This is a genomic window from Pantoea sp. AN62 (assembly GCF_050432985.1).
GTDB classification, from domain to species: Bacteria; Pseudomonadota; Gammaproteobacteria; order Enterobacterales; family Enterobacteriaceae; genus Pantoea; species Pantoea brenneri.
In genome coordinates this window covers 1-57,138 of the sequence record NZ_JBNPYB010000017.1, presented here as the reverse complement: position 1 = coordinate 57,138, position 57,138 = coordinate 1, and the positions used below count along the sequence as shown (strand labels likewise).

The window sequence follows — 57,138 nt, the reverse complement described above, 5'->3', positions numbered from 1 at the left end:
CAGGTGCTTGAAGAGATGATTGACCAGAACCTGACAGAAATGAGCGCCGCAGAGGATAAAGCTGAAAGTAAACATTTTATTAAGGATGAATAAGGATATCTGACCTGATATAACCGTTAATTAATCAATGCTGAATGATTAATTAACGGCGGCTGGACATTTTCAGCCACTCACCTTCATCAGTCTCATCCCGTTTACATGCTGCTTTCCAGCTGTATTCAGTCTGCTGATTCTGCATGATGTGATTCTGCAAGAGTTAAATAACGAGCCATTACGCCGCCGTTATGGATGTGACGAGAAGCCCTCAGTTAGTTATACAGGAAATGATTAGAGCATGGGGTGATATATGAGTGAATGAGTCTGCGGGCTGGTCCGGTTAATTAAAGAAGCTCTTGCCAGACGTTAATAAGCTTCCTTTGCCGGATGGTTTGTTTTTCCCCTGATTATGTATATCTTATGTTTGTTATGGGCAGGCATGCCAGCGCTGTACGGGACGACTGACCCGTACAGCGGTAATAACAGACAAGCCTTTGCTCTGAAGTGTAAAAGAAGAAGCGTTACTTAATAAACTTTCTTTATAAAACACGCAATAAGTCAGAATATTTAATCACGGTTCCTGTTTTTTATCCGCCAGCGGGTTCTCTGCCACAATGACCTTTTCCAGAATAAACTCGTCAAACAATATCGCCAGCTCACGCAGCCGCCTGACCTCTTCGTTTTCGGGCAGCTGCTGCTCCGTTAAATAGTTCAGCGAATCCAGCAGGCGCTCCTGTATTTCCATGTTCATACTCCGGCGGTTAAACCGCGCGCTGATTTCCATATCCCGCCGCAGGTTTTCGGGAAAGCTGCTGCTGAACGCACGGTTCTTTCCGGGAACGAACGGTTTCTTTTCTGCCTGCATCGTTTCATCCGGCTGATATTCCTCCCGGATAACATCCAGCCGGGACTGAATAAATTCATCAAACATCCTTGCCAGCGCAACCAGCCGCTGACCATCATCCGTTTTAATAATATGCCTGCGGGGCGAGAAGTGCATCGACGCAATAAGCCGGCTGATAATCTCATCGTTCGTGGTATATCGCCTGACGCGTGCCGCCACGCGCAGTTCCATCAGAAGATTTTCCGGCAGCCACAGTTTCCGGTACTGCATTTCTCCTCTGGCATATTTCCGCGGACGGCCACGGCCGTCACCCATTTTCTCTTTTACTTTCATGTTTCAGTACCGCCCTACGAGGCTTACCCTGGTCAGGCTGCAAGCGTACGCCACGCTCTTTCAGGATTAATCCTAAAAAAATGCAAGTGAACCCTTAAAAGTGTGACATGCGTCACAGATTTTTTTTTTTTGAGAAAATGTACACTTACGGCGCGTTACGTCCGTTTACGCACACTGACATTTCTTTAACTCAAACCGAGGGTTTTACTCATGAAAGTTGTCACGTCACACCCTGTACTCGTGCAGGGGTCTGCGGAAGCCTGCCCGCTGCACAGCGAAGCGGCGCAAGGGGGGCTTATCGGCATCTTATGGCACGCCTTTAGTCTCCTTTACCGTCATCGCGCTAACGTGCTGCTTATCTGCCTTGCCGTCGCTGTTTTTGCCTTGCCGCATCTGGCAGGCGCAGAGGACCTGCTGGCCAGCCAGAAGGCTGACGCCAAGGATACGTTTGGCCACGGCAGCACCGTGGAGTGGGGGCTGTACATCGCTGAAATCATTCTTTCAGTGGGCGCTTACATCAAGGTGCGTAACCCGATGATTCTGGTCGGCGGCATCCCGTTCCTCATCGTCATCACCCGCGTGTTCTTCAGCCTCGCCGGCTGACCCCGTCATGGACAGGGAATCGCTTCAGTATCAGTTCCCGGAAACCCTCAATCAGCAGAAACGCCTGGCCGGACTCCCCACTGAGGAGGCCGTACTCATCATTGCGTGCGGCGTCATCGGTTTTTTCTGCGACATGTTCATTGTGATGCTGATTGTGGCCGGCGCGCTCTGGCTGTTAGTCCGCCACCTGAAGAAGGGGCAGGGCACCTGGTGGCTCATGAACCTTCTTTACTGGTACCTGCCGACCGCGCTGCTCCGGCTGCAGTTCCGCCGGGTGCCCGATTCGGGCAACCGGCACTGGATGCAGTAACCCGCGCGCCATCTTCGGGTGGCGCTTATTAAAAGGATAACGCTATGAAGTATCAGGTCCGGGAGGGGCGCAACCGGGTAATCATTCTGGCCCTGTGCGCCCTTTCGCTGCTCGTGTTTATTCTCGCCGTCAGTACCGTCGTGACCGGCGGGCTGGCGTGGCATTTTGCAAAAACGCAGAGGACCCTGACCACCCCCATGATGTTTGACCGCCCGTTCCTCTCCGATTCCGCCTCCGGAGACGCGGCCTTAAACGGCATGCTGGTGCGCTCTTTCGTCAACCTCCGTCTTTCCGTCACGCCCGAAACCGTGGACAGCCAGCACGCCGCCCTGCTGCGCTTCGTTCCCGCTGAGTACCGTGACGACATGAAAAAGCAGCTCGCCGCCGAAGCTGAGTACATCAAAAAAAACGGCGTCTCTTCCGTGTTCCGCATTGATGATGAAATCACCGACTCCACCACCGGTGACATCACTGTGCAGGGCACGCTGAGCGCCAGCACCACTAACGGCACCCTGAACATTTCGCTTCCGGATGCCAGTAAAGCCTACCGGCTCAGCGTGCACTACGTGGACGGTCTTATCCGCCTGACGGCCTTCCCCGAGGTGCCCTGGACTCAACCTGAACGCCGCCCGCAACAGGACTGAACCGATGAAAATGACCCTTTCCGCCCTGGCCGTTGCCGGCGCGCTGGCGCTGCTGCCTGCCGCCGCGCAGGCCGCCGTACCCGGCCCGGCCGGGACCCCGTTTGAAAATAATGCGCACCTGAAGGCGCAGATGAGTAACACCAGTCCTAACAAAATCATCATCGACGGCGAGCTGATTACCGGCATCACCGGTCCGGACAATGCCTATCTCAAAGCCAACACCGCTGACGGCGCGCTGCTGATTACGCCGCTGACCGGGCAGGACTTCACCATCTTCCTGGAAACGGCTGGCGGCGTGGGTGTCTCGATCGACGTGTCGCCGAAGCCCGGCAACGGCCGCACGCTGCACCTGATACCGGCAGACGTGCCGCTTAAGCCCAACCCGGATGCGAAGGTGTGGGAGGAGAGTCAGCCCTTCCAGAAAACGCTGGTCAGCGTGGCCCGCAACGTGGTGAACGGCGACGTGCCGGAGAGCTACACCGAGGTAAAGGCCTCGCGCGGTCCGGCGTATAACCCGCCTGCGGGCGTGCTGCTCACCCCGGAGCGTCAGCTTACCGGCTCCCACCTGCGGGTTATGCGCTACCGCATGAAAAACACCGGCTACGTGACGCGGCCGCTGAGCGAAAAGCAGTTCTGGCAGAAGGGTGTGCGCGCGGTGATGCTCTCAACCCGCACGCTCTACGCTAACGGTGAAGGCTTCGTGTGGGTGATTTTCTCGGCTGACACGGAGGGCGGGGCATGAGCAACATCAATACCGCCACGCGCCGGCGCCAGTGGGTGATTGCCGGCGTCGCCGCCGCGGTCATGCTGGCCGTTGGCGGGGGTATATGGGCGTACTCGCACCATCAGGCAGAGCTGAACCGGCCTGCCCCGAAAAAGACCCCGGACCTGACCGGCAGCCTGGTGAACACCTCCTTTACCGAGGGCGTGGCCACCTCCGCGTTGCAGCAGCAGCAGGACAAGACCGCGGGCCTTGAGCGGGACCTCGGTACGCTGACCAGCTCGCTGAAAAACCAGAATGAGGAGCTGAAGAAACAACTCACCGGCATGGCCAATGCCATCAGCCAGCTGCAGACGCAGCAGGCACAGGGTGGCAGAACGCAAAATGGTCCTGCAGCCACCACACCGGCGGCAGGCACGCCACCTGTTAATGCGCCGGTTTCCAGCGGCCCGAGCGGTCCGGCGCAGTGGAGCATCACTAACCCGGGCAGCGGGCCCGCCGCCGGGCAGAGCGGCCAGTTTTATCCGTCGCCGGGGCAGGGCTTTTATCCTGGCACCGGCACGGTGCGGCCGGGCGGCCTGAGCCGCGATACCTTCACCTACGCTGCGCTTACCGAGAAAAAGACAAAACTTCCCTGGATACCTTCCGGGTCGTTCTCCGAGGCGGTCATGATTGAGGGGGCTGATGCCAACGCCAGCGTGACCGGTCAGCAGAATACCTCGCCGGTGGTCATCACCCTGCTTGGCGATGTCTCCATGCCCAACGGTAAAACCTGGAACATGGACCAGTGCCGCGTGACCGGTGAGATGTACGGTGATATCTCCAGCGAGCGCGGCGAGGTCCGCACCAAAAACATCAGCTGCATCCTGAAAAACGGCAAACACATCGACATGCCGTTCGACGGGCACGTCTCCTTCCAGGGCAAGGTGGGCATCCGCGGCAAGCCGGTGATGCGTAACGGCGCCATCATCGCCAACGCCGGGGCGGCCGGCCTGCTGTCCGGCTTCGGTGAAGGCATTAAGTCCGCCGCCACGCCAACGGTCGGACTCGGTGGCAGCGCCTCTGTGGGCGCCGGCGACATCTTCAAACAGGGCCTCGGTGGCGGTGCCAGCAAGGCAGCGGACACGCTGAGCCAGTACTGGATTAAGCGCGCCGAGCAGTATCACCCGGTCATTGATATCGGTGCCGGCAACGCCGTGACCGTGGTGTTCCAGCAGGGCTTCCGCCTGGAAACGATTGAGGACGCCGAAGCAGAAAAAGCGAAGCAGGAGGTACCACAGGCCGCCGTGCAGCAGACCGCGGCGGTCGCACCGGCAGGCAGTGGCACCGGCAGTGCACCGGTGTTAAACCCCGACGAAGTTCTGCGTCAGGCCAGCCAGCTGCGCCTCGGCGATACCATAAACTGAGAGGAGTGAGTGATGGAAAACTGGTACGTGGCACAGACGAGGTTTGCACAGGAAAAGCGCGCGCAGCAGCAGCTGCAGCAGCAGGGCGTCACCTGTCTGCTGCCGGTGTTTTCGCAGGTGCGGCTGCGCAACGGCACGGTCAGAGCCGTTACACCGCAGCCGCTCTTCCCGGGCTACCTTTTTGTGCGCTTCGATCCGGAGGTAGTGCACACCACCGCCATCAAGGGCACGCGCGGGATTTCCACGCTCATCAGTTTCGGCAGCCTGCCCTCGGTCGTGCCCGACAGCGTCATTGCGCGACTGGAGGCGGGCTGGGAGGGTGCTCCGCTGACAACGGACGCGCCGCTGAACGGAGACAGGGTGATGATTGAAGACGGGGTGTTTGAAGGGCTTGAGGCGGTGTGGTGCGAACCTGACGGCATGAAGCGGGCCATCCTGCTGCTGACGCTGATGAACCGGCAGGTACGCGTACCGGTTGAGAGCCACATGCGCTTTCATATCACCACACGCGGGCAGGAGGCGGCATGAAAGCACTGATGAAACGCTGGAGTTAACCGCTCATTTTTCGAAAGGAGTCAGCAGCATGAGTTTAACAATCCAGAAGAAGCGCCGCCGTAAACTGGCACAGATACGATACCTTGTGGCCTGCTGGAAGCGCCGCCATCTGCCGTATGGCGGCACGCTGGCGACCTGTGTGCTTGCCGGTCTGGCATTCGCGGTGCTCTGGCGTGAGTACGCTGCACACTCTGCGTGGGCAGGCCGGGCACTGGTTATACCCGTGTTCATTGCTGTAGCAGCTGTTATCAGCCGCCTGCGGGAGCCGCTGAACTGGCAGGACCTGCTGGCCAGTAAGCTTGAGGCATACACACCTCATGACCTTCCTGCGTATCGCGATTTGCAGCGGGTGGTTAAAGAGGCAGGATTTATTGAGGCATCAATGCTCGAATTCTGGCTTAAGAAAGAGACAGAGGCCGTCTTTAAACCCGCCCGGCGTGATTTTGCCTTTACTGAACGCCAGCCTGAAGAAGGTATAAGTGAAGATGAATAAACACAACCAGCGTGAAGTGCATATCCGGCTCTGTGCGCTGCGGCTTCGTTACCGGCGAGCCTGGCAGACACAGGCGGGCAGCTGCCAGCTGGCCGCCATGCTGACTGAGATCGAGATGCTCCGTCAGCGCCTGGCCTCTGACGGCTCTCAGCCTGGTGCCGTGCGCCGCTAAGTTTTTACCTGCCGGCGTAACACACTTTTCAGCTTAACTGAGGTTCTTAATGATTCAGGAAAAAACGTCGCCGGAGCCGGATGCATTACTCATCCGCATCTCCCACCCTGCCGGCAATATGCTGTTCCGGCTTGAAAGGCTTAACGGCCGCCCGGTTCCGGATGCGGCGATACAGCGACTGGCAGAGAATTCCGGGCACGTATTAACACTGACGAACACCACGATTGATCAGCTGGCAATGTATATCACTGACGTCATTTGTCAGGTCTCGCCGGGCATTCAGCGTGCTAACTGAACCACCGATTTTCCGTGCCTTCACCAGGGCAACCCGCACCACCCGATTAACCTGCACCTTTTTATCTCCCTGACCCATCGCGGCACAGCCGCCACTGAGGACTCCACCATGCAGAAACTTTTTGCGTGCGCACTGCTGTGCGCTGCGCTGACCGGCTGCGCCGGCATGAACTCTGATTTTGACTGCAACAAAACCGCGACCGACCAGTGCCTGTCGATGTCCGACGCCAGCAAACTGGCATCGAAGCATCAGAGCCTGGACGACCTGACGGCAGAAAAGGAGGCCGGCCCAAAGCCTGCCGCTGAGGCGCTGGCGACGCCCGGCAACGCGAAGCCCGCCGTCAGCCCTTACCGCCCGGTAAGCATGGCAACGTCTGCCCCGCGTCCGGTTAAGGGACAGGACGTGACCGCAGACAGCCTGCGCGCGTCCACGGTGCCGGTTCGTACTGGCACCACCGGCCCTGTGGTCCCGGGTGACTACAGCGGACCGGGACAGGTGGACGCCCGCCGCATTCCTGACGCGACGCAGCGCCTGTGGATTGCGCCCTGGGTGGATGAGCAGGACAGCTTTCATCAGCCCGCCGTGGTGGAGTTCGTGAAAGAGAAGTCCCGCTGGGATGAAGATTTCCGCGTAATCAGCGAGGGGGAGTAATGAAAAAGCGGTTTTCATTCAGCAGTGCCTGTGAACGGCGGGCACCCGCATCGTCTGCAGCTGCGCTGCATCATCGGGTCAGGCCCGGACTGATGTTTGCGGATGTGCCCCCTTATGGACACGTCTTTGCGCACAGTACGCCCGAAGCCGGAAACTCCGCGCGCTTCCATACCCTGATAAAGGCCGCGCTGAAAACAGACCGCGCCGGAGGTCAGCATGATCAATAACGTTATCGATCACCTTACCGGCATCTTCAGCAGCAGCCGGGATGAGGGCGGTGCCAGAATGGCGCGCCAGAGGCTGCAGGAGAGCTTCAGCTACCCGTCGCTGACCAGCCTGCTGCCGTGGCGTGAGTTTGACGAGAAATCTGAACTCTTCATTAACAGCCGCTCGGTCGGCTTCATCATGGAAGTGGCCCCGCTCGCCGGCGCCAATCAGCAGGTGGTACAGGCGCTCGATGACCTGCTGCGCAAAAAGCTGCCCCGTAAAACGCCGGTTACGGTGCTGATGGTGGCCAGCAAGTGCGTGGGCGACATGCTGGAAAACGGGCTGAGCCGCGACATGTGGAAGGGCGACATGGCGCCGCGCCTGAACGCCATCACCAAAGCTTTCTGGGAGCGCTCGGCGCTGAAGGGGCTGGCCAACGAGCGCGAGTACCCGCTGTATCTGCGTAACTACCGCGTTTTCCTGGTGTATGCGCACCCGGGCACCGGCGGCATCAAGTCGCTGGACGCGGTGGCACAGGTGCGCGAAACGCTCCGCGTCTCGATGCTGGCCGCACACATGGACACCCGCCGCGTGGGGCCGACTGAGTTTTTATCCGTCATCCGCGAGCAGCTGAACTACCGGCCGGGGCAGGTCAGTGCGGGCAGCGAGCACTGGAATCCGGAGCAGGAGCTGCACCGGCAGTGCGTGGACACCAGTACCGAAATGGAGGTTCATCCGGATCACCTGAAACTCACTACCGCACGGCAGCACAGCGATCGCGCGGTCAGCGACAGCAGTGACAGCGCGGTGGTCAGCACGCGCATCGTGAATATGCAGCTGACAAAGGTGCCGAAGCAGTTCGCGCTCTGGCAGGCAGCGGACAACCTGCAGAACATGCGGTTTCCCGATCTGGGCATCCCCTGTCCGTTCCTGCTGAGCTGGACCATCTGCGTGGAGGACCAGGTCAGCAGCCAGAATGAGGCGTTCCGTAAGGAGCAGGACATGGGCAAGAAGGCCAACTCCTCCTACGGCAAGATGTTCCCCAATACGCAGCGCACCTATGAAGAGTGGCGGGACCTGCGCATGGGGCTGGCCAGCAACGAAATCGCGATGTGCAGCTTTAACCTCAACCTGACGCTGTTCACGCCCGACAGCGACAGCGAGCAGCAGCGCTGTGAACTCTCCGCCATCAACGTGTTCCGCAAAAATGACCTGGAAATGTCCGCACCCCGCTACCAGCAGCTGCGCAACTGGATGACCTCGCTGCCGTTCGTGATGCAGGAGGGGCTCTGGGACGACATGAAGCACATGAATGCCACCCTGCGCTGCAAGAGCTTCAACGCCGTCAACCTCATGCCGGTGGTAGCTGAACGGCAGATGGCGGCATCGGGCAGCCCGCTGCCGACCTACCGCAACGCGCTGGCCTTCTTTGACATGTTCAGCGAAAGCAACGGGGCCACCAACTTCAATATTGCCGTTACCGGCACCACCGGCGCGGGTAAGAGCTTCTTCATACAGGAAATCCTGCGGCAGGTGCTGAACGCCGGTGGCTTCGGGTGGGTTATCGACATGGGGGGCAGTTACAAAAACTTCTGCCGGCAGGCGGGCGGAGCCTACCTGGACGGCGCGACGCTGCGCTTTAACCCGTTCGCTAACGTGCGGGACATTAAAGAGTCCGCCGAGGGCATTCAGGGGCTGCTCACCGTACTGGCCAGCCCCAACGAACCGCTGGATAAGGTCAGCGAAACCATCCTGCTCAAAGGCGTGGTGGCGGCCTACGAGGCGAAACAGAACACCGCGCGCATAGACGACGTGGTGCTGTACATGAAGTCTGCGGCGGTCAGGGAAGAATATGGCCAGCAGCCGACGATCATGAACCGCATCAACGAGCTGGTGCTGCTGCTGGACCGCTGGTGCACGTGGGGTGCCAACGGCGACTATTTTAACTCGGACAAGCCGACGCTCGACGGCGACACGCGCTTTGCCGTGCTGGAGCTGCTGAGTCTGGAAAATCAGCCGCACCTGCTCTCGGCCATCCTGTACTCGCTGATTCTGGCCATTCAGGAAAAAATGTACCACTCACCGCGCAGCCTGAAGAAGGTCGCTATTATCGATGAAGCCTGGCGCCTGTTCAGCGGCTCTAACCCGCACGCGGCCCGCTTTATCGAAACCGGTTACCGTACGGTGCGCCGCCACCGCGGGGCGTTCATCACCATCACGCAGGGCATCAAGGACTTTACCGGCACCAAAGATCAGGCCGCACCGCCGGCTGCGGCGGCGGCATGGGACTGTTCGGGCACCAAAGTTACCCTGCTGCAGGATGCGAAAGCATTCAAAACCTACCTCAACTCCAACCCGGATCAGTTCAGTGAGGTTGAAACGCAGGTTATCCGCGGCTTCCAGCCCGCGCGCGATACCGGCTTCAGCTCGGTAATGATCTCAACGGGCGAAAACAGCTCCTTCCACCGGGTGTTCGTTGATCCGGTGACGCGCGCCATGTTCAGCACCCGCGGGGAAGACTACCAGTACATGACAGAAGCGCAGAAGGCCGGGGCGACCAGTGAAGAGGCCGCCTACCTGCTGGCCTGTGAGCCGCACATGTACCAGGCCGAGATGCGGGAGCTGGAGCGCTGGGCCGGCCTGACCACTGCTTAAAAGAGGAATAAACGATGCAGGAAGACAGACAGCCGCCTCTGCAGGCGGATGCAGAAAACGCTGATAACGCAGGGGGGAGTAACCGTGTTCGGGTGAGCGCCGCTGCGCGGCTGCTGCGAAGCCGTGGAATCCAGCTTACCGCGTACGCGGCGCTGGTCATCGCGCTCAGCGCCGGGGTCAGTGCGCTGGTTGCAAAGGCCGTGCAGCCCGATTATGTGGTGTTCGATATGAAAGGCACCATCGACACCTTCCGGCAGCAGACCGCGCAGTCAGCACTGGATAAGGACAGGCTGGCTGCGCTGACGAAACGCTTTGGCGCAGCGCTGGACGCGAGCCTCTCAGACTGGCAGGCCGCGCACGGCGGCGTCATTCTGGTGAAGGGGGCGGTGGTTGCCGGCATCACTGATATCACACCCGTTATTCAGGCCGACATTGCCCGTCAGATGCAGGGGGTGCCATGAGGCAACTCGCCACAGCGGTTGTTCTGCTCGCCACAGTGGTTGCTTATCCCGCGCAGGCGAAAGAGCTCGGCACCATCGGGCACCTGTTCCCCATCGCCGAACCGGATCTGCTGGCCTTTATCGGCCAGCGTCTGCAGGGCATGAAGGACAGCGGCGAGATGGACCGCCTGCAGCGTGAGGCCGAAGCGCGGGTGAAAGCCCACGCCGTGCGTCCCGCACCGGTGGCCGGGCTGACGCCGGCGAAGAAGGACCGCACGTTCCTGTATGACCCGACCTTTACGGTGCGGGAAACCATCCGCGACATGCGCGGTAACGTTATCGCCCGGGCGGGCGATAAGGTCAATCCGCTGGACAGGGTCGCCTTCAGCGAGACGCTCTACTTCGTCGACGGCGACAACCCGCAGCAGATGGCGTGGCTGAAGCCGCAGCTTGCCGGGCAGCAGAACTTTAAGGTCATTCTGGTTAAGGGCAACGTGCACGACAGCAGCATTGCGCTGGATGAGCCGGTGTACTTCGACCAGTACGGCACGTTAACAACAAAATTCGGCTTTGAGCACACCCCGGTGCGCATTACGCGCGCAGACAAAATGCTCAGGGTGGAGGAGGTGGCACTGAAATGAGTCACAGCACACAGGGGCAGACCGCTCCGCATAAAGTAAAACGTCATAACGCCCAGGTCCGCCTGGATGATGATGATAAAGCCGGGCTTCGTCGCATGACCGCCGAGTTTCCGCTTTATTCGGAGTCGGTGATCCTGCGCGCCGCGCTGCAGACGCTGCTGGCGTGCAGCGGAGAGGTCAGGTCGGCCATTGTGCTGGCTTCCCTGACGGATAAGGACGTGGGTGAGATCATGCGCCGTCACGGCATGCAGCCAGCATCTGAAGGGGAGGGATCGCATGCAGTATGACCTTGTGCAGAGACTGGTAAATGACTGGCAGCATTCTGACAAGATATTCGAGGCTGCACCCGTTCAGCTGCAGGCCGGGCCGGTGGTAAGCCCGGTACAGACGGGGCCTGTCCCGTCCGTGTGCCGTGCCGAAATATCACTGGCACCGGAGAGCATCAGCGCGTTTACCTCAAACCTGCCGGCTGTGGGTGGTTTCATCGTCCTGGTAGCGATGGCCATTGTCATTGTCCGGGCCGGAAGGAGAATGACTCCCGAGAGACCAGATACAATGCGCGTCGCTTACGGCACATCCTTTCCGGCACCGTTTGGCAGCCGTGAGATGGCAGCCCTTGCAGCGGATGAGGCAAACAGCCACTACTGGCAGTTCATGCTGGCTGCATTTGGCGGCGCGCTGGAGGCGGAAGGCTTTGCGCTTCGCGCAGAGCCGCGGGCAAAGGTCCCGTTGCCCCCTTCTGTCCGGGCCCGCGTGGGTGTGGCCATCGTAAAGGCGCGTTACCACTACCTCGCGCCGCGCCAGAGTGACGACACGGCAGAGACGATGCTGCGTGATGCCGAAAAGGATGACTACACCGGCAGCTGGACGGACTGGTGTCAGCGGGGGGCAGAGGCGGCGGGCTGGTATGTTGTCAGGCGCGACGATCAGGAACTCTGATCACCTTTTCCTCCCCGCGATGCGCAGGCTGTTCGTTCCTCGCGCTGCTGCGGTACGCCTCAGCCTGCCCCCCGCAGGCAGGCCCGATTAACGTCTGACGCCGGCAGTTCCCCTGCCGCTATTACGGAATTTCACCCTATGACACACCCCGCTGAAATATCGGCTCAGCCGGTCGTGCGCGATCGCTGGGGCGGCTGGACGCATCCTGACTTTTTTGTGCCCGCTGACGGCAATGAATACCCGCAGCCCGGCGAGTTTGAGGCCTGGCTTAACGCGCATAATCTGGCGGCGGCCTTCACCTGGATGGAAAACGACGCGCCGGACTGGATGATGAAAGCCTTCCGGAACACAGGTGACTGCAGCCGCTGGGAGCCCTCCGGGCCTGCCGGGGAAGGCTGGTTTACCGGCAGTATTCACGATACCGATGACGGACCTGTGTGTGTCTGGCTCCGCAAAAAGCAGGAGGTGCGGAACGCATGAAACGCGCACTCTTCATTTTATGCCTTCTGTTGACGGCAATTATTGCCAGGCCCGCGATGGCGGCAACCAGTAATGCCGGCGACGGCCGATGGGTGAACCCCATCAGCGATGTCTGCTGGAAATGTCTGTTTCCGATGTCGCTGGGCAGTATTCAGCTTGCATCAGGCGCGCACCCGGATACGCCTAACCCTGCCTCACCCATTCAGCTCTGCTCTTACGGTATTTTCTATCGTCTCGGGCTTGCGATCGGCTTCTGGGAACCGCTGGCGCTCACTGACGTCACCCGCGAGCCTGGCGTGATGGTGAACATGGGGGGGTTTAAGATTGATCTCGGCCGCACCGGCACGGGGCGTGGCGGACAGAGTGATTCACCCACGCCCGGCAGCTTCTATCACGTTCACTGGTACAAATACCCGCTGATTTTCTGGCTGAACATTATTACCAGCGAAGGCTGTATGCAGACCGGTGATATGGACATTGCGTATCTGTCAGAGGTCGATCCGCTCTGGAACGACAGCACGCTGGCCATGATCCTTAATCCCGAAGTGGCGCTGTTTAATAACCTGCTTGCGCAGGGCGCCTGTGCTGCAGACTCGATTGCTTCTACGGCTGGCGTACCGCTGGACCCGCTGTTCTGGTGCGCAGGTGCTCAGGGCTCGATGTATCCGTTTACGGGCTTCACCAGTAATGAGTTTTCGCCGCTTGAAGCCTCCCTGCTGGTCAGTGAGCGCATGGCCTTCAAGCTGCACCGGGAGGGACTGGTTATGGAGACGGTCGGGGCGGACGTCGCAGTCTGCTATGAATATCCGTCCCCGATCATCCCAAAATCACGCTGGCGTTATCAGATGGTAAACATGTACCCCGAACCCGGGGACTGCCACCCGTTCGGCACCACTACGCAGCTCTGGGGCTCGGTGCACAATTCACCGGCGACGAAAAAGAACTTCGGCTACCTCATGTGGCGAAAACGCAACTGCGTTTATCTGTAAGGACTCACCATGAAAAAAACTCTGATTACGGCGCTGCTTGCGGGCGCCGCGCTGCTGTGCGCAGAAATGGCGAATGCCGCTGAGCAGCCGACCGTGTCCGGCAGTGACATGGCTTACATGAAGCAGCAGCAGCGCGACCTGGAACTGTTCAAAAGCCAGCTGAAGGGCATGAATATCACGCTTCCTGATGCGCAGCAGGGGCGGGTGGCGCAGCTTCAGAACGAAATTGCCGCCGCACAGGCAGATCAGAACAGTGCAAGCCGTCCCACGCCACGGGCCGTCTATTTTGTCAGTCTGGGCATTCCGGAAGAGGGGCTGCTGCCGATGCTTGCAGACGCACGCCGCTTTGGCATACCGGCCACGCTGCGCGGCCTGCTGAACAACGACTTCCGTCAGACCGCTGAGACGATGTTTGAACTGTCCAAAAAAGACAAGCAGGCAGGGGTGCAGATCGACCCGACCCTGTATGAGCAGTACGGCATTAAGGCAGTGCCTGCGCTGGTTGTCACATGTGGTAGCCGGTTTGACGTGCTTTATGGCAGCCTGCCGGTAAAGCAGGCACTCGAAGAGGTTAAACAGCGTGGCGACTGCAGCAGCACTGCCGCTCAGATCCTTCAGGGTACGGAGGTCACAAAATGACGCGACTCTTTCCGTTACTGCTTCTCTTACTGACAGGCAGTCAGTATGCACTTGCCGATGCGGTAAGTGACGCCTACAACGCCGGCGCGGGGTATGCCGGATCAAATAAAGGGCAGGGCACCGCTGCCGCGAAGGGAACTGACCCGGCGTCGGTCATCCCGGGTTACACGGCCAGTCCCCCGCAGGGCGGCTATTATGGCGGCGTGCAGGGTGGTGACGGTGGCATAGCGGATAAAGGCCAGACTGAACTGGGCCACAACGAAGCCGGTCAGGCCGTCTCTGATTCGTCAACCAAAAATCCGGCTGTAACCATCGATCCTGACGCTGACTTTATTCAGAACGGGAAGAATGCGGAAGCCAACAGCGGCACGATTGTTGATGGCACCAACAGTCAGTGCACCACGAAAGTGGTATCGAAGTCGGTGTTTGAAAACTACAGCTGCGATCGTGACGTAAATCAGGTTCAGACGTGTGCGCGAACCGGGAGCGTGACTGTTGTCGGATCAAGCCATACCGAAACCCGCACGCTCAGCCTCCAGCTGACCAACGCCTCACGTGTCGGGGATGAAGTCAAAGTCGACTTTACCTTTCCGGAAACCGCGACCCTTATCAGTGCCACGACACAGCTGGTTTATACCCCGGCTCCTTCCTATAAAGAGGGGATTAACTACGCCACAACCATCCTGAACAACAGCGTGACGCTCCGGTATGGCAGTGGTGCGGTGTCGCTCGGTGTGGCAGGCATACAGGTTAATGCGGGACAGACCTACTCTGCGATGGTTGCGCCCGCGCTGAGCTCCGGCAGTAATCACGATAAACCTGTTACCACGCTGATTAGCTACCTGCAGAAAGGTACCACCCTCTTTCACCTCGACGTGACGTATAACGTAACCGTGTCAGACAAAAAAGCTGACACGACCTGGTCTGAAAGCTGCAGCTTTGACAAATCCCAGGCCACTGCCAGTACCGGCAGCGTCTGTACCGATCCTGGGGGAACCCGGACCGTGACTTCTGACGGTCAGACCTTTACGCAGACGCAGGGCTGCTGGCAATACCAGGACAGCTACATCGTGCCGGTTAATTCCACCGGTAACTGTGCCCAGCTGATGGCTGACCGGAACTGCACTATCGCGGCGCGCGGCTGTACTCAGACAGAAGGCGGCACCTGCCTGCACGAGCAGGATACGTATCAGTGCCAGACCACGTACAGCTCAGAAGGGCTGCTGTGCGGCGGTCAGTACTTCTGCCGTACCGGTGACTGCGGTGGAACCGACGGCGCGGGCGACAGCGGTTTTGATACCGCGGTAGCGAAGCTTGCCGGCCTGGCCTCCGCCGGCGATGACGTGAAGAACGGCGATCAGATAAACATCAAAGCCTTTACCGGACAGGCGCTCTACTGCCGTAAGGCAATGGCGGGCTTTTCAAACTGCTGCGTTGATACCGGCTGGGGCAACAGCTCGGGGCTGGCCAACTGCAACAGTGACGAAATGGCCATCGGTAAGGCGAAGGCCAAGAAGGTGACCGTACTGGTCGGCGAAGCCTGTAATAAGGCCGTGCTCGGGGTGTGCGTGCAGAAGAAGCAGGCGTACTGCGTGTTCGGCGGCAAGCTCGCCCGCATTATCCAGGAGCAGGGACGGCGCGATCAGCTGCACGTCAGCTTTGGCAGCGGAGACTCACCGAACTGTCGCGGCATCACCGTTCCTGAACTGCAGGCTATTAACTTTGATCTGATTAACTTCCAGGACTTCTACAGCGACCTGATGGCCAACCAGAAAATCCCTGACTCAGCGACGATGGTTCAGCAGGCAAAGGACCGCATTGCCGCGCAGGTTAACGCGCAGACAGGAGGTAAGAAGTGAGGCGACTGCTCCTTGTCTTTTTGCTGATGGCGGGTGTGAGCCAGGCGGTTGCAGACGATGCACCGCCCGCTGATGCGGTGGTGGCACCGGCCGACCCGTTTACCGGCTGGCACTGGTACAACGAGCCGAAGAAAAAGCCGGACCCGCCCGCGCCGAAACCGCAGCCCGCGCCCCAGGTGCCGGACTTCAGCAGGCTGTCACCGTCAGAGCAGGCGGACGTTCTGAAAGGATATACAAAGGAGGCGCTGAACAATGCCATCCTTCATCCGTCTGCCGAGAACACCGCCACCTTTCTGCGCTGGCAGAAGTTCTGGACCGACCGCGCCTCGATGTTCAGCCAGTCGTTCGCCGTGGCGCAGCTCGATCATCCGGACCTCGACTACAACCTTGATCACCCGCACTACAACAGCACTGCGCCGCTGCAGCAGGCCCGGGATCAGGCCGAGCAGACCGCGGCGATCAGTCAGCTGTCAGGTGAGTACGGCCTGTTCTACTTCTACCGTGGAAGCGACCCGATTGATGCACAGATGGCGGGTGTGGTGGCGGACTTTGCCCGCCTGCGTCACATCTCACTGATCCCGGTGAGCGTGGACGGCACGGTATCGCCGCAGGTGCCCGACAGCCGGCCGGACTCTGGCCAGAGCGCGCGCATGGGGATCAGTCACTTCCCGGCGCTGTTCCTGGTCGACCCGAAGTCAAAAAGCTTCCGGCCGCTAGCCTACGGCTTCATGACCCAGGACGACCTGGCGAAGCGTTTTCTCAACGTGGCTACCGGCTTTAAACCTAACTTCTGAGGACCCGAATATGCTGACACTTTCACCGGTATGGCACGGGCGGCTGCGCGCCGTAAACCGGGTGCGCAACCTTCTGCTGCAGACGCTGGTTATCCATCCGGCGCTGCTTTCCTTCATTGTCAGCGTGGCGGTGCGGACCCTCTTTCGCCGCGCTCAGGGAGTTCGCGTATGAACCGTTTACCTCTTATCACCACGCTGTTTATGGCGGGCATCATTTTTAACTGTCTGCGTCAGCTGCTGACGTATTCCGCGATCCTGACATACGACGTGCTGATGGCCGTGTCAGTGGCAAGCTTCGCCCTTGTTGTGCTGGCGCTGCTTGCCGAACTGATGGCGTACCGCCGCGCGCGGCGTGGGCGGGAGAACCACCATGAAGCTTAACGCGATGCTTCCGGCACTGATGCTCCTTTTGCCTGCTGTCGCGCAGGCCTCCGTAGCCGATGAGATTGCTGCGCTGGAGCAGGCGAAGATGCAGCACGGCACGCAGCTGCCTGCCTTCGGGTTGCCCGGTACCGCACCGGCACGCACGGCACCCGCGAAGCCACCGAATCTGATGACGCTGACCGACGGACGCCAGGTGAATCTTAATGACTATGCGGTGGTGGTTTTTATGCAGCGCGGCTGCCAGTACAGCGCGAAGTTTGATCCAAAACTGAAGGCGTGGGCGGATGAAACCGGCGTAAAAGTGTATCCGTATACGCTTGACGGGTACGGCGACACATCCTTCCCGGTGGCGCTCATTCCGCGCAAGGCCGGGCCGAACGAGCCGATTGCCGGTGAGATCCTGACGTTCTTCGGCAACGGTCTGCCCATCGCCACGCCGACCACCTTTATGGTCAACGTGAACACCAACATGGCCTACCCGCTTTATCAGGGCGACACCGACATGGGCACGGTAAGCCAGCGCCTCGCGCAGATGATAGAGGCCGACATTGACCACCTGCCGCCCGACACGCTGGGGCCGGTACCGAGCAGCGCCTCGCTGACCCCGCAGTAAAGCACGCGGCCCCGCCGCATACGGAAAAAATCATGACGGAACACCCTTTTACGCTCTCGCGACTTGAGACGGCGCTGCTTCTCGTCTGCGCCTCAATGCTGGCGGCGTCCGGGATTTACGCCTGGCTCGCCTGCGACCTTGCTGGCCCGATACGCGGCATGGCTTACGGCTCTGATGCACTGGTGCTCAGCGGGCTGCAGCTCTACCCGCTGCTGTTTCTGTTTGCCCTTGCCGGCGGCTTTGGCTGCGGCGCGCTGGTCAGCATTACGCTGCGCCGGCACGGATTCATGACTGACCGGAGTTTTCAATGAAAAAGAAAGATCGTTTTAATGCGGGGGCGGCATCATGAACCTGCGTCAGCTACTTATCAGCGCTCTGGCGGCGCTCACCATCAGCGCCCCGGCGCTGGCCGATGTGCAGGGCGACCTGAACGGTTATTTTGGCAGCCTCGGCTTTGACGGCAATGTATCAAAAGCGCAGGCGTGGCAGGGGCAGGCCGCAGGGTACATCACCGGCGGCTCCGTTTACCTGCGTAACCCCGTCAAGCAGGTGCAGCTCATCTCGATGCAGGTTCCCTCGCTGAACGCCGGCTGCGGCGGCATTGATGCCTACCTCGGTGCGTTTTCTTTCATTAACGGCGCGGAACTGCAGCGTTTCGTTAAGCAGATCATGAGTAATGCGGCGGGCTACGCCTTTGATCTCGCGCTGCAGACGATGGTGCCGGAGTTCAAGCAGGCCAAAGACTTCCTGCAGAAGCTCGCTTCTGACGTGAACTCCATGAACATGAGTTCCTGTCAGGCGGCGCAGGGCATCATCGGCGGCCTCTGGCCGGTGTCTCAGGTGTCGAACCAGAAAATCTGCCAGGACATCGCCGGCGAGAGCAACATTTTCTCCGACTGGGCGGCGTCGCGTCAGGGCTGCACCGTTGGTGGTCAGGGTGACAGCGTCACCGGCCGTGCCTCTGATAAAGATAAAGACCAGGTGCTGAAAAACAAAAACCTCATCTGGGACGCGCTGGGCCGCAACCACCTGTTTGACGGGAACCGCCAGCTGAAAGAGCTGGTGATGAGCGTGGTGGGCTCCATCATCTTCAACAAGGACGGGCAGGTCACCATCCTGACCCCGCTGGTCGACAACCGCGACATCATCAACGTGCTGATGCGCGGCGGCACCGCGAAGATTTACGGCTGCGACGAGCCGGACCTGTGCCTCGGCCCCATGCCCGCCAACGTGACGGTCAGCAGCGACGTGGCGCTGGTCACCCAGGTGCGCAACATTATGATCTCCATCGACAGCAAACTCAGCGCCGATACCGGCCTGTCGGACAGGGAAAAAGGGTTCATCAATACCACCTCGGTGCCGGTGCTGAAATACCTCACCAACTCCCGCAGCATGGGCATGAGCCCGACCTATCTGATTCAGGTTGCTGACTTTATCGCACAGGACATGATGATCCAGTACCTGCAGGAGCTGGTAAAGCAGGCGAGCCAGTCACTGGCCGGTAAAAACTTCCCCGAACAGGCGGCCGGCGAGCTTCGCAACAACGTGCAGGCTGCCACTTCGCTGCTGGCGCAGATGAAGCTGCAGTCCACCGCCGACCAGAACGCGCTGGACGGCATCGACCGCAACATGCAGTACCTGCAGCAGCAGGTGTCGACCATTATCTCAACGTCCTATCAGGGCAACTATCAGTGGGGAACGGGCAATGACTGAAGTCTGGACCATCTACGGCGGTGACATGTGGCGGCAGGTGTTTAACGGCGTCGTCACCGTCATCGGCAGCGATACATATGACACGTTAAAACGTATCGTCGGGCTGTTTGGCGTGCTGGGCGTGATGTTCAGCTTTATCAAATCACGTAACCCGATGGTGTTTCTGCACTGGCTGGCCGTCTTCTTCGTGATCACCTCCGTGCTGCTCGTTCCGAAGCGCAGCGTGCAGATTGTCGACGTCACGGACCCGGCGGCGGTGTACGAGGTGGACAACGTGCCGGCGGGTCTCGCCTTCATCGCCGGGCTGACCACGTCCACGGAGTTCGGCCTGGCGCGCCTCTATGAGTACAGCTTCTCGCGTCCGGACTCGCTGACCTATACGAAATCCGGCATGCTGTTCGGCTCGCAGATCGTGGCGCAGACCACGGACTTCCGCTCGCAGAACCCGCAGCTGTCGCAGATGCTGACCGACTACGTGGAGAACTGCGTGGTGGGCGACATCCTGCTGAACAACAAGTACACCGTGTCGCAGCTGCTGAACAGCACCGATCCGCTGACGCTGATTACGAACAACCCGAGCCCGCTGCGCGGCCTGTATCAGGATACCGGAAGCGGCCGGCAGTTCATTACCTGCCAGCAGGCGGCGGCGATCATTAAAAACCTGATTGGTGCGGACGTGCGCATTGGCGGCACGACCTGGCACGCGCTGGCCACGCGCGTGTTCGGCAACCGCGTCAGCGGGGATACGCTGCTCGGCAACGCAATGGATGAAAGTTATAACTTCTTCTATGCGGGCGGCCTGAGTGCCTCGCAGATCATGCGCAACAACATCACCAATGCGGCCATCCGGGACGGCTGGAAAGGCTTTGCGGCGCGCTCTTCGGACACGGCCAACCTGCTGAATCTGGCCACCGAGTCCAGCATGACCAAACAGCGCATCAGCTGGGGCGCGGGCGGCGTGATTGCCACACGCACGCTGCCGATGTTCCAGTCGCTGATGATGCTGGTACTGATCGCGCTGTTCCCGCTGGTGATCGCGCTGGCGCTGGTGAACCACGACATCTTCGGGCTTAAAACGCTGAAGCTGTACGCCGGCGGTTTCATTTACTTCACCATGTGGCCGGTGATGTTCGCCATCCTCAACTCGCTGGCCAATTTCTACCTGCAGACGAAGACCGGGGCCACGCCACTGGTGCTGGCCAACCAGGACCAGGTCGCCCTGCAGCACTCAGACGCGGCCAACATTGCGGGCTACCTGAGCATGTCGATACCGGTGCTTGCCTTCTTCCTGACCAAAGGGGCAGCATCGGTGGCTTCTCAGGTTGTCGGCGGAGTGATGAGTTCGGCGGCGTTCACGACCGGCGGACAGGCCTCCACGACGGCTGACGGAAACTGGTCATTTAACAACATGTCGATGGACAACGTCAGCGCGAACAAGTTTGACACCAACATGCTCCGCCGCTCCGGGTCTCAGGGCTTCCAGACCGGTAATAATGCGATGATGACGCAGACGGCGGACGGCCACACCGTGGTGGATACCAGCCAGGCGATATCAAATCTGCCGGTCAGCATGCGGCTCAGCTCCCTTGCCAGTAGCGGGTTCTCCGAACAGGCGAGGCAGGCACAGCAGCAGGCGCAGAGCTCGCTTGATGGCTATAACCATAGCGTGACCAGTGGCTTCCAGCAGATGAACCAGCTGACGCAGCAGAGCGGCAACAGCGACAGCGTGACGCAGGGCAGCGATAACAGCGTGGCAACGAACGTCTCCAGAGGCGCCAGCAAAATGCAGTCGGCCGTTGAGAACTATGCGAAGTCGCATAATGTTTCTGAGCAGCAGGCGTATAACCAGCTGATGGACATCACCAATCAGGGCAGTGCAGGGGCTGATGCTAAAGCCTACCTTAAAGCTGATTCCGGCGATCAGCTGGCGGGTAAACTTGGCAAGTGGGCCACGGGCGTCAGCGTTGGTGCTGAAGGAAGTGTTAACACTGGCTGGCGTCATACTTCCGGCAGCTCGCACGGCACGCAGGACAGCCACGCCGAGGGTCGTGACAATCGCCATGACCAGAGCAGCCAGGAGGCGCGTGACTTCCGTGAGGGCATGGATATGGTGACATCAACCCGCCTGAGCGAGTCGGGCAGCCATACTGACAACCAGTCGAACTCGCAGGCGCAGCAGTTCGCAGCCACGCTCAACGATGCGAAAAGTCAGTACCATCAGTACACGGAGAGCAGCACGCGCAGTCAGGAATTCAGCCGCATGGCCACGCTGTCCCAGACGCAGAGCGCCAGCCTGGACGCCAATTACAACCAGGAGTTCGTGGACTGGACTACCGCGAAGTATGGCAGTGATGCGCAGAACATCCTGACCAACGTCAGAAGCGCGCAGGGCGCGGCAACAGAATTTATGCATGAGCGGCTTGAGCCGGAAATCATGCGTAACTATGGCGCACGGACTGACCAGGTTAACAGTGAGCCGCTGCAGCCAGCCCGTTCGCTGGACGCAGCAGGGGCATCTCCGGGCGGGGGAACATCGCTTCCCGCCGGATCACAGGCGTCCGGGCAGAGCCTGTCGGGTACCCAATCGGCTCATGGCCGTGAACGAGCCAGCGGTGCGTCGCAGGAAGCCGTCGTCACAAATGGCCGGGCAACTGATGTCAGCGCGCATCAGGGGGAGCGGAATCTCAGCGCATCGGCCGGTGCACCGTCACAGGCAATGAGAGAAGATTTCCGCAGCGGGTCTAAACGCGTGAGCGAGCAGGCCGCAGGGGCCGGCATCCAGAGTAACGTTGCTAATCAGGTCGCAGCACAAAGATCTGGCCTTATGGAAACTCTCAGGGAAAATGACGGTAAAATCGCCGAAAATAAAACCACTGTTCAGACGTCCAGTGATATACTCAGAAATGAGCATCAGGGTGCGGTCAGGAGTCAACAGATAGGCCGTACTGAAGAGGATATCAGGCAAACTAAACCAGGCTTTGATCATGCGGAAACCGACGCCTTTGAGAAGAAATTAAAAGAGCTTAGGGAGCAGCAGAAAAAAGCCTCTTGATGAATGTGAAGGGAGAATGCAGATGGCAAACTTAACTGCAGCACAAGTTGAAGCGGACGTCGATCTTTTGATGGGCTGCTTAGGGGCTAATCATCGAGAAATTCCTTCGGCGGCTTCATTGTCGAAAAGAAGTTCAGTATTGCCACTTTTTGCTGCTGTGTTAAGCGTCTTAAGTACCATCATCTTTTATGTCGCTTTTTATAAAAGTGATGCATCAATTGCAGGCTTTTTGAAATTTTTTACTTCAGAAGGTTGGTATTTAGTAGCCATTACGGCAGGTATAGGATTGTTTGTTTTTCTTATGACATATAACAACCAGCTCACCTACCTATCTTTACCATCAAAGCTTAGAAATGAGTTGCTGATACTTAGTCATATCGGCAGGATAGTAAGAAAATCTGTCATTATTTTTTGTTCACTAATGATTTTGAGTAGCTTACTTTCCGGGGTTTCTGTTTGGTTTGCCTTAGCAGTTCCAGCTTTATTATTAATGTTGTTTGTGATTACAAGCATATTAGTATCCGCTGAAATTAACCGTCTCGGAGCTGGTCTGGCTCTTGAGAAAATCAGTAATCTTATCAAAAAGATTTAAGTTCTCACGGCATCTGCCGATACCCCTTCCGGCTGCAGTGCAATGAGCACCGCCATCAAAAAGCGCAATCTCGACGTTAAAACGCAGATGAGCCAGACAGTGTGGCTGGAGCCGTCCAGTCAGAAAACGGTCTACCTGCAGGTACGTAATACGTCTGACAAGGACATGAGTGACCTTGAGCCGATGCTGGCGCAGGACCTGCGCGCCAAAGGCTACACCGTCACCTCCAGTCCTGATGCTGCCTATTACTGGATTCAGGCCAACGTTCTGAAGGCTGAGAAAATGGATTTGCGTCAGGCGCAAAGCTTCCTGTTGACGGGATATGAAGGTGCCGCTACGGGGGCCGCACTGGGCGCAGGTATTACTGCTTACAACAGTAACTCGGGCGGGGCAATTCTGGGGGTAGGTCTGGCGGCGGGCCTTGCCGGAATGGCGGCGGATGCTCTGGTTGAAGACACAAACTATACGATGGTGACCGATCTGCAAATTTCTGAGCGCAGCAAGGCGTCAGTGACAACCGACAACGTAGCAGCACTGCGTCAGGGCAACTCCGGCATCAAGCTGCAGACCAGCAGCGAGGAGGGCAATCGTATGAAGCACCAGACCCGCGTTGTCTCAAACGCCAACAAGGTAAACCTGAAGTTTGAAGAGGCGAAGCCGGTGCTTGAAGCGCAGCTGGCTAAATCCGTTGCAGGCATCATGTAACTGATAAAGTCACTGAGCACGGGAGCGAACGGTGCGAAGACGAATAGAGGATGTTGCAGTCTGGCTGCCAGCACATGTAATGATCATACTGCTCGGTGGCCTCTTCACTCTGCTGTTAGCGAACGTCACAGAGAACTGGCTCCCGGGACAATTTATCAGTGCAATGCACGAATACAGCGGCACATCAGCTGCGGCTGACTCTGGCGGTTTCTTCAGGTTTTTTATCGCAGCTGTGCTTCTTTATGTTTTGTCGATAGCATCCTGCGGAATGACCATTGCACTGGCGCTCTGGAATGTCTTACGCCTTATTTTGAGACTTGCAGGTCGCTGAGCTTCTGGTATTACTGAGCAACCGGCATTAAGCCGGCGGCAAGCGTCTCAGGGGAAATGACACCAACTCTCCTGTCAACGGGGCGCCTGCCAACCCCCCGTCTGCGCCCCCCGGGCAGCGGACACCGGGGCAGCATCAACACCACGGGTGCTGCCCTTCTCCCTTACGGGACCTCATATTTTCACGTATCTCCCTGATGTGCGGGGTAGCGGAAGCGTGGCTCAGATTCTCCGGATATCTCCCCGCATGCTGTACTGGCAGGCTTCTGCGCGGGTGGCGCGCGTCCGGGAATGTGCTGTACCTGTACTGATCCTCCTTTCTTAACTTTCTGAAGGAAAAACCTATGCTCACTCTCAGCGGTGCGGCTCGCACCTTTATTGTCTGGTTAACCCTGTTTTTCGCCTGGAGTGCCATCGTGCTGTGGCAGTTCGGGCCGGATATCGTAAAAACCATCATGTCGCACAGCCAGCTGTTTGCCTGGGACCTCACCACCCGTATGGTGCAGGGCGACATGATGCCCCCGGGCATTATCACGCTGCTGCTGGTTTTGCTGGTGCTGACGGCTGGCTGCGTGCTGTCAGCGCTCACGCTGGCCTGCTGGAATCTGGCCATCTTCACCTGTGGTATCCCCGTGATAGCTGGCTTCTGGCTGCTGCGCCGTACGGGGCTTATCCGCACCCCCGCGTCCGTCACGCTGAAATAATCTCTGGGGCCTGAGCGGCCCTCTCCGCCACTTTTCTTTCTGCCGTCAGCCTGCCCGGTTTTCCGGGCGGGCTGCGCCTGCGTGCTTTCCGGAGTTCCCCATGAGTTTTACCCCTAAATACCTGACGCAGGGCGGCCAGATGACGGCCTACCGCCTGCGCATGTTTGTTCAGGTCAGCAACTGGATATTTCACTGGATGCTGCTGCTGTTCGTGGTGGCCACCGGCGTTCTGTTCTGGCTGACGACGCCCGACGACGTGCTGCGTAACGGCTTCTGGTACTGGGCTGCGTGGCCCAGCCACTCGCTGCTGGGCCTCTCACCGCGCGCGGCCGAAGCCACGTGGGACATTATCTGGCACTGCGGTGAAGGCGTGCAGTTATGCACGATAAAGCTGACGCCGGCGCAGCTGCTGGCTAACCCCTGGATGCAGGAGATGGGCCGCCAGTTCATGGCGAACCTGCGCTTTATCGCGACCGCCTGCGGTATCACCGCCAGCCTGCTCTGGTGCCTTATCGCCTGGTACGTAGGGCGTATCGGCAAAAAGGAGAGCGAGGATGAGTTCATCTCCGGGATGACCCTCACCGACCAGCCAAAAGAGGTGAACCGGCTGCTGAAAAAGGCCGGCGAGAAGTCTGATCTTCAGATTGGCGGCCTGAACATGGTGAAGAACGCCGAGGTCATGAACTTTCTGATCCACGGCACCATCGGTGTAGGCAAATCCACGCTCATCCGCTGGCTGCTGGACTACATCCGCCGGCGCGGCGACCGCGCGATCGTTTACGACTCCGGCGGCACCTTTATTGAAACCCACTATGACGAGCGCGTGGACAAAATCCTGAACGCGCACGACAGCCGCTGCGAGAACTGGGTGTTGTGGCGCGAAGCACGCGACGTGGTGGACTACGAGAATATGACGGCCGCGCTGATGCCGGTGGAAGGTGACTCCGATCCGTTCTGGGTGTCCTCGTCGCGCACCATCTTCAGCGATACGGCCATGCAGTTTGCGTCACGCCCCGACCGCAGTATCGAGACGTTCCTGAAGACCTGCCTGTCCATCGACCTGAAAAGCCTGCGCGAATTTCTGAAGAACACCCCGTCGGCCAACCTGGTCGAGGAGAAGATCGAGAAAACCGCCATCTCCATCCGCTCGGTGCTGACCAACTACGCCAAATCGCTGCGCTACCTGCAGGGACTGGATAAGGAGGGCAAGCCGGAGTTCAGCATCCGCGAGTGGATGACCGACGCACAGTACGACAGCAGCTGGCTGTTCATCTCCACCACGGCCCGCCACCGTAAGGCGGTGCGCCCGCTGATTTCCATGTGGCTGTCGCTGGCCACGCTGCTGTTGCAGAGCATGGGTGAGAACAGCGAGCGTCGCGTGTGGTTCATCGGCGATGAGATTGCCAGCCTGCAGAGAATCCCGGAGTTCAACGAAACGCTGGCCGAGGCGCGCAAGTTTGGCGGCTGCTTCGTGCTGGGCATTCAGAATATCCCGCAGCTGGTACATATCTACGGCCGCGAGATGGCCAAGGCCATCTTTGACCTGCTGAACACCCGCGCCTACGGTCGTTCGCCGAGCGCGGAGGTGGCGAAAATGGTGGAGGAGGAGCTGGGGCATCAGCGCCGGCGTGAGGCCCGCGAACAGAACAGCTACGGCCTCGACCAGGTGCGCGACGGTATATCCATCAGTAAAGACAAGGTCAACGACCCCATCGTGGACTACGACCAGATCATGAAGATGCCCAACCTGCGCTTTTACGTGCGCCTGCCGGGCGAGTACCCGGTGGTCAAGCTGAACCTGAAGTACCGCAAACAGAAGAAATACCATCCGGCGCTGATTGAGCGCGACTTCCGCGACCGGCTGAGTCCGGAGCTCGAGCGCATCATCGAAAGCAACGAGCGCAGCGCCCGGGCGGCAGACGTTTCTTTCCCGACCGGTGAAGAGATTCTGGAAGACGGTGATCACACCACAGCCACATCCGGACCAGAGTCTGTGCCTGCCTCAGCACCTGCTGTGCCGTTAAAAGCTGTTTCGCCCGTGAGCAGTTTGTCTTCGCCTGCCGAGCGGGGGGTTATACCGCCTGTATCTGCTGCGGCTCCGCCTGCAGCAAAACCTGCGTCAGAGGCAGCTGGTAGTACGCCGCCTCTCTCAAACGTGCGCCCGTTCCCGCTGCGCACTGTGCCCGCACCGGTTCGTGCGGGTGACGCTGAGCCGCCGTCGGCAAAACAGACTGCCGCATATGCACCGCCTGAAACGCCGGCGACCCCGCAGGCGCCTGTCCGGCCAGTTGCCACGGCAGACATTGCGGCGGAAACATCGCCCAAGAAGGCGCTGCAGCCCATCGTGCGCCCCCTTATGAAGTCAAAACCGGCCGGTCCGAGCGCCCTTGACATGCTGGCGCGCCGCAGGAGCAGTGCGGCCGCATCAGAAAGCAGTGAAGGCAACGCTGAAGAGACTGCACCGCAGGACGGCGCAGCGCAGGGCGATGCACCTGAGCTGAACATGCAGATGGAAAAAGATGAGGGCGGCCGCCTCATCGTCCGGCACATCAGCCCGCGAAAAACGGACCAGGAAAAGCGCGAGGAGGCCGAAGCCCGCCAGTACGGTGACGCCAACGCGCGCATGGCCGACGACGAAAAGAACATCCTGCGACACCGCGACGATTATGACGCATATCAGGAGATGAGTGACAGCCTGGACCCGGGAGGGTATGAACGATGATGACCGTTGCTCCGGTGGCTTCGGCCGCCGACGCTGCCGGCTACTACAGCAGCAAGGATAACTACTACTTTCTGGATGACATGCCCACGCAATGGCTGGGTGAGGGTGCGCGGGAACTGGGCCTTGAGGGGCCGGTTGACCTGGATACCTTCACGGCCATTCTGCACGGCAATCTGCCTAACGGCGTGACGATGGGTAAGGAGGTGCAGGGTGAACACGTGCACCGCCCGGGTCACGACTTTACCTTTTCGGCACCCAAAAGCGTCTCAATGCTTATTCTTGCCGGCGGCGACAAACGCCTGCTGGAGGCGCACCACGATGCGGTAAAAGAGACGCTGGCTATCATGGAGCAGACGGTAAGTGCCCGTGACACGAAGGAGGGCGTCACGCGCATCGTAACCAGCGGTAAAATGGTCGCCGCGCTGTTCACGCACGACACCTCGCGCAACCTCGATCCGCAGATCCACACCCACGCGGTGGTGGCTAACGTTACGGAGCTGGACGGCAAGTGGAAGGCGCTGGCCACCGACACCATTCACGGTGCCGGCTTCATCGAGACGGCGTACCGCAACCAGATAACGTACGGCAAAATCTACCGCAACGTGCTGAAGGGCAAGGCTGAGGCGATGGGTTATGAAACCCTCCCCACCGGTGGCCGTCACGATTTGTGGGAGATAAAGGGCTTTACGGAAGCGGTGCTGGATGAGTTCTCCTCGCGCCATCGGGAAATTCACGCGCGCGCCGGCGAAGACGCCTCGCTGAAAAGCCGCGACGTGGCCGCGCTCGATACCCGCCAGCGCAAGCAGGATATCAGCCGCTATGGCGAAGACGAAACCGCACCGGTACGCACCCGGCCTGAACCCTCCGCCGTATCCGTGCCGGAGCACGTGGTGGCTGCAACGGAAAAAGCGGCTGCAACAGCGGATAAAGAGCCGACAACACCGTCAGCACAGGATAAAAATGTGGCGATTGCCCGGCCCGGACCATCCCATGTGCACGAGCAGACTGAGCCCGCGCCGGAGCGTGCGGCGGCGGACACCGAAAAAGCCCCTGCAAACGCGGATAAGGCACTCTCAACGCCATCAGCACAGGTTAAAGATGAGCCGATCGCCAAGCCCGAAACTGCCGATGGCAGGGCCCGGCTACAGGCGCGCTGGCAGCGACAGATGGATGACGCCGGCTTTGATATTCAGGGCGTCATGAATGAAGCCCGCGAACGTGAAAAGTCCCGGCCTGAAGCCGGTAAAGCGCAGGATATACCCGGGCTGGCTGTGCAGGCGGTCCGCATCGCCATTTCCGTTCTGAGCGATAACAAGACGCGGTTTACTTACGGGGATCTGCTGCTGACCGCACATAACGCCGGTGAACTGCAGAACAGTATTCCGGATCTGCGCAGGGCGCTGGACCAGGCAATTCATGACAACCTGCTCGTTCCTCTCGACGGTGATAAAGGCGTGTTTACTTCGCACATTCACCTGCTTGACGAGCTGTCGGTGCAGTCGCTGGCTGCGGATATTCTGAAAGAGAACAGGGTGGTAAATTTCAGCCTCACCGGCAGCCCGGTCCCCGGCCACCTTGAGCACGTTGCCCGGGAACCTGCCGTTATCATCAACGCACCCGCATCAGTCGGGCGTCTGCGTGAAGTCACGAAGGAGCTGGTGACAATGTCACGTGAACAGGGGCGTGAGGTCAGCGTGCTGACCAGTTCCGCCGAGCGCGCACTCAGCTTTGCCAAATCACCTGAGCTTAAAGACCGGCTTCTCCACCGCAGCCGGATGCTTGATGGCACCTTCAGCCTCACGCCACAGAGTACGGTCATCGTGGAAGGTGCTGAAAAGCTCAGCCTTAAAGAGATGCTGGTGCTCACCGGTGAGGCCCAGGTGCAGAATGCGCAGCTGCTGTTTCTGGACAGCGCCGGGCGGCAGTCAAACACCAGCGCCCTTTCCGTGCTGACCGCAGCGGGCGTAAAACGACAGAGCCTGAACGCACCGCCTGACGGAATTGAGGTCCGCGTGACCAGTATTCAGGACAAGCGCGACCGCTATCAGGCGCTGGCAGAGCGTTTTGCCGGAATGGACCCCGCGGACGGCCCCGTCACGGCTGTTGTCGCAGGTCCGCGCGAGCAGGCCCAGCTGACCGGTGTCATCCGGAATGCACTGCAGGATGCCGGCAGGCTGGGGCAGGAGTCGGTCAGCATCGTGGCGCGTACGCCGGTCTTTACGACAGCCAAAGAGCGCCGTCTCCCTCAGACCTACCGCGCCGGTATGGTGCTGGAAGATCGGTCGGAGAAAAATGAAACACGTCACTACGTCATCGACCGCGTGCATGACGAGACCCGCATGCTTTCCCTGGTTGACGGGGACGGCGTGCTGTCACGGGTGAAGCTCAGCGCACTCTCAGGCGACTGGCGGCTGTTTACACAGAATCAGATGAATGTTGCCGCCGGAGAGCGACTGTTTGCGCTCGCCGGCGATAAACATACGGGGCTGAAGGCGCGCGATCGCCTCACGGTCACAGCCATTGAAAACGGGTCACTTGTCGTGCAGCGCGAAGGACAAAAAAAGCCGCTGCGACTGGATGCGTCAGGCCCGCTTTACGTCACTTACGGATACGTCAGCCCGCCTGGCAGCCGTGACAACGAGCGGGGTACGGTGCTGGCAAGTCTTGGCGCACAGGATCTGTCGGTGAACATGATTAATGCGCTGGCGCAGTCCGGCCATCAGGCGGAGATTTTTACCGGCGAAGCCCTGAGCCGGGCGGAAGAAAAGCTTGGCCGGCTGCGCTCAACGCGCTCGCCGTTATCGCTTGTCCGGCAGGCCAGCGGAAAGGAAGATGCCAATGAGGCCGTGGACGCGCTCAATAAGCAGCTGCTCTCTGACGCGCAGAAAGCCGTCACGCGCAGCGTGGCGCAGATGCGTGATGTCGCCTTCCCGTGGACGAAACTGCTTGAGGAGGCCCTGACGTTCAACGCTGACCTGAAGCTTATTGAAAACGAAATTGCCCGGCAGGTTAAAGAAGGTGATCTCATTCGGGTGCAGGCCGGATCAGAAGCCCGCTTCGTTGCGCGGTCTACGTGGGAGATGGAAAAGGCCATCCTCGGTGAAATCGAACGGGGCAAAAACACGCAGGTGCCGCTGATGGCACAGGTGGACCCCGCTCTCCTGTCAGGCCTGACTCAGGGGCAGAAAGAGGCCACCTCACTCATTCTGCAAAGCCCCGACCGGTTCACGGCCGTACAGGGGTATGCGGGCGTCGGTAAAACCACCCAGTTTAATGCGGTAAAGGCGGCAATTGATACCCTGCCGGCTGACGCCCGTCCGGTTATCGTGGGCCTGGGGCCGACTCACCGGGCGGTGAAAGAGATGGCGGGTACGGGCATCGATGCGCAGACGCTTAAGTCGTTTGTGCTGGGCTGGCAGATGCGCACCGCGGCCGGTGAAGACGTCCGCTACGACAATATGCTGTTTCTTATCGATGAGTCTTCCATGATCGGTAACCAGGACACCGCGGCGGCGTACCGCGCGATCGCTGCCGGCAACGGCCGCGCGGTGCCGGTGGGGGACGTTGCGCAGCTGCAGTCGCCCGAAAGCGGTGCGCCGTTCCAGCTGATGCAGGAGCGAAGCCCGATCGATGTGGCGGTGATGAAAGAAATCGTGCGCCAGCGCGATACGGACCTGAAGTCTGCGGTTTACAGCATCATCAGCAATGATTTCGCGGCGGCGCTGAGAAACATTGAAAAGGTCTCGCCAGACGTTGTCCCCCGGCGGACAGGTAAGGTTCATCCCTCCGGATCAATTGTTCAGTCAGCTGACCCGGTATCCAGCATTGTGGCTGACTTTATGAGCCGTACCGATGAGGCGCGGGAGCAGACCATGATTATGGTACAGCTGCATGATGACCGTAAAGCCATCAATGAGGGTATTCATAACGCGATGGTGATGACAAAAGAGCTGGGCGAGACGTTCCGGATCGTCCCTGTCCTGGACCGCATTAATGGCGGACGGCACGATTTTAACCGCATAGACGACTGGGAAACCGGCCAAGTGGTTATGGCCAATCAACGATACCTGCAGGTCACCGGCGTTGACCCGGAGAATGGCAGCATAACCCTGCAGGATGAAGCGGGGCGTACGCATTTCTGGTCGTCGCAGGAACTTAACGCCACGGAAATTGAGGTTTTCGAAACCCGTGAAATTGAGCTGCGCACCGGTGACAGCGTCCGCCTCAGTAAAACCCAGAAGCAGGCCGGTCATGCTGCACACGAACAGTACCGGGTGGATGAACTGCGCGACAATGGTGAGATTGTTCTGCGTAACGGCAGCGGGGTGAAGGTCATCGATCCGGCGAAAACGCTGGCAGACCGGCACGTGGACTACAGCTGGGCGGTCACCGGCTATGGCGCGCAGGGTGCCAGCGCCCGGTACTCGCTGGCGCTGGAAGGTGTTGTGGGCGCCCGTGAGCTGATGAGCGGCGCGCGGGCATTTTATATCAACGTCTCACGCGCGAAGGACCACGTCCAGATTGTAACGGATGACAGAGCAGGCTGGACGAAGACGCTCGGGGGCAGAAAAAACGAGCCGGCCACGGCGCATGACGCTCTGATGCCGGAGCCGGAGCGCGCTCAGGCCAGACGGATCTGGGCGATGGGTCAGGCCGCATCGAAAACGGCGATTGGCCGCGCGTTCCTGCGGTCGACCGGCCTCAGCGGCAGCCCCGTGACGGCACGCATTATCCCGCCGACACGAAAGTTTCCTGAACCCCATCTGGCTCTGCCGGTGTATGACGGTAACGGCAAAGCGGCGGGCCTGACGATGGCCCCGCTGCGTCACCATAAGGGGTCACTGACTCCTGGTCAGACCCGACAGCTGGTAACGGAAGGTGCACAGGCCGCCATGCTGCAGAAAAGCCGCAGCGGCGAGGTTCTGCTCGTCAGCGATCTTACGCAGGGATTTGCCGCTGCGCGCGAAAAGCCGGAGGCGGGGGTATTAATCGTGCATGACCGGCAGCTGCCGTCCGCACAGCTACTGAAGGTGGCAGGCGGCCAGCCGGATCAGCTGCGCCGTCCGGACGCCACGCTGCTGAGTCAGGTGAAAGCGGAGCTGCAGGAGATGCTCGCTGTTCTGCCGCGAACAGAGAAGGAACAGGATGAGCGGGATACGCTGCGCAGTGCAATAAAATCTGTCAGTAACGGCGGCCTTATGGAAAGAACCCCTCTGCCTGAAACGCCACCCGCCCGGGACGGAATGGATAAGATCACGCTGGCAGTACAGCTTGCAGAAAGTGTGGCAGAGGTTATGGAGCAGAAGGTGCCCCGCCTTCCGGGCGAATCGCAGCCGGACTACAGCGCGCTCGTCCGGCAGGCTGCCCGGACGCTGGCTGATACGCCTGAAGCCTCTGCTGATGCGGCGGTACGCGCCGGGCTCGGTGCGTTGTCAGCGAGCGGCATACCGGACAGCGTCAGGCAGGCCGCCACTGCTGGCAATGGGGGCGTGGTTCCGGCCGCGGTGGTCCGCGAGGTGCAGGAGGAGCTCAGCCGATCGCGCTCTGCTGTTAAAGCGGCTCAGCCGGATATTTCGTCAGCGGCGCTGGCTGATGTCGCACGCGAGCTTGACCGGCAGGCACAGGTGAGTCTGCCACCGGAAATGCGGGGGCGTGAGCAGGAAAGAACTCTCTCCGCCCCGGAGATTACCCGTCACATTCAGAAAGAACGTTAATACACTGTGCGGCCGTATTCAGTGCGGCCGCCTCACCTTCAGCCGGCCCGACGCCGGCATATGAGAGAAATCATGAAACAGACCCTGAAGATGGCCGCCTTTGCGCTGGCCATGAGCACCGCTTTGTCCTCAGCACCGTCCGTCGCGGCTGATGCCGCAGCGTTTACCCCGGCACAGCAGGCCCGCATCGGTGAGATTGCGGCGGACTATCTGGTCGCGCATCCTGATGTGCTCATTGATGTAAGTAAAAAGCTGCAGGCGCGCCAGCAGGCCATGCAGCAGCAGACTTACGTGCAGTCAGCGCTTAAGGCGCACCGGCTGCTGATGCAGCTCGGTGGCGTGCCGGTCAAAGGGCCGGCTGACTCAGAGATCATCGTGACCGAATTCTTTGACTATGAGTGTATCGCCTGCAGCATGATGGCACCGGTGATGGAAAAGGTGATGACCGCAAACGCCGGCGTGCGCTTTGCCTTCCGCGACTGGACCATCTTTGCATCGCGCTATCAGGAGTCGGCGCAGGCGTCACGCCGTGGCCTGAGTATTTACCGGAAGCAGGGTGCAGATTCGTACATGGCCTTTCACAACGGCATTTACCGGACCGGGCATAACGAAGGGAAACTGACAGCAGAAGACATTGATAAGGTGGCCGCGACAGCCGGAGCAGGTGCCTCTTCGGGCGACGATAATGCCGCTTCCGATGGAATAATTGAGAGCAATGATGCGCTGGCGGAAATGCTGGGACTTACCGGTACGCCGGGCATTATTGTCATGCCGGCAGAAAACGCCACCGCACAGAACACCACGGTCATACCGGGCGTGGTCAGCGAACAGGTTCTGCAGCAGGCCATCGATCGCGCCGCCGGCCGGTAAAAAAAGCCCGGAGCAGAACCGGGCAAGCAGCAACGCCGGCATTCTCAGAATGGTTTCACTGCCGGCGCGTGGAGAGTATCGGCTATCCCGCCAGAACCTTTACCCCATGACGTCCACGCCGTTCAGGCTGTTCGTTCCTCGCGTTGCTCCGGTACGCCTCAGCCTGGACCGCCATGCCCGTCGTCACGTGATGAGATCTTTCGCGTTCGTAGTCCACCTCTCCCTTATGAATACGGACTAAAGTCCGCCCCGGTACCCGCGCCTCCAGTGTCACCATCCCGCCAGATGCGTGATTTGGGTTAAGTCAGCTCATAAATGTTAATACGATCGCAGAAGAATTTTTCGGTGAACTTTTTTTATCCATACGATTCGTGATATGGACAAACTGTGCTGGATTTAAGTGGTTGAGATGGGTATTCTTTTCAGAATTCGCCGGGCGGCGATCTTTATTTGATCCTTATCGATTACTGTGGTGGTTAACGATAGGGTGTGCAGCAAACCTGTGGCCGGACATGCGCGGCGCGGGGAAGAATTAACCGGATGGGACGTATCCGCAAAAACGTCCAGAGTACGGAGTCCGCGTTTCACCGGGCTCTGAATGCAAAAACCCCCCGAAATCTGTCATCAACTTGGCGGAAGGCGGCAGAAATCAGGGGGTCCAAAAGCAGGCGCTGGCCTGTGAAGGATTATAACGCATGCTTTTCATAAGACAACCCCTGTCCGCCATAAGTTCGGGACAGGGTGAATGACCAGATTTTAATCGGGTTAAACAGCCCGACTTCAGAAAATGACAGACGTCGCCGCGGCGATCATGATGTCACCTGCAAATGCCCTGAACCCCGCTGGTTCGCCCCTGACGGCTATCGGCCCCTTCCTGGCGAGTTTGGCCATGCCATGCGCCGTCTGGTCATGAAAGACCGGGCCAGCGGTGAATGGAAGCTGCGATTCCGGCCGTCACTCCATCCGTACTTCACGCAGTACCGTAAGGCTGCCGGCCGCGATCGGCACTTTCGCCCGGAGCGGCGTGCGCTTATTGATGCGATATTCCCCCTGCTTGTTCAGCGCGCCGACATGGCCACATGGGTCGTGACTGTTAATGTCAGCCGGCTGGCCGGCGAACTCAGCCCGAAAGACAGCGAAGGCAATGTCATTCCCGAAACCCGGGTCGAGACCTGCCGGCTGTCGCGTCTGTTCCCGGAACTGGCACGATTTGGCCTTATCGAAATGCCTGACCTTGAATGGGACCCGATCGAACAGTACTGGATGCCCCGCCATATAATTCTCACCGAGCGTTTCTGGCAGCTGTGCGGCGTCAACATGGATAAGCTGCTGCTGCAGCGAAACCTGCGCATTGAGGCTGAGGAGGAAGGGATAGTTGAACCCGGCACGCGTGACTCCGTCCGGGCCGCCCGCCGGCGCTGGTATGAAAAAGCCCGTATGGCGACGCTTCTGAGCCGGCGTGAAAAGGCCGTACGTGAGAAGCGCCGTAATAAACTGGGCAGGCTTCCGCTCGATGAGCGGCGCAGCACGATGGCCAGCTGGCTCATCCGCACGCGGCCAAACCACGAACTGATCAACCTTGACGCTGACGGCTTCGACCGCCTGGTGTGGCAGCATCTTAACCAGCTGGAGCTGGGCCTCGGCTACGAACCCGCGCCTCCCGACGTCGTTCACTGACGTTTTCCCGCCCGACGTTAACCGCCTTGACTGGCGGTAAAGTCGTTTGTCCCGCGTACAGAATGCCCGGTTTTCCGTTCTGCCGGCATGCCATTCAGGCTACGATCGCCGCAATAATACACCCGTTTCCGGTGCTGCTTTTTTTAATCCACATTTACCCGCAATCGGAAAGTTAACCTTACCTGCAAATGAGTCTGAGGTTACCCGCAAGACATTCCTGACCTTCGGTCAGTAAAGAAATAATCAAAAAGAAAATAAGGTTTTCAGTCCGGCCGCTCAGAGGATAAATAATGAGGCCTTCGCTTGCAGCGGCCGCAGGCGTCCGCGCCGCTCAGAATCTTTAAAATAGCTCCCGCTGACGCGGGCCCCGGCGCGTGCAGTTAGTTACAACAATCAAGGATTCACTGTAGTCAGACACCGCGCAGATCTGAAACCCGATGCCCCTCCCCGGCCAAACCCGAGCCGGACCTGAAACCCGGTTGCCCCCACTGACCAGCCCCGGCCGCCCGGCCCGGAGGGCCGGAACTGCAGTGGCTGATTAATGGGTGTTGTAACTAGTCAGTTCTTCATTGCTGTAAGTAGTGCCGCTGATTCTTTCTTTCGTCTCCGACCGTCCGGCTGATAAGCTGCTGACAGGCCGCTGCTTAAACGGCGTCTGGCAGGAAGGGGTTGGATTTTTGCCACCATCCGCCCTGTAACCGGCTCTGCCGGGCTTACGGCGCCCGATGGTATCTGAGCCGTCCTTGACAGTTCCTGGCGCCTCCATGCCGCTGACGCGGCATCCAAGGGACAGGCTGCGCACTGCTCGCCTGTCCGGCTACGTCTGAGAGGTAAGTGCTATGCAGGTTACTGAAACAGAACGAAGGGATTCAGAAGAGGCATATCGTCTGCTGGGTGAAGCAGTACTCATGCTGGCCGATGCCGGTCTCGAAACCACCCGGAGCAGGCTTGCGGGGGTATTCCGCTCGGAGCTCGACATACCCGAAAAATGGTCGCCGGGCATGGCTGACGTCATGCAGATCGTTATCGATAAGCTGGAAATTCTTCCGGATGTGGACAGCGCGGAGCCCCTCTGAAACCCGTGCCGGCATTACTCCGGTTATCAATGGTACTGAAATCGACGGCCGGAACTCTGCTGTTTAATGCCACCCGAAGATAAACGGAGCAGCGCCACCGGTTTGCGACCTGCTGCAGTGCCGGTTATAAATTGAGTAAATTAAGTTGCGGTTACGAAAAGGAGGATTCTGTGAACGACGGACAGGGACTGAGGATTGCGCTTTCTCCGGTGCAGCTGGCGGCCGTACTCTCTGATCGCAGCGTCAGTGAAGGGGAAACATCCGGTAACCGCCTGTCCGGCGGGCTGGGACTGGCGGGGGGGATCGTGGAGATGTTTGGTGCCGGGGCTCTGTGTGTGGTGCCGGAGCCCACTATGCTGACCAAAGCCAGCTGCGTCTTTGTGGGAACGCACGCACTGGATACCATCCAGGCCAGTCTCCGGCAGGTCTGGACCGGCAGGCTGGTCAATACCGATACCTTTAATTCAGCCGTCGCGCTGGCGGAATCACTTGGTGCTGACCGCCAGACCGCCATGAAGGTTGGTCTGACCGTCGACATTGCCATACCGATGGCGTTTGCACTGGCGGCCGGCGCAGAGCGGGTCATCGCCGTACGCGCGGGGCGGTTTAAAATTGCTGAGCATGAATCACTGTCGGGACGCGCGCCCGGTGGCCATACCATTGAGCGGCACATAGGAAAGTCGCCGGATGAGTTACGCGAAAGGCTTGTCAGAGAGCCCAGGCTTGAAGAATCCAGCAGTTTTAAATCACTCAGCGATGCTGAGTCAGTTATCAGCCGGGTACTGGCTGATAATAAAAATCAGATAACGATGTGGGTGAAAAACGTTCCGCCCGGCATGCGTGCCCGCATGCGGCTGAGCCGCAGGTTTGCGCATCCGACGGGGATCATGGTGCGCAGAGCAAATCAGGAGACCGTTGCCTGTTATTCCGTCCGCGTTGTGATTGATTTCAGCACATTTAATGGAAAACCTTATTTTATTCTGACTGCGTTTCCGGAGGTATAGTGGACCGTATCAGCATCAGCGAACTGGATAATTTTATCGGCGTTTATTTCGGTCAGGATTACGTAATGGCCGAACCCGGACATGAGATAGAACCCAAGATTCAGGCCTACATCCACGACATGCCCGACGCGAATCTTCACGCCCTGCTGGCAGACATTGAGCTGTTTCTGGACGGGTGCGACGATACCGAGCTGGATTTCAGGACGCATTATAAAGGGGAATTTGTGCCGGCGAACTGGGACACGACGGCGCAGGCGTTTCTGGCGCAGGTAAAGAAGCGGGTGTCTGCCGCGCTAAAAAACCGTGAACGCTGACGCCAGGCGGTTGATCCCCACAAAGCAGTCAGTGGTGCCGGGTCCCTGTCCCTCCGGGTTCTCTTTTTACAGGCTACAGTGAACGCCGGGGGCGGCTCATAATGACGGACTTGCAGCGGTTGAGCCGTGAGTAAACAGCATGATACATACCGTTCTGTTTTACCCTGAACTGGCATTCTGTACGGTTGCCCCACACTTTTACGATCAACGATCTCATTCATCAGGGACCTGCCCGGAAGAGCACCATGAACAGACATGACGTGACATCTGCGCTTTTCAGCAGCGCGGGATACGATGCGACCACAGGCGTGCTGGAACTGGAGTACCGGAACGGCGCGTGCCGGCGCTGGCTTGCCGTGCCGGCGAAGGAGTATCAGGCTTTCTGTGCGGCCGCAGACTGCGACACTTTTTTCAGGACCCGTATCGAGGGGCGCTACATCTCCCTGCGGGGCAGCCTCAGCCTGCGGCGTGACGTCTGAGGCCATCATCTGAGCATACGCGTCATAATTCTCCAGCGCCTGCTGGCGACTGTAGCGGACGGGCGCCCTGCGCTCAGCCCTTACTCTGTAGCCACAGCGGCGCTGCCGGGCTGAATCCGTCAGCGTGGCCTGCACCCACGCCCAGAACGCGCGGCCGGCGTGCGGCGTCACGCTGTAACCCGCCTTTTTCATGATCTTACGCGCGATGTTCTCACTCCACTGACTGATAAGTAAGAGCGCTCCGTTAATATCACCGCGAGACGTAAGAATATTTATTTCGTGAAATTCATTCATGTATATTTTCTCCCTGTTCACATACTGTTATCGGCAGGAGGAAATAAGTGATTAGCCTCTATTTGTTATATTTTGTTGCTGAGTGAATCTGAATTTGTTTATTGGTTTGCTGTCTGCATGGTAAGATATTTAATTGATTTTTCATGCGGGTAAAACCCTAGCGTAAATATATAACCAGAGTAACTCTATTATCAGTACTCCCATTTATACCCTGTGCATTGGCCACTGTGACGACAGGGTTCTCGCCCGGCGGCACCGCACTGAGCCTGATACTGCAGTTCACCGGCAGCGCGCGCCAGAGTATCGATGTGGCGGCCTATGACTTCACCAGCCGATCCGTAGCACAGGCCCTGTCGGCGACCGTAGCACGGGGCGTGACCGCACGGCTGGTTACTGATGAGAAGAAAAGCCGGGACCGCTGGTCGCTCGTCAGCGGGCTGGCCTGCACGGGTGTTCAGGTGCTCGTAAACGGCATGTACAGCATCATGCACAATAAATTCATTGTGGCTGACGGAGGCGCGGTTGAAACGGGTTCATTTAATTATACTTCGTCGGCTGAAAAAAGAAATGCAGAAAACGTGCTGGTTATTACGGGCGAGCCGGAAGCGGCACTCCGGTATCAGACGGAATTTAACCGGCTGTGGAATGAATCATCACCGGTAATCTGCCCGGCGGACAGGCTGAATTAAAAAAATCACGCAGGTATTATATTCCGTTGTCTGAAGTTTCATTATTACCTGCGATCAGTGTCGTGCAGTCCGGGCCCTGCCGGATCAGAACCGGCACAGCATGACGGCGTCACCGGGAGGGTGCTTATTATTATGGCGGCAAAGAAAACGTTTCCGGTGCGGTTCGCCGGCATGCGCGGTATGCGCGGTATGCGGGAGTGTGACGCAGACTTCCGTACGGATAAGCCGGAGCAGTGGCAGCGCTGGCTGAAGTATGCGCGGGATAATAAAGCCACTACGGTGGTGACCTGCCTGTGCCGCCCCCCGGATGAGGATGCCCAGTGCCGGCGCCTTAAGGTGCACCTCTCTCAGAAAACAGATCAGTGCTGGCTCGCTTCATGGGCGTTTTCCGGCCATGAGCACGCGCCGGACTGCCGCTTTTACTCCGTCTGGTCTGATGAAAGGCAGGCCGCTATTTATGCACCTGACGTCGTTAAGGCGACACCGGACGGGAGCATTGTCGTATGCCTACCCACCGGCCTGCACAAGAAATATATTCAGGACAAAAAACCGGATGCGATCCCGGTCAGCGCCGGCCCCGTTAAACGGCGCCGGCAGCCCTCTATGCGTCTGCTGGGGTTGCTGCACCTGCTCTGGGAGCAGTCCGGCATCAACGTCTGGTACCCCGCCTTTGACCGGAAGAAACGCTATCCGGGCTGGATCAGCTGGCGGCTTAATGAAACGGCCGCACGCGTACGTATCGGACAGGTGCCGCTGCAGCAGTCGCTGATGCTGATGGCCATGAAGGATTCGCCGCAGGTTACGCAGAACCGCCTGATTGCGAAGGACGCCGGCAGGGCGTCACGTCGCCTCATCCTGATCTCGCAGCTGGCCATCTGGAACGACGCGGCCGGTGAGCGGCTGCAGCATACGCTTCCGCTGGGGCTGTTTGCCGGTTTTCCGGCGCTGCAGCTGCCGGATGACGTCAGGGCCCGTCTCACACGGAGCTTTTCCCGCGAGCTGGGAGACTGGCGCCGCGGAGCTGGGAGACTGGCGCCGCGGAGCCCGGGTCATGGTTATCTGCGAAACCGAGCCGCCGGAAACGGTTTTTATCCGGAGAGACGGCCGCAACCTTCCGCGCAGCAGCTGCAGGATAATCGATGCGGCGCTGATGACCGTAAGCTCGCGCTACATTCCCCTGGACTCACGGTATGAGGGAATGGTTGAGGCGCGTCTGTGGCAGGAAAAGCGCGCGTTCAGCAAGCCGCTGCGCTACGACGGTGAAGAGGATGTTTTCCCGGACTTCGTGCTGACGGACGTCGCCGGCATGGAAGCCCTGCCGATGGAGGTGTTCGGCATGAACACCCCGGACTACCTGCAGCGTAAACAGGTCAAAACGGCCCTGTACGACAGAGAGTACGGGGCCGGCCGGTGGTGGCAGTGGGAGGCATCAGGGGACCCGGAAGGGATTGATATACCGGCCTTTCCGCCACGCTGAATAATGTTTGATACGGGCATGCATACGTCCTGGGTGGCCACTCTCTTTCCGACAGTTATTTTTCTCCAGTAACTGAAGCTGCATTACTGCATTTAATTGTGAAAGAACTTTTGATTTGTGGCTACGTTGTAGCTGCAATTGACGAAGTCGTCATTCGACAACCGACGACGATCTACTCCGTTTGAGTATTTCTTTCTTTGCTATGTATTGGAGCAACAAAAATGAACGCAGATGCAATGGTTAGAGCGCGTATTCCACAGGATACGAAAGATCGAGCTGTCGCTGCACTGGACAAGATGGGCCTCAGCACCTCGGACGTTATCCGCCTGGTTATGATGCGTGTCGCTGAAGAAGGCCGTCTGCCTTTTGAGGTTAAGACCCCTAACTCCGCGACTCGTCGCGCTATAGATGAACTGGAAAACGGTCGCGGTAAACGTTTCGAAACTGCCGACGCCCTGTTCAATGATATGGGGATCTGATGCTAACACTGGTACAAGCGAGTGCTTTTAAAAGAGATATAAAAAGACAGAAAAAACGCGGCAAGGATACCGCCGCGTACACGTGACGCTCAGACGGGAAGGCTGGCGCGATAACCACAAAAGGATTTACCGGCTTTACAGCGAGCAGGGGCTGTCGCTGCGCCTCAAACGGCCAAGGCGCAATAAATCTGCACAGCGCCGACAACCGCAGCCGCAGGGTCTGTATCCGAATCACGTCTGAGGCATGGATTTTGTCTCTGATGCGTTGTTTGACGGGCGACGGCTGCGCCTGCTGACGGTTATCGACCTGTACAACTGCGAATGCCTGGGGATCTGCGTGGGGCAGAATCTGCGTTCAACAGAAGTGGCAGAAATACTGAACAGCATAGCGCTCAGGCGTCCTTTGCCGCAGTTGCTGAAAACCGATAATGGTTCTAAATTTGCAGGAAAAATGCTGGACAGGTGGGTCTATGAAAGAGGGATAAGGATCGACTTCTCACGCCCGGGAACGCCAACGGACAACGCTACGGTCGAGTCCTTCAACGGCAGGTTGCGGCAGGAATGCCTGAACGAGAACTGGTTCATGTCTCTGGAGGATGCACGGTGCAAAATCGAGGCCTGGCGCATACACTATAACCAGATTCGTCCCCATTCTGCACTGGGCTGAATGACGCCCTGTGAATTTGCCGAAAAATCTGCCGGTTGCCAGAATATGCAGCCAGAATGAAGCCGGTTATTCCTGATTATGAATGGATCATATTCGGGGGCAGGGTAAGATGGATGCTCTACTAACCTTTTCATTTATTAATCGACATGGAGCATTTCACTTTTGTAGGTAGCCCAGTTGGTGATTTTGAACTTTTGTTTTGCCACGTGATATCTCTGCAGGATCAGGAGTGTCATGATCTGCTCCTGACTATGCCCAAAAGTTCTATTTATTCAACAAAGCCCACGAAAGCATACGATAAATGCTTTTTTTTGCGGTTTAAGCCTGGTAATCGCTAAAAGATAACGCTCAGCCAAATGATTATCGTCATAATCACTGCCACTAACTGTGCTGCACCACCAATATCTTTGGCTCGTTTGGATAGGGGATGGATCTCCAAAGAGATACGATCAACCACACTTTCAATGGCTGTATTCAATAATTCAACGATCAGCAAAATAAAGCAGGTTGCAATTAACAGCAGCCGTCCTGTTTTAGTGATGTCCAGAAAAAATGTAATGATTAGTAAGAATGTATTAATGATAATGAGTTGGCGAAAAGCATCTTCGGTGAAGATGGCATCTTTCAAACCTTCCCAGGAATTATTGACGCTGCTGATGAAGCGATTGATGCCTTTTTTCTTTTCAAAGGACATGCGTTTACTCTTATAAATGAGTTTGAATTAACCGACCCAATTAATAACGTCAGGTGAGTTATCACGGTCTTTTAATGATTAATTATTTTAATTAATCATCTCGCGCCGATATTCACTTACAGTACAGTGCCACATGGCCGGCTGCGGGTAAGCAAAACCGCCGCGAGAGTCGACGGTAAATAGTGTCTGCAGATGGCTCAGAGCGTCTTTTCAAACAGGCGATAGCGCTTATAAGGTACCGCACCAATGCGCTCCAGAATCGTTCGCATGCCAGTGTTGGATTCCAGGATCCACGACATCTCCAACGCATCAATATTGCGTTTTGCAAAGGGATCTCGTAACGCCTCAATCAGCAACAGCGCCATAATTGGCCCCATCCGACTGAACTGAAAATCGTGACGAACCCCCATTAATGGCACCCGCGCAGTGCGCACGCCACTCACCTTCAGTCTCCACAACAGTTTTGCCCAGCCGAAGGGGAATAAACGGCCTTCTAACCCTTCAATAGCCTCGTTAATATTCGGCAGGCCAACGATAAATGCGCAGGGCACCGAATCCACTTCGGCGATATAAATCATGTCGTCAGGAACCAGATATTTCAACTGATCGCCCATGGTGGCGAATTCGTGTTCCGTGAAGGGCACAAACCCCCAGTTATTCTGCCAACCGGAGTTGAAGATTTCCCGCAGCACCTGCATTTCTTCGGCAAACTTCTTACGATTAAGGCGACGAATGCTCACCTTTTTTCTCATCTGAGACATCAGCTTAGTCAGCGAAGGTTCAAAATGCAGGTCGGTGCGTTTCATCCAATAGGCCAACAGATCAATGCCTTGTGAATAGCCTTGCTGTTCAAGGTAATTAGCGTAATAGGGTTTGCCGTGCGTCATCAGAGCAGAAGGCGGCGTATCAAATCCCTCGATTAATAAGCCGCTTTCCTGGTTGATATTCATGCTGAAAGGGCCGGTTATCTTTACTGCCCCTTTGGACTTCAGCCAGACTTCGGCGGCCGCAAATAACGCCTCGAAAACCGCCGGATCGTCAATCGCATCAATCATGCCGAAATGCCCGGTATCCTGGCCATAACGTTCACGATGCAGACTGTCGATTTGCGCAGTAATTCTCCCGACAACCTTACCCTCTTTTTTCGCCAGAAAAGCCTGCCACTCAATATGTTCAACGCTTGGGTTTTTCTTTGAAAGATGCTCCTCACGCTCAATAAACAGCGGATCAATCCAGTTGGGATCGTCGCGATACAGTGAGGAGGGAAAAGCGATAAATGCCTTCAGATCGCGCTTCTCAGCGACTTTTTCAATGTGAATCATAAAAAACCTTTAATTGTTTCCGTCTGTTCGAAGAAGCCCGTGGCTATCTGTCAGGCAATATTGAGTTCTTAACGCGATGAATAAACAGAACTGAATGCTGATGCGTTTGATGGCAAAAGCATTATTTGTTAATAAAAGTTTGGCTTCCTACGGGTAACTTTAAATTTAAACATTACGTGCTGCAGTGATTATTGGCAAAGTACTTCCGCAACAGGCTAAGCAATTTATTCTTTACTCTTTCGTTCTATTAGTTTTGTAAAGACCTTTGACCCTTTGCAGTCTACTGATTTTCTTTTTCTGACGTGAAGCTATTTTTTATCACTTAATGCTTTTGTCATAATCATCGTGAATCAGCTATTCACTTTTAACCTGCTTCCGGCTACTGTTTATGAAGTGTTTAAGTTCAGTAATGAACATGTGAAGGTGCTGGAATATACCCTGGCATCGTGAATATGAATGCCAGTGAGACTCTTTTTCTTTAGTAATGGGTGGTTTGCGAATGCAAAACTGCCTGCGAAGCTAATGGCGGAATAAAAAAGAGTTAAATAACGGATTATAAAAAATTTCATAATAAAACTTCAACTCTCTCGCCAACCCTGCCTGTCGCATTTGGTGATTTGAATCTATGGCTGATTTGTCTATGTCTGAAACACGCTCAACTCACTCTCTTCCTATGCGCTATGCCGATTTTGGCTCTCTGGTGGAGGCGTTAGATTACGCCGCCCAAGGGAGCACTGGAATGAACTTCTACGACCGGCGTAATCAACTGCTTTCCGTACTGGAATACCGGACGCTGAAAGAGCGGGCGATAAGTGGCGCTCGTCGTCTGCTGTCGCTGGATCTGAAAAAGGGCGACCGCGTTGCGCTAATCGCAGAGACCAGTGTCGGTTTTGTTGAAGCGTTCTTTGCCTGCCAGTATGGCGGTCTGGTCGCGGTCCCACTGGCCATTCCGATGGGTATCGGGCAGCGTGCTTCGTATGTCACCAAGCTGAAAGGATTGATTTCCAGTTGCGCACCGGCGGCGATTATCAGCAGTGAAGAGTGGGTGCCGTTAATCAGCTCAGCCACAGAGAATGCACCGCCTCCGCATATTCTCAGCAATGCCGAATTCAATGCCTTGCCGGAACGGGATATTGCGCTCGACAAACCTGCAGCCGATGATATTGCCTACCTGCAATATACCTCCGGCAGCACCCGTTTCCCGCGCGGGGTGATTATTACCCAGCGTTCGGTGATGGCGAATCTGCAGGTTATCAGCCATGACGGAATCAGATTACGCGCTGGCGACCGCTGCGTTTCTTGGCTGCCGTTCTATCACGATATGGGGCTGGTCGGTTTCCTGCTAACGCCAGTGGCGACGCAGCTTTCCGTCGATTATCTGCGGACGCAAGATTTCGCCATGCGGCCTTTGCAGTGGTTGAAACTGATCGACAAAAATCGTGGCACGGTGACTGTCGCGCCGCCTTTTGGCTACGATTTGTGCCTGCGACGCAGCAACATGAAGGAGATGGCCGGGCTGGACCTTTCCAGCTGGCGCGTTGCGGGTGTGGGCGCGGAACCTATTCCTGCCGAATTACTTAAGCAGTTCGGTGAGCATTTCAGCGAACTCAACTTTAATTCTAACGCTTTTATGCCTTGCTACGGCTTAGCTGAAAACACCCTCGCGGTCAGTTTCTCGGAAGAGAACGCCGGTGCGCAAATTCATGAGATCGACCGTGAAGTGCTGGAATATGAAGGCCGGGCCGTCGCGCCAGGCAAAAATACGCTGGCCACCTCATCCTTTGTGAATTGCGGCAGAGCCTTGCCGGGACATCGCATCGATATTCGTAGTGAAAACGGAACGACGTTGCCGGAACATCAGGTTGGGCATATTTATATTTCAGGCCCCAGCCTGATGAACGGTTATTTCCGTGACGATGTCTCGCAGCAAATGATCAAGGTGACGGGCTGGATGGATACCGGCGATTTGGGTTATCTGTCGGGCGGAAACCTTTACGTCACCGGCCGCAAGAAAGACTTAATTATTATTCGTGGCCGTAATATCTGGCCGCAGGATATTGAATACGTTGCCGAAGCGGAGCCGGAAATTCGCGCCGGCGATGCAATTGCTTTTGTTACCGAGGAGCACGGCGAGGGCGCCAGAATTATTTTGCAGATCCAGTGCAGGATCGGTTCTGAAGAACGCCGTGAGCAGATTGTTCACTCGCTGTCGGCCAGCATTCAAAGCGAATTCGGCGTGGCGGTGGATATCGAACTTCTGCCGCCTCATAGCATTCCACGCACATCGTCAGGGAAACCTGCGCGCGCTGAAGCGAAAAAACGCTGGTTATCTGCAACACTCTATCCGGCGGTGCAACTGGCAGGGCTGGCCTGATGAGCACCACGGTAGCAGTGACGGGCGCAACGGGTTTCATTGGTAAACACATCGTCGGGAATCTGCTGTCGCGAGGCTTCAAGGTGCGGGCCTTAACCCGCACGCCGCAACCCTCCACCGATGACAATCTGGTGTGGATCCAGGGCTCGCTGGAAGATCAGTCTTCACTTTGGAAGCTGTTGCGCGGGGCGACCTGCGTTGTGCATTGTGCAGGGCAGGTACGGGGCAGTTCGCAAGACATCTTCACCCAATGCAACGTTAACGGCAGCGTCGGCCTGATGCAGGCTGCTCGGTTAAGCGGCAGCTGTAAGCGATTCCTGTTCCTGTCATCTCTGGCTGCCCGCCATCCTCAACTGTCCTGGTATGCGCGTTCAAAATTTGTCGCCGAGCGCGAGCTGATTTCGATGGCCGTAGGCATGTCTCTGGGCATATTTCGCCCGACGGCGGTTTACGGGCCTGGTGATAAAGAGCTGAAACCGGTTTTCGACTGGCTGTTACGCGGTGTGCTTCCCCGGCTGGGCTCACCAGAGGCGAAGCTGTCGTTTCTGCACGTTAGCGATCTTGCCGAAGCCGTCAGCCAGTGGCTGGTTTCCGACGTGCCGGAAACGCAAACCTGCGAACTCTGTGATGGCGTGCAGGGCGGATACAACTGGCTGCGATTGAAGGCGATCGGTTCGGCGGTACGCGGAGGCCCGGTGCGGTTGCTGGGCGTGCCGTTGCCAGCGCTTAAGTTCTTTGCCGACGTCAGTATGTTGTGGAATCGGCTGGCCAGAAAAGAGCCGATGCTGACGCACAGCAAAATCCGCGAATTAACTCATCAGGACTGGTCGGCAAGCAACACATCTTTATCCGAAACCATTCACTGGCTTCCAGAGGTCAGTCTGGAACGCGCGCTGCGTGAAAGACTGTTTTAATTCTTACGAGTAGAGGTTTTCAACGTTCTTATGCTAAATCGCGATGAAGTGATGGATTATATTCTTACCTGCTTAAAGGACATCGTTAAGGGCGGGGTGGATGTCAGGCCGGACAGCGATCTCGTCAACGATCTTGGCCTAGAATCCATCAGAGTGCTGGATTTGCTGATGATGCTGGAAGACAAACTGGATATTTCTATTCCGATTAATATTCTGCTGGATGTCAGAACGCCTGAGCAACTGCTTGTCGCGCTGCAACCTCACCTGGAGAGCGCCAATGGGCCTGTATGATAAGTTTTCACGCCTCGCGGGAGAGCGTGAGCAATTCCAGAGGTCCGGACTGAATCCTTTTGGAACCTGTATCGATGAGATTTACTCCGCGACGGAAGGGCGCATCGGTGACCAGAAAATTGTGCTGGCCGGAACTAATAATTACCTTGGACTAACCTTTGATGCGCAGGCCATTGCTGACGGCCAGGCCGCTTTAGCCCTGCAGGGAACCGGCACCACCGGCTCGCGTATGGCAAACGGCAGCTATGGTTCACACCTTGCACTGGAGCAGGAGCTGGCGACCTTTTTCAACCGCCCTTGTGCCATCGTATTCTCCACGGGCTATACCGCTAACCTCGCCGTCATCAGCACCCTTGCGGGCCCTGGCGCGGTGGTGCTGATTGATGCCGACAGCCACGCCAGTATTTATGATGCCTGTGCGTTGGGCGGCGCTGAAATTATCCGTTTCCGTCACAACGATGCTAACGATCTGGAACGCCGGATGGTCCGTCTGGGCAAACGGGCAAAAGAGGCGATCATCATCGTCGAAGGCATTTACAGCATGCTCGGCGACGTGGCCCCACTGGTGGAAATTGTCGATATCAAGCGCCGGTTTGGCGGGTATTTGCTGGTCGACGAAGCCCATTCCTTCGGCGTGATGGGCGAAAACGGTCGCGGTCTGGCCGAAGAGTTGGGTGTGGAAGAAGAGGTCGATATTATCCTCGGCACCTTCAGCAAAAGCCTGGCCTCGATTGGTGGCTTTGCCGTGGGCAGTAAAGCCATTGACGTGCTGCGCTACAGCAGTCGCCCCTATATTTTCACCGCGTCACCTTCGCCATCCAGCATTGCTTCGGTGCGTGCCTCCCTGCAGAAAATCGCCCAGCAGCCTGAATTACGCAAAAAACTCTGGAGCAATGCCAACCGACTTTATAACGGGCTGGCGCAGATTGGTTATGAGCTGGGGCCACGGATCAGTCCGGTGGTGCCGGTGATGATTGGCTCGAAAGAAGATGGCCTGAATTTCTGGCGTGATCTGATAAGCAAAGGGGTCTACGTCAACCTGGTTCTGCCGCCGGCGGCGCCGTCTGGCGTCACGCTGCTGCGCTGTAGCGTCAATGCGGCACACAGTGATGAAGAGATCGATAAAATCATTCAGGCGTTTGCGGAACTGAAAAAGTAACCGCGCATTCCCTGCTCATACGTGTCATGAGCAGGGAATGCAGGATGAAAGCGGAGGTTATTGCGAGTGGGCGACCGACTCACCTTCATAAACCGGCTCATAACCCTGGGCGGCCATGAATTCAGCGATAGCTTTTTCCGCCGCTGCAATCACCTGATCGACAGGTTTATTGGCATCAATATTAACCAGCTGTGCGCCTTCAAAAGTCAGTAGCGGTGTGGCAGCCACTTTTTTGCTGAGTTGTTCACGGCGGTGATCGGGCTTACGTGCGCAGGCCACATCGAGATCAACATTCAGTTTGATCACCAGGTCCGGCTTATGTGCGGCCATCCAGCTGAAGGCAAAACGCTCGCGCCCGGCCATCCATTTTACCAGGCCGTTGCCTTTGGTGTCTGGCGGGAACACCGTTCCGTCATAGGCACCGGGAATTTGCGCCTGAGGAAAACGGTCGGTCAATACCATCAGCCCTTGTCGACGATAAGCCAGCATGCGGCGAAAACGTAATAAACGGCGAACGACAAAGGTCATGATCACCACCGACGGCAACAGACCCAGTTTGGTCTTTTTCGTTTTGACTTTTTTGGTATTGCGCTCGATAGCGCGTTCGAAGGATTTGCCAATTAATGGCAGTTGTGAAACGGCGCGTCCGACATTACCGGCCTGTTTACCGAGGTGAACCCTTACAGCAGGACCATATTTTTTGACATGGACAATCAGATGTTCGCAGACAGTCGACTTTCCGGAGCCATCACTGCCAATTACCGCAATAAGCGGCGGGAGTCTGGAGGTCATAATACTTTGCTCTTTATCAACACTGAATGAAATGTACCATTTTGACCGCAAGAAGTCGTTAGCGCACCATGGCTATAAAATGCTAATTGCTGACAATCCGGGCTATGGAAAATTAAATCAGGTGGTTGCATTTTACTGAGTTATTTATTCTGCGGGTGAGCGGTTAAATATAGGTCGCCGGGCATGATTTTGTGAATTTTAGAGCACGAAATAATAAGAAAAATAGCGTGAAAAGATGGTTGAGATGCTCGCTTAGCCGGTATTTAACAATACCTGCTACCCGGTGATAAATGACTTGAACCCATAGAGGAACAGAATAAAATGGTTTTTTTACCTGTGGATAGCTTGTTGTGCGCCAGAAAATAAACTCCCAGTCGCGTTATTCCCCGGTGCGCGTAATCGCTATTACAGGTTGTGATGGTTCCGGAAAATCGACGTTAGCTGCCAGTCTGGTTAAGCACTTCTCTTCGCAACAGCCGACGGAATTTCTCTATCTCGGTCAGTCATCAGGATTGATAGGAAAGTGGATCGCCGATCTGCCAATCATTGGTAAGCCATTTGGCCGCTATTTGCTGAAGAAATCCGATCGCGTTCACCAGCGTCCTTTCACGCCTCCCGGCAATATTACCGCGCTGGTGATTTTTCTGCTCTCTTTCTGGCGTGCTTATAAGTTCTGGAAATTGCTAAGGAAAAACCGCCCGGGTCAGTTGCTGATCGCCGACCGCTACCCGCAGGCCGAAGTGCCGGGCTTCCGTTTTGATGGACCGCAGTTGGCCAAAACCCACGGCGGAAATCGCTGGATTGGCTGGCTCAGGAATAAAGAGCAAAAGCTCTATCAATGGATGGCCTCATATCCGCCATTATTATTAATCCGTCTGGATATTGATGCGCAGACCGCACATGCCCGCAAACCCGATCATTCGCTCGCCGCGCTGCACGAGAAAATTGCCGTTATTCCTCATCTGAACTTCAATGGCGCAACCATTCTCGATCTCGATGGCAGAGAGCCGGAGAATAAAATTCTGAATGAATCATTACGTGCGATTCAGGCCTCATTAACCTATTCAGAGACAGAGTTATTTCATGACCATCATGCTGAAGAAAATTAATACCGAGCGTGCAGAAGATGACGTGGACGAGTCTTCTTCCTGTATCCTGGGGCTTGTTGCGGTTGTCGGCAGTGACGGTACCGGAAAATCGACGCTGACGGCTGATTTAGTCAGAAATTTGCAAAAGCAAAGGGTAACGGAACGCCGTTATTTAGGCCTGATATCCGGTGAGGATGGCGATAAAATTAAACGCTTACCGGTTATTGGTGTCTGGCTTGAACGTCGATTGGCGGCGAAATCAGATAAAACGCAGCGCATGAGTAATAAGCCTCCGGCACTGTGGGCGGCTCTGATCATGTACGGTTTTTCATTGTGGCGTTCGTCTAATTTACAGAAAGCGATCCGCCTGGCGCAGAGCGGCGTATTGGTGATCAGCGATCGTTATCCTCAGGCTGAAATATCGGGTTTTTATTATGATGGTCCCGGCATTGGCGTGGAACGGGCAAAAGGCAGGTTAATGAGCCGACTGGCCGAAAGTGAAAGACGCTTATATCAGCAGATGGCGTTGATTCGTCCGCAGCTTATTTTGCGTCTGGATATTGATGTGGATACCGCCTATGCGCGTAAACCGGACCACAGTTATGAAGAGTTAGAAGATAAAATTTCTGCCATGGTCAGAATTCAGTACAACGGTTCGCGCATTATCGAACTGGATGCCCGCGCGCCTTACGATGAAGTGCTGGCGAAAGCGATGGATTCGATCACGGCTGTTGCCGCCGGTTCCACATAATGAAGCACTGGTTTAAGGATGGCGCCTTTCGCACGATGTTGAAAAACGCCGCTTATCTCGGATCCGGCAGTGTGGCAAGTGCCTTGCTGGGCCTGGTGGCGCTTTCCTGTGCCGGCAAAGGCATGTCCACAGAAATGTTTGGCGTACTGGTGGTTATTCAGGCCTATACCAAAGCGGTCAGTGATTTAATTAAGTTCCAGACCTGGCAATTCGTGGTGCAATTCGGCACCCCGGCACTGGAAGGCAAGAATATCTCCCGCTTCCGCGACGTGATTTCATTCTCCTTCGGGCTCGATATCCTCAGTAGCGTCGTGGCTGTATTGGGTGGAATGGCGCTGCTGCCTTTTCTTTCTCACTCGCTGGGTCTGGATACTCACAGCCTCTGGCTTGCGGTGCTTTACTGCACGTTGATTCCGTCGATGACCTCGTCCACGCCGACCGGTATTTTGCGGGCATTCAACCGTTTCGACTTAATTGCCGTGCAGCAGGCGATTAAGCCGTTCCTGCAGGCGGTCGGCAGTCTCTTCTGCTTCTATTTCGAGCTGGGTTTCCCCGGCTTTATTATTACCTGGTATGTTTCCAACCTGATTGGTGGCACGCTGTTTTGGTGGTTCGCCGCGCGCGAGTTGCGTTCCAGAGAGATTCATAATGCGTTAACTCCCCGACTGATGAAGACCGCTCGCCGAATTGAAGGCGCGTGGGACTTTGTCTGGACGACCAATTTCGCCCATACGATTTGGGCGGCCCGAAATTCCTGCAGCACGGTGTTGGTTGGCATCGTTTTAGGTCCGGCGGCAGCCGGCCTGTTTAAAATTGCGCTGACCTTCTTTGATGCCACCGGCACGCCGGCCAAGCTGATGGAGAAAAGCTTTTACCCTGAAATCATGCGCCTCGATCCGCGCACCAGCAAGCCGTGGCAGCTCGGCCTGCGCTCAGCACTGTTTGCCGGTGGAATCGGGGTGGCGGTGGCGGTGCTGGTATTGATCGTCGGCAAGCCGCTTATTTCCGTGGTCTTCGGCTATAAATATTTGCAGGCCTATGATCTGATGCAAATTATGCTCGGCGCGATCATCGTTTCTATGCTGGGCTTCCCGCAGGAATCCTTACTGTTTATGGCGGGCAAGCAGCGGGCATTCCTGATTGTGCAGACGATTTCTTCGGCCTGTTATATTGCGCTGCTGATCGGTATGTCACACTTTTTCGGCGTTCAGGGCGCGGCGTTTGCCTATTTTGGTGGGCAATCCTTAGACGTATTATTAACGATGATCCCAACGTTACATGCCTGGCGTCATCGCAATGCCCTGCGGTTTACCCTCCCTCAAGAGAGCCAACAAAATGGATAATAGCTGGAAGAAATTTCCTGTAGAAACCACGGAGTTATTATTTGCCGCGGTGGAAGAGGATGACATCATTGACGCGAATTTCAGTCTGCCGCAGCAGATAGCTTTGCCGTGCTCTCAGGAAGGACTGCGAAATAACTATGCGCTCTGCCTGCAATTTTGGGAGGACGGCTTCACCCGTGAGGAATTGCTGGGTCTGGTTAATGATTTCCTCCGGGGACGTGAAATTTCGGCGTCGACGCGTTTACGCTACAAATATATTCGCGCGCGCTATAAGCATTTACGTTTTGCTCAGCGCCTGTACGGCAAAAAACATCAGTCGGGCCATCTGTTCCATCTGACCACCGTGCTTCTTGGCCACTTCCAGGATGCCTTCCGTAATGGCAATAAAAAGAACCTGAATCTCTACGGCAATATTCTGCGGGTGTTCCTCAGCAAGCCGATCTGGTCACAGGTCAGCTATGGCCTGCGTCATTTTGAGTTAGAAACCGAAAGCGGATTTATTGCTTATCGTCAGGATCAGTTACGGCAACTGCAAACGTTGATTGCGAACCCAATGCTGACCGGCAAGGAGTTTCACGACGTCCGCAAAATTGTCAGTCAGCAGGTTTCCTTTTACGACACCCTCAGATCCCTCGATCCTGGTAACGTCGAAGCGCGGAAAATTTCCCGCTTTATGGCCGCGATTAACGGGCTGATGGGTGACCGGCATGATGTGATGGTGGCCGACAAGCTGTCTGGCGGTAAATCTTACGACGCGCCTGCGGTGTTGGATATCGATATCCGCCATCGGCTGGAATCTTTACTCGCCAGGTTTCACGCGCAGTGATCAAGGCCGGGATGCTGAGCAAGCTGCTGACCCTAGTATTGCTGCTGCTGCCATTGGCGACCTCCGCCCATAACTTTGTTTATGGCCAACCCGTTGCGCCCGTGGCTATCGCCGACCGTGGGGAATTGATCCTCAGGGAAGGGAAATTTAGCTATCAAAACTGGAACAGCGGTGAACTGGCGGGAAAAGTGCGGGTTGTGCAGTACATCGCGGGCCGTACGTCGGCGAAAAAGAAGAACTCGCTGCTGATCACCGCCGTTAAAGAGGCGCAATTTCCCGAGGATCGCTTCCAGCCCACCACCATCGTCAACACCGATGATGCCATCCCCGGCTCCGGTTTCTTCGTCCGCGGGAAGATTGAGAAGAACAAAATGAATTATCCCTGGGCACAATTCGTTGTCGACAGCGACGGCATCGGGCGGAAAACCTGGCAGCTCCCTGAAGAGAACTCCACCATTTTAGTGCTCGATCGGCAAGGGTGCGTGCGCTGGGCCAAGGATGGGTCGCTGAGCCCGACCGAAGTCAGCGATGTGATCGGCCTGGTGCAAAAGCTGATCGGCAGCGACCAATCATGATGTGCAATCTGACGATGAGCCCTGTTGAGAAAAGCGGCTGGCCTGGCGCGAAAGGAGTACCGTTGTGTCGCTGATTGAACGCTATATCACGGTTGAAATTCGTCGGCTGGTGATGGTTATCGTCGGTTTTCTGGTGGTGATGTTCGCCAGTTATTCCGCACAGCGTTACCTGACCGATGCGGCCAATGGCACGCTTGCACTGCAGGTGGTGTTTGATGTCGTCTGCTACAAGGTATTGATTGCGCTCGAGATGCTGCTGCCGGTCGGACTGTATGTTGCCACGGCCGTCGCGCTGGGCCAGCTCTACACCGACTCTGAGATCACCGCAATCTTCGCGGCCGGTTCCAGCCCGGTTCGCTTGTATAAAGCAGTGATGTTTCTAGCCGTTCCCCTGGCGGTAGTGGTGACGCTGCTGTCTCTTTACGGCCGTCCGTGGGCGTATGGCAACATTTATCAGCTGGAGCAACAGTCGCAGTCGGTGCTGGATGTCAGCCATTTACAGGCCAATAAATTTAACGTCAATAGCAGCGGCAGAATGGTGATGGCCAGCCGTATCGATCCCGCCAGCCATCAGCTTACCGATGCGTTGATTTATTCCCGCTCCGGGAAAAATACCAACCTGTACCGGGCGCATTCGGTAGTGGTCACCGATCCTTCCCTGGCCACTCCCAGCGTCAACCTGAAGGACGGCACGGCGTATGTGCTGAATCGCGAGGGGGAACAGGACAATATGCAGAACTACCACAGTCTCAATATCGCGTTGAAACCCTTTATTGAAAGTCAGGAAGTCAGGCGTAAGTCGGCTCCCGTGGCCGATTTAAGGCGGTCGTCGGATCCGCCGGACAAAGCAGAGCTGCAGTGGCGGGAAAGCCGCGGCCTCAGCACCTTGCTGATGGTGCTGTTAGCCATACCGCTCAGCCGCACCAAACCGCGACAGGGGCGTTACGCCACCTTGCTGCCGCTGACGCTGCTGTTTACCGCCATTTTTTATGGTGGCAACGTCTGCCGCACGCTGGTAGCCAACGGCTCGCTGCCAGCCATCCCCGGCGTGTGGCTGGTTCCGCTGCTGATGCTGATTGGCCTGGCCTGCTGTATTGCGCGCGATTTCTCTCTGCTGCGGAAATTCTCCCGATGACTATCTTTAGCCGCTATCTGATGCGGAATATATTTATCGGATTTGCTGCGGCCGCCGGTTTGCTGATCCCGCTTTTTACCACCTTCAACCTGATCAACGAACTGGATGATGTAGCGCCGGGCGGTTACCGCTGGACGCAGGCGCTGCTGGTCGTGGTGATGACCTTACCGCGCAGTCTGGTGAATCTTGCGCCTTTTATTGCTTTACTTGGCGGCATTGTCGGGCTGGGACAGCTATCCAAAAGCCTGGAACTTACCGCTATCCGCACCGCCGGGTTTTCGATCTCCCGCATTGCGCGGGTGATTTTCTGCGCCGGGTTGGTGATGACTCTGACGCTCAGTGCGGTAGATGAGTGGGTAGCCGCTCCGATGCAACAGCGGGCGTTGCAGATAAAAAATGTCGCGATGGCAAAAGCAGAAAGTGACTCAGACGTCGGCAATGCGATGTGGGCGAGGAGTCAGGATGACTTTGTGACGGTGCAATCGTTGGATAATCGTAACCAGCCCGTGGGGATCGAGATCTTCAGCTGGCATCACGACCTGACGTTGAAGTCCTATATTTTTGCGCAGAGCGCGACCATCGCCGGAAAGGGAATATGGACGCTCCGCGACGTCACCGAAAAGCGCTGGGATAAGCAGCAGGAAACCGTCACTAACCTGCCAGAAATGCAGTGGTATTCGCTGTTTTCGGGTGAAGATTTGAAGAGGCTCACGTTACCCGCAGAAAGCTTCTCAGCCCGACAGCTCGCTGACTATATTGTCTATCTGCACAGAACCGGGCAGCCAAGCTTGGAGTATGAAAGTGCCTTATGGCAGAAAGTGGGGCGGCCCATTTTGATTCTGGCGATGATCCTGCTGGCTGTTCCCTTCACCTTCAGCACGCCGCGTGCGCCAGGGTTGGGAAGTCGTTTAGCGCTGGGGGTAATCGTCGGGCTGGTGACCTGGATTGTTTACCAGATCTTTCTTAACCTCGGGATTTTGTTCTCAATCAATGCCCAGCTAACCACGCTAGTACCGCCGGTATTATTGCTGGGACTGGCGGTTGGGTTCATCTATCGCTTTGATCGATGGCTAAAGTATTAGGTGGTGGGGGAGGAGATTTACAGTATCAAATTTGGGGATTCAATAACGATGCGGTTACGCATCTTAAGGCCATTTTTAAATTTATAAGTTTGGGTTAACAGATCAGTCATTGTATCCTCAATTTTTAAATTTCAGGTGCTTGAGACACTTTTGCAAAGACTTACTTCGTCAGGTTTTGATTCAGCAAGTTACTATCGATATCACCGGTACGGGAATTTGAACCGGCTTCAACATTTGGCAGCGCATCTGAACGAACTGCTTCAGCATATCTTTTGCCCGATCGGCGAACTGATCTTCCGTCGATGCCCTTAAATAAGCTCTGGTGAACATTTTTTCACCACATTATCGCATATAGGTTATGTCATTCATTGTGTGGCGTCGGGGTGTACCCTTATGCGATAAGCATTTTTGTTAAAAATTCCGCATCAAATAATTCATGAGGGAAACTATATGGCAAGGAGGCAGATTCTTTCTCTGTCGGAAAGAGAATCATTACTGGCATTACCGGACGATGAGTTAACGCTGACCCGA

56 protein-coding genes and 3 pseudogenes (1 of these 59 only partly in view) are annotated in these 57,138 nt (G+C 57.0%); 54 read left to right on the top strand and 5 right to left on the bottom strand.

Annotated features, from left to right (window positions below; all coding sequences use genetic code 11):
• Positions 1 to 93: the end of a relaxosome protein TraM gene (locus tag FHW04_RS19100; RefSeq protein ID WP_089562089.1), read on the top strand. 297 nt of this gene lie to the left of the window's left edge; 93 of the gene's 390 nt are visible here — the last part of the coding sequence; its start codon lies off the left edge, out of view; its stop codon occupies positions 91 to 93.
• A gap of 514 nt (positions 94 to 607) precedes the next feature.
• Here the strand turns inward: FHW04_RS19100 and FHW04_RS19095 are convergent.
• Entirely contained in the window at positions 608 to 1,213 is a 606-nt protein-coding gene (locus FHW04_RS19095; RefSeq protein WP_089562090.1) for a hypothetical protein, read from the bottom strand.
• Between the two features lie 210 nt (positions 1,214 to 1,423).
• On the opposite strand from FHW04_RS19095, the gene FHW04_RS19090 reads away from it, so the two are divergent.
• From FHW04_RS19090 to FHW04_RS18885, 42 genes and pseudogenes are all read left to right on the top strand, one after another.
• The gene (locus tag FHW04_RS19090) at positions 1,424 to 1,816 is read left to right on the top strand and encodes a type IV conjugative transfer system pilin TraA (protein ID WP_089562091.1); all 393 of its coding nucleotides are present in this window, start codon (positions 1,424 to 1,426) and stop codon (positions 1,814 to 1,816) included.
• A 7-nt stretch (positions 1,817 to 1,823) separates the two neighbouring features.
• On the top strand, positions 1,824 to 2,126 hold the full coding sequence (gene traL / locus FHW04_RS19085) for a type IV conjugative transfer system protein TraL (protein WP_069027100.1): 303 nt from the start codon (positions 1,824 to 1,826) through the stop codon (positions 2,124 to 2,126).
• A gap of 44 nt (positions 2,127 to 2,170) precedes the next feature.
• Positions 2,171 to 2,770: a TraE/TraK family type IV conjugative transfer system protein gene (locus FHW04_RS19080; protein ID WP_089562092.1), complete on the top strand. Its 600-nt coding sequence runs from the start codon at positions 2,171 to 2,173 to the stop codon at positions 2,768 to 2,770.
• Between the two features lie 4 nt (positions 2,771 to 2,774).
• Positions 2,775 to 3,512: an F-type conjugal transfer protein TraK gene (traK, locus tag FHW04_RS19075; RefSeq protein ID WP_179420098.1), complete on the top strand. Its 738-nt coding sequence runs from the start codon at positions 2,775 to 2,777 to the stop codon at positions 3,510 to 3,512.
• Complete coding sequence (gene traB, locus FHW04_RS19070; protein WP_089562093.1) at positions 3,509 to 4,897, top strand: F-type conjugal transfer pilus assembly protein TraB; 1,389 nt, start codon at positions 3,509 to 3,511, stop codon at positions 4,895 to 4,897. Before traK ends, traB begins: the two co-directional genes overlap by 4 nt.
• Positions 4,898 to 4,909: 12 nt before the next feature.
• The gene (gene rfaH / locus FHW04_RS19065) at positions 4,910 to 5,425 is read left to right on the top strand and encodes a transcription/translation regulatory transformer protein RfaH (protein ID WP_089562094.1); all 516 of its coding nucleotides are present in this window, start codon (positions 4,910 to 4,912) and stop codon (positions 5,423 to 5,425) included.
• 55 nt (positions 5,426 to 5,480) lie between these two features.
• Positions 5,481 to 5,945: a hypothetical protein gene (locus FHW04_RS19060; protein WP_089562095.1), complete on the top strand. Its 465-nt coding sequence runs from the start codon at positions 5,481 to 5,483 to the stop codon at positions 5,943 to 5,945.
• Positions 5,938 to 6,117 carry a hypothetical protein gene (locus FHW04_RS19055; protein ID WP_089562096.1) on the top strand — a complete coding sequence of 60 codons (180 nt, stop codon included), beginning with the start codon at positions 5,938 to 5,940 and terminating at the stop codon, positions 6,115 to 6,117. Before FHW04_RS19060 ends, FHW04_RS19055 begins: the two co-directional genes overlap by 8 nt.
• 49 nt (positions 6,118 to 6,166) lie before the next feature.
• Complete coding sequence (locus tag FHW04_RS19050; RefSeq protein WP_089562097.1) at positions 6,167 to 6,412, top strand: hypothetical protein; 246 nt, start codon at positions 6,167 to 6,169, stop codon at positions 6,410 to 6,412.
• A gap of 108 nt (positions 6,413 to 6,520) precedes the next feature.
• Entirely contained in the window at positions 6,521 to 7,063 is a 543-nt protein-coding gene (gene traV / locus FHW04_RS19045) for a type IV conjugative transfer system lipoprotein TraV (RefSeq protein ID WP_089562098.1), read from the top strand.
• A gap of 216 nt (positions 7,064 to 7,279) precedes the next feature.
• Complete coding sequence (gene traC / locus FHW04_RS19040) at positions 7,280 to 9,925, top strand: type IV secretion system protein TraC (protein ID WP_094106370.1); 2,646 nt, start codon at positions 7,280 to 7,282, stop codon at positions 9,923 to 9,925.
• A 14-nt stretch (positions 9,926 to 9,939) separates the two neighbouring features.
• Complete coding sequence (gene trbI / locus FHW04_RS19035; RefSeq protein ID WP_089562100.1) at positions 9,940 to 10,386, top strand: type-F conjugative transfer system protein TrbI; 447 nt, start codon at positions 9,940 to 9,942, stop codon at positions 10,384 to 10,386.
• On the top strand, positions 10,383 to 11,006 hold the full coding sequence (traW, locus tag FHW04_RS19030; RefSeq protein ID WP_089562101.1) for a type-F conjugative transfer system protein TraW: 624 nt from the start codon (positions 10,383 to 10,385) through the stop codon (positions 11,004 to 11,006). The genes trbI and traW overlap by 4 nt, the downstream gene beginning before the upstream one ends.
• Entirely contained in the window at positions 11,003 to 11,293 is a 291-nt protein-coding gene (locus tag FHW04_RS19025) for a hypothetical protein (RefSeq protein ID WP_089562102.1), read from the top strand. Before traW ends, FHW04_RS19025 begins: the two co-directional genes overlap by 4 nt.
• A 244-nt stretch (positions 11,294 to 11,537) precedes the next feature.
• Positions 11,538 to 11,945 (top strand): hypothetical protein, encoded by a 408-nt coding sequence (locus FHW04_RS19020; protein WP_143811586.1) that lies wholly within the window; start codon positions 11,538 to 11,540, stop codon positions 11,943 to 11,945.
• Between the two features lie 138 nt (positions 11,946 to 12,083).
• Positions 12,084 to 12,425, top strand: coding sequence for a hypothetical protein (locus FHW04_RS19015; RefSeq protein ID WP_089562104.1), 342 nt, complete (start codon positions 12,084 to 12,086; stop codon positions 12,423 to 12,425).
• Positions 12,422 to 13,414 carry a conjugal transfer pilus assembly protein TraU gene (traU, locus tag FHW04_RS19010; protein ID WP_089562105.1) on the top strand — a complete coding sequence of 331 codons (993 nt, stop codon included), beginning with the start codon at positions 12,422 to 12,424 and terminating at the stop codon, positions 13,412 to 13,414. The genes FHW04_RS19015 and traU overlap by 4 nt, the downstream gene beginning before the upstream one ends.
• 9 nt (positions 13,415 to 13,423) lie before the next feature.
• Positions 13,424 to 14,053 carry a type-F conjugative transfer system pilin assembly protein TrbC gene (trbC, locus tag FHW04_RS19005; protein ID WP_089562106.1) on the top strand — a complete coding sequence of 210 codons (630 nt, stop codon included), beginning with the start codon at positions 13,424 to 13,426 and terminating at the stop codon, positions 14,051 to 14,053.
• Positions 14,050 to 15,912, top strand: a complete 1,863-nt coding sequence (traN, locus tag FHW04_RS19000) for a type-F conjugative transfer system mating-pair stabilization protein TraN (protein WP_089562107.1) — start codon at positions 14,050 to 14,052, stop codon at positions 15,910 to 15,912. The genes trbC and traN overlap by 4 nt, the downstream gene beginning before the upstream one ends.
• Positions 15,909 to 16,706, top strand: a complete 798-nt coding sequence (gene traF, locus FHW04_RS18995) for a type-F conjugative transfer system pilin assembly protein TraF (RefSeq protein WP_089562108.1) — start codon at positions 15,909 to 15,911, stop codon at positions 16,704 to 16,706. The genes traN and traF overlap by 4 nt, the downstream gene beginning before the upstream one ends.
• Positions 16,707 to 16,716: 10 nt before the next feature.
• The gene (locus tag FHW04_RS18990; protein ID WP_158087051.1) at positions 16,717 to 16,878 is read left to right on the top strand and encodes a hypothetical protein; all 162 of its coding nucleotides are present in this window, start codon (positions 16,717 to 16,719) and stop codon (positions 16,876 to 16,878) included.
• Positions 16,875 to 17,087, top strand: coding sequence for a hypothetical protein (locus FHW04_RS18985; protein WP_089562109.1), 213 nt, complete (start codon positions 16,875 to 16,877; stop codon positions 17,085 to 17,087). The genes FHW04_RS18990 and FHW04_RS18985 overlap by 4 nt, the downstream gene beginning before the upstream one ends.
• Entirely contained in the window at positions 17,077 to 17,703 is a 627-nt protein-coding gene (gene trbB, locus FHW04_RS18980; RefSeq protein ID WP_089562110.1) for an F-type conjugal transfer protein TrbB, read from the top strand. Before FHW04_RS18985 ends, trbB begins: the two co-directional genes overlap by 11 nt.
• A 32-nt stretch (positions 17,704 to 17,735) precedes the next feature.
• Complete coding sequence (locus FHW04_RS18975) at positions 17,736 to 18,014, top strand: hypothetical protein (RefSeq protein ID WP_089562111.1); 279 nt, start codon at positions 17,736 to 17,738, stop codon at positions 18,012 to 18,014.
• A gap of 34 nt (positions 18,015 to 18,048) precedes the next feature.
• The gene (gene traH / locus FHW04_RS18970) at positions 18,049 to 19,416 is read left to right on the top strand and encodes a conjugal transfer pilus assembly protein TraH (RefSeq protein WP_089562112.1); all 1,368 of its coding nucleotides are present in this window, start codon (positions 18,049 to 18,051) and stop codon (positions 19,414 to 19,416) included.
• On the top strand, positions 19,409 to 22,468 hold the full coding sequence (gene traG / locus FHW04_RS18965; RefSeq protein WP_089562113.1) for a conjugal transfer mating-pair stabilization protein TraG: 3,060 nt from the start codon (positions 19,409 to 19,411) through the stop codon (positions 22,466 to 22,468). The genes traH and traG overlap by 8 nt, the downstream gene beginning before the upstream one ends.
• A 22-nt stretch (positions 22,469 to 22,490) precedes the next feature.
• Positions 22,491 to 23,060 carry a hypothetical protein gene (locus FHW04_RS18960; protein WP_305790730.1) on the top strand — a complete coding sequence of 190 codons (570 nt, stop codon included), beginning with the start codon at positions 22,491 to 22,493 and terminating at the stop codon, positions 23,058 to 23,060.
• Positions 23,061 to 23,081: 21 nt separating this feature from the next.
• Positions 23,082 to 23,765: pseudogene (gene traT, locus FHW04_RS18955) on the top strand (complement resistance protein TraT); the annotation flags it as partial.
• A 674-nt stretch (positions 23,766 to 24,439) separates the two neighbouring features.
• A complete protein-coding gene (locus tag FHW04_RS18950) occupies positions 24,440 to 24,799 on the top strand; it encodes a hypothetical protein (protein WP_069027070.1) in 360 nt (119 codons plus the stop codon).
• A 100-nt stretch (positions 24,800 to 24,899) separates the two neighbouring features.
• On the top strand, positions 24,900 to 27,521 hold the full coding sequence (gene traD, locus FHW04_RS18945; protein WP_094106369.1) for a type IV conjugative transfer system coupling protein TraD: 2,622 nt from the start codon (positions 24,900 to 24,902) through the stop codon (positions 27,519 to 27,521).
• Positions 27,518 to 33,235, top strand: coding sequence for a MobF family relaxase (mobF, locus tag FHW04_RS18940; protein WP_089562116.1), 5,718 nt, complete (start codon positions 27,518 to 27,520; stop codon positions 33,233 to 33,235). The genes traD and mobF overlap by 4 nt, the downstream gene beginning before the upstream one ends.
• Positions 33,236 to 33,307: 72 nt before the next feature.
• Positions 33,308 to 34,105: a DsbA family protein gene (locus FHW04_RS18935; RefSeq protein ID WP_089562117.1), complete on the top strand. Its 798-nt coding sequence runs from the start codon at positions 33,308 to 33,310 to the stop codon at positions 34,103 to 34,105.
• A 741-nt stretch (positions 34,106 to 34,846) separates the two neighbouring features.
• Complete coding sequence (repA, locus tag FHW04_RS18930; RefSeq protein WP_089562118.1) at positions 34,847 to 35,782, top strand: plasmid replication initiator RepA; 936 nt, start codon at positions 34,847 to 34,849, stop codon at positions 35,780 to 35,782.
• Between the two features lie 839 nt (positions 35,783 to 36,621).
• The gene (locus FHW04_RS18925; protein WP_089562119.1) at positions 36,622 to 36,858 is read left to right on the top strand and encodes a DUF2767 family protein; all 237 of its coding nucleotides are present in this window, start codon (positions 36,622 to 36,624) and stop codon (positions 36,856 to 36,858) included.
• 170 nt (positions 36,859 to 37,028) lie between these two features.
• Complete coding sequence (locus FHW04_RS18920; RefSeq protein WP_094106357.1) at positions 37,029 to 37,862, top strand: RNase A-like domain-containing protein; 834 nt, start codon at positions 37,029 to 37,031, stop codon at positions 37,860 to 37,862.
• Entirely contained in the window at positions 37,862 to 38,176 is a 315-nt protein-coding gene (locus FHW04_RS18915) for a contact-dependent growth inhibition system immunity protein (RefSeq protein ID WP_089562120.1), read from the top strand. Before FHW04_RS18920 ends, FHW04_RS18915 begins: the two co-directional genes overlap by 1 nt.
• Before the next feature lie 245 nt (positions 38,177 to 38,421).
• Positions 38,422 to 38,655, top strand: a complete 234-nt coding sequence (locus tag FHW04_RS18910) for a KTSC domain-containing protein (RefSeq protein ID WP_089562121.1) — start codon at positions 38,422 to 38,424, stop codon at positions 38,653 to 38,655.
• A 521-nt stretch (positions 38,656 to 39,176) separates the two neighbouring features.
• Positions 39,177 to 39,638 carry a phospholipase D family protein gene (locus FHW04_RS18905; RefSeq protein ID WP_371601174.1) on the top strand — a complete coding sequence of 154 codons (462 nt, stop codon included), beginning with the start codon at positions 39,177 to 39,179 and terminating at the stop codon, positions 39,636 to 39,638.
• Positions 39,639 to 39,770: 132 nt separating this feature from the next.
• Entirely contained in the window at positions 39,771 to 40,832 is a 1,062-nt protein-coding gene (locus FHW04_RS18900; protein ID WP_227021965.1) for a DUF1173 family protein, read from the top strand.
• Positions 40,789 to 41,115, top strand: a complete 327-nt coding sequence (locus FHW04_RS18895) for a DUF1173 family protein (protein WP_252867507.1) — start codon at positions 40,789 to 40,791, stop codon at positions 41,113 to 41,115. Before FHW04_RS18900 ends, FHW04_RS18895 begins: the two co-directional genes overlap by 44 nt.
• A 221-nt stretch (positions 41,116 to 41,336) precedes the next feature.
• Complete coding sequence (locus tag FHW04_RS18890) at positions 41,337 to 41,594, top strand: type II toxin-antitoxin system RelB/DinJ family antitoxin (RefSeq protein WP_089562123.1); 258 nt, start codon at positions 41,337 to 41,339, stop codon at positions 41,592 to 41,594.
• Between the two features lie 52 nt (positions 41,595 to 41,646).
• Positions 41,647 to 42,261: pseudogene (locus FHW04_RS18885) on the top strand (IS3 family transposase); the annotation flags it as partial.
• Positions 42,262 to 42,595: 334 nt separating this feature from the next.
• Here FHW04_RS18885 and FHW04_RS18880 read toward each other — a convergent pair.
• Both FHW04_RS18880 and FHW04_RS18875 read right to left on the bottom strand, forming a co-directional pair.
• Positions 42,596 to 42,955 (bottom strand): diacylglycerol kinase, encoded by a 360-nt coding sequence (locus tag FHW04_RS18880; protein ID WP_089562126.1) that lies wholly within the window; start codon positions 42,953 to 42,955, stop codon positions 42,596 to 42,598.
• A 197-nt stretch (positions 42,956 to 43,152) separates the two neighbouring features.
• Positions 43,153 to 44,277, bottom strand: a complete 1,125-nt coding sequence (locus tag FHW04_RS18875) for an N-acetyltransferase (RefSeq protein WP_089562127.1) — start codon at positions 44,275 to 44,277, stop codon at positions 43,153 to 43,155.
• Positions 44,278 to 44,917: 640 nt separating this feature from the next.
• Here FHW04_RS18875 and FHW04_RS18870 point away from each other — a divergent pair.
• From FHW04_RS18870 to spt, 4 genes are read left to right on the top strand one after another with little or no spacing between them, the layout of a single operon-like run.
• Entirely contained in the window at positions 44,918 to 46,651 is a 1,734-nt protein-coding gene (locus FHW04_RS18870; RefSeq protein ID WP_179420099.1) for a fatty acyl-AMP ligase, read from the top strand.
• On the top strand, positions 46,651 to 47,565 hold the full coding sequence (locus FHW04_RS18865) for an NAD-dependent epimerase/dehydratase family protein (RefSeq protein ID WP_089562129.1): 915 nt from the start codon (positions 46,651 to 46,653) through the stop codon (positions 47,563 to 47,565). The genes FHW04_RS18870 and FHW04_RS18865 overlap by 1 nt, the downstream gene beginning before the upstream one ends.
• A gap of 30 nt (positions 47,566 to 47,595) precedes the next feature.
• Positions 47,596 to 47,856: an acyl carrier protein gene (locus FHW04_RS18860; RefSeq protein WP_089562130.1), complete on the top strand. Its 261-nt coding sequence runs from the start codon at positions 47,596 to 47,598 to the stop codon at positions 47,854 to 47,856.
• A complete protein-coding gene (gene spt, locus FHW04_RS18855) occupies positions 47,843 to 49,015 on the top strand; it encodes a serine palmitoyltransferase (RefSeq protein ID WP_089562131.1) in 1,173 nt (390 codons plus the stop codon). The genes FHW04_RS18860 and spt overlap by 14 nt, the downstream gene beginning before the upstream one ends.
• Positions 49,016 to 49,072: 57 nt before the next feature.
• On the opposite strand, the gene FHW04_RS18850 is transcribed toward spt, so the two are convergent.
• Positions 49,073 to 49,807, bottom strand: a complete 735-nt coding sequence (locus FHW04_RS18850; protein WP_089562132.1) for an ATP-binding protein — start codon at positions 49,805 to 49,807, stop codon at positions 49,073 to 49,075.
• 350 nt (positions 49,808 to 50,157) lie between these two features.
• Here FHW04_RS18850 and FHW04_RS18845 point away from each other — a divergent pair, with 350 nt between their 5' ends.
• The 7 genes from FHW04_RS18845 (at position 50,158) to lptG (ending at position 56,607) form a co-directional block, all read left to right on the top strand.
• Entirely contained in the window at positions 50,158 to 50,916 is a 759-nt protein-coding gene (locus FHW04_RS18845) for a hypothetical protein (RefSeq protein WP_094106358.1), read from the top strand.
• Complete coding sequence (locus FHW04_RS18840; RefSeq protein ID WP_179420100.1) at positions 50,900 to 51,646, top strand: hypothetical protein; 747 nt, start codon at positions 50,900 to 50,902, stop codon at positions 51,644 to 51,646. The genes FHW04_RS18845 and FHW04_RS18840 overlap by 17 nt, the downstream gene beginning before the upstream one ends.
• Entirely contained in the window at positions 51,646 to 52,989 is a 1,344-nt protein-coding gene (locus FHW04_RS18835) for a lipopolysaccharide biosynthesis protein (protein WP_089562133.1), read from the top strand. Before FHW04_RS18840 ends, FHW04_RS18835 begins: the two co-directional genes overlap by 1 nt.
• Positions 52,982 to 53,815, top strand: a complete 834-nt coding sequence (locus FHW04_RS18830) for a hypothetical protein (protein ID WP_089562134.1) — start codon at positions 52,982 to 52,984, stop codon at positions 53,813 to 53,815. The genes FHW04_RS18835 and FHW04_RS18830 overlap by 8 nt, the downstream gene beginning before the upstream one ends.
• A gap of 11 nt (positions 53,816 to 53,826) precedes the next feature.
• Positions 53,827 to 54,390, top strand: coding sequence for a YtfJ family protein (locus tag FHW04_RS18825; RefSeq protein ID WP_089562164.1), 564 nt, complete (start codon positions 53,827 to 53,829; stop codon positions 54,388 to 54,390).
• A gap of 64 nt (positions 54,391 to 54,454) precedes the next feature.
• On the top strand, positions 54,455 to 55,525 hold the full coding sequence (gene lptF / locus FHW04_RS18820) for an LPS export ABC transporter permease LptF (RefSeq protein WP_089562135.1): 1,071 nt from the start codon (positions 54,455 to 54,457) through the stop codon (positions 55,523 to 55,525).
• Positions 55,522 to 56,607 (top strand): LPS export ABC transporter permease LptG, encoded by a 1,086-nt coding sequence (gene lptG, locus FHW04_RS18815; RefSeq protein ID WP_089562136.1) that lies wholly within the window; start codon positions 55,522 to 55,524, stop codon positions 56,605 to 56,607. Before lptF ends, lptG begins: the two co-directional genes overlap by 4 nt.
• A gap of 240 nt (positions 56,608 to 56,847) precedes the next feature.
• Here lptG and FHW04_RS18810 read toward each other — a convergent pair.
• Positions 56,848 to 56,937: pseudogene (locus FHW04_RS18810) on the bottom strand (recombinase family protein); the annotation flags it as partial.
• Positions 56,938 to 57,138 lie beyond the last annotated feature (201 nt).

Bases quoted from the DNA above. Each gene is read 5' to 3' on its own strand.
- FHW04_RS19095 (WP_089562090.1), bottom strand. From the start codon at position 1,213: ATGAAAGTAAAAGAGAAAATGGGTGACGGCCGTGGCCGTCCGCGGAAA.
- FHW04_RS19090 (WP_089562091.1), top strand. From the start codon at position 1,424: ATGAAAGTTGTCACGTCACACCCTGTACTCGTGCAGGGGTCTGCGGAA.
- traL (WP_069027100.1), top strand. From the start codon at position 1,824: ATGGACAGGGAATCGCTTCAGTATCAGTTCCCGGAAACCCTCAATCAG.
- FHW04_RS19080 (WP_089562092.1), top strand. From the start codon at position 2,171: ATGAAGTATCAGGTCCGGGAGGGGCGCAACCGGGTAATCATTCTGGCC.
- traK (WP_179420098.1), top strand. From the start codon at position 2,775: ATGAAAATGACCCTTTCCGCCCTGGCCGTTGCCGGCGCGCTGGCGCTG.
- traB (WP_089562093.1), top strand. From the start codon at position 3,509: ATGAGCAACATCAATACCGCCACGCGCCGGCGCCAGTGGGTGATTGCC.
- rfaH (WP_089562094.1), top strand. From the start codon at position 4,910: ATGGAAAACTGGTACGTGGCACAGACGAGGTTTGCACAGGAAAAGCGC.
- FHW04_RS19060 (WP_089562095.1), top strand. From the start codon at position 5,481: ATGAGTTTAACAATCCAGAAGAAGCGCCGCCGTAAACTGGCACAGATA.
- FHW04_RS19055 (WP_089562096.1), top strand. From the start codon at position 5,938: ATGAATAAACACAACCAGCGTGAAGTGCATATCCGGCTCTGTGCGCTG.
- FHW04_RS19050 (WP_089562097.1), top strand. From the start codon at position 6,167: ATGATTCAGGAAAAAACGTCGCCGGAGCCGGATGCATTACTCATCCGC.
- traV (WP_089562098.1), top strand. From the start codon at position 6,521: ATGCAGAAACTTTTTGCGTGCGCACTGCTGTGCGCTGCGCTGACCGGC.
- traC (WP_094106370.1), top strand. From the start codon at position 7,280: ATGATCAATAACGTTATCGATCACCTTACCGGCATCTTCAGCAGCAGC.
- trbI (WP_089562100.1), top strand. From the start codon at position 9,940: ATGCAGGAAGACAGACAGCCGCCTCTGCAGGCGGATGCAGAAAACGCT.
- traW (WP_089562101.1), top strand. From the start codon at position 10,383: ATGAGGCAACTCGCCACAGCGGTTGTTCTGCTCGCCACAGTGGTTGCT.
- FHW04_RS19025 (WP_089562102.1), top strand. From the start codon at position 11,003: ATGAGTCACAGCACACAGGGGCAGACCGCTCCGCATAAAGTAAAACGT.
- FHW04_RS19020 (WP_143811586.1), top strand. From the start codon at position 11,538: ATGACTCCCGAGAGACCAGATACAATGCGCGTCGCTTACGGCACATCC.
- FHW04_RS19015 (WP_089562104.1), top strand. From the start codon at position 12,084: ATGACACACCCCGCTGAAATATCGGCTCAGCCGGTCGTGCGCGATCGC.
- traU (WP_089562105.1), top strand. From the start codon at position 12,422: ATGAAACGCGCACTCTTCATTTTATGCCTTCTGTTGACGGCAATTATT.
- trbC (WP_089562106.1), top strand. From the start codon at position 13,424: ATGAAAAAAACTCTGATTACGGCGCTGCTTGCGGGCGCCGCGCTGCTG.
- traN (WP_089562107.1), top strand. From the start codon at position 14,050: ATGACGCGACTCTTTCCGTTACTGCTTCTCTTACTGACAGGCAGTCAG.
- FHW04_RS18990 (WP_158087051.1), top strand. From the start codon at position 16,717: ATGCTGACACTTTCACCGGTATGGCACGGGCGGCTGCGCGCCGTAAAC.
- FHW04_RS18985 (WP_089562109.1), top strand. From the start codon at position 16,875: ATGAACCGTTTACCTCTTATCACCACGCTGTTTATGGCGGGCATCATT.
- trbB (WP_089562110.1), top strand. From the start codon at position 17,077: ATGAAGCTTAACGCGATGCTTCCGGCACTGATGCTCCTTTTGCCTGCT.
- FHW04_RS18975 (WP_089562111.1), top strand. From the start codon at position 17,736: ATGACGGAACACCCTTTTACGCTCTCGCGACTTGAGACGGCGCTGCTT.
- traH (WP_089562112.1), top strand. From the start codon at position 18,049: ATGAACCTGCGTCAGCTACTTATCAGCGCTCTGGCGGCGCTCACCATC.
- traG (WP_089562113.1), top strand. From the start codon at position 19,409: ATGACTGAAGTCTGGACCATCTACGGCGGTGACATGTGGCGGCAGGTG.
- FHW04_RS18960 (WP_305790730.1), top strand. From the start codon at position 22,491: ATGGCAAACTTAACTGCAGCACAAGTTGAAGCGGACGTCGATCTTTTG.
- FHW04_RS18950 (WP_069027070.1), top strand. From the start codon at position 24,440: ATGCTCACTCTCAGCGGTGCGGCTCGCACCTTTATTGTCTGGTTAACC.
- traD (WP_094106369.1), top strand. From the start codon at position 24,900: ATGAGTTTTACCCCTAAATACCTGACGCAGGGCGGCCAGATGACGGCC.
- mobF (WP_089562116.1), top strand. From the start codon at position 27,518: ATGATGACCGTTGCTCCGGTGGCTTCGGCCGCCGACGCTGCCGGCTAC.
- FHW04_RS18935 (WP_089562117.1), top strand. From the start codon at position 33,308: ATGAAACAGACCCTGAAGATGGCCGCCTTTGCGCTGGCCATGAGCACC.
- FHW04_RS18925 (WP_089562119.1), top strand. From the start codon at position 36,622: ATGCAGGTTACTGAAACAGAACGAAGGGATTCAGAAGAGGCATATCGT.
- FHW04_RS18910 (WP_089562121.1), top strand. From the start codon at position 38,422: ATGAACAGACATGACGTGACATCTGCGCTTTTCAGCAGCGCGGGATAC.
- FHW04_RS18900 (WP_227021965.1), top strand. From the start codon at position 39,771: ATGGCGGCAAAGAAAACGTTTCCGGTGCGGTTCGCCGGCATGCGCGGT.
- FHW04_RS18895 (WP_252867507.1), top strand. From the start codon at position 40,789: ATGACCGTAAGCTCGCGCTACATTCCCCTGGACTCACGGTATGAGGGA.
- FHW04_RS18890 (WP_089562123.1), top strand. From the start codon at position 41,337: ATGAACGCAGATGCAATGGTTAGAGCGCGTATTCCACAGGATACGAAA.
- FHW04_RS18880 (WP_089562126.1), bottom strand. From the start codon at position 42,955: ATGTCCTTTGAAAAGAAAAAAGGCATCAATCGCTTCATCAGCAGCGTC.
- FHW04_RS18875 (WP_089562127.1), bottom strand. From the start codon at position 44,277: ATGATTCACATTGAAAAAGTCGCTGAGAAGCGCGATCTGAAGGCATTT.
- FHW04_RS18870 (WP_179420099.1), top strand. From the start codon at position 44,918: ATGTCTGAAACACGCTCAACTCACTCTCTTCCTATGCGCTATGCCGAT.
- FHW04_RS18865 (WP_089562129.1), top strand. From the start codon at position 46,651: ATGAGCACCACGGTAGCAGTGACGGGCGCAACGGGTTTCATTGGTAAA.
- FHW04_RS18860 (WP_089562130.1), top strand. From the start codon at position 47,596: ATGCTAAATCGCGATGAAGTGATGGATTATATTCTTACCTGCTTAAAG.
- spt (WP_089562131.1), top strand. From the start codon at position 47,843: ATGGGCCTGTATGATAAGTTTTCACGCCTCGCGGGAGAGCGTGAGCAA.
- FHW04_RS18850 (WP_089562132.1), bottom strand. From the start codon at position 49,807: ATGACCTCCAGACTCCCGCCGCTTATTGCGGTAATTGGCAGTGATGGC.
- FHW04_RS18840 (WP_179420100.1), top strand. From the start codon at position 50,900: ATGCTGAAGAAAATTAATACCGAGCGTGCAGAAGATGACGTGGACGAG.
- FHW04_RS18835 (WP_089562133.1), top strand. From the start codon at position 51,646: ATGAAGCACTGGTTTAAGGATGGCGCCTTTCGCACGATGTTGAAAAAC.
- FHW04_RS18830 (WP_089562134.1), top strand. From the start codon at position 52,982: ATGGATAATAGCTGGAAGAAATTTCCTGTAGAAACCACGGAGTTATTA.
- FHW04_RS18825 (WP_089562164.1), top strand. From the start codon at position 53,827: ATGCTGAGCAAGCTGCTGACCCTAGTATTGCTGCTGCTGCCATTGGCG.
- lptG (WP_089562136.1), top strand. From the start codon at position 55,522: ATGACTATCTTTAGCCGCTATCTGATGCGGAATATATTTATCGGATTT.